The sequence below is a fragment of the Inquilinus limosus genome, assembly GCF_051487185.1.
GTDB lineage: Bacteria > Pseudomonadota > Alphaproteobacteria > DSM-16000 > Inquilinaceae > Inquilinus > Inquilinus limosus_F.
This window is the reverse complement of sequence record NZ_JAHVDK010000020.1, coordinates 1-57,671: the sequence shown is the minus strand read 5'-3', so window position 1 is coordinate 57,671 and position 57,671 is coordinate 1. Positions and strand designations below refer to the sequence as shown.

Genomic DNA, 57,671 nt, shown 5'->3' with positions numbered 1-57,671 from the left:
GCCGGCGCAGCGTGGCCAGCACCTCCTCCGACAGCAGGGTCCGCGGGTCGTGCGGCAGGTGGTCGGGGTCGCAGATCAGCGCGTCGCGATGGTGATAGGCGATCTTGGTCGCCTCGGCGTGCAGATGGATGCGGTCGGCCTCCGGCATCTCCACCGCCAGGTCGTGGCCGGAGAGCAGGCCGAGGATCATCAGCGCCGCCAGGCCCTGGCCGTTCGGCGGGCATTCGACCACCTCGGTGCCGTGATAGTCGAGCCGGATCGGGTCGACCCAATTGGCGACCTCGCGGCCGGCGGCGAAGTCGTCGAGCGTGTGCAGCCCGCCCTGGGCCTTGAGGAAGCGGACCAGCGACTCCGCCACCGCGCCCTCGTAGAAGGCGGCGGCGCCGCGGGCGGCGATGTCGCGCAACCGGGCGCCGAGCAGCGGCTGGGCGTGCCGGTCGCCGACCGCCGGGATCCGGCCGCCGGGCAGGAACACGGCGCGGCAGCCGGGGTCGCCGGCCAGGAAGCCGGCATCCTCCGCCCAGTCCCAGGCGACGCGCGGCGCCACCGGATAGCCCTGCTCGGCATAGAGGATGGCGCGGGCGAACAGGCGATCGAGCGGCAGGGAACCATGCTCGGCATGCAGCCGGCACCAGGCCGAGACCGCGCCCGGCACCGTCACCGCATGCGGGCTGCGCTGCGGGATCGCCGCGAGGCCCTGGGCCGCCAGCGCCTCAGCCGAGGCCGCCCGCGGGGCGCGGCCGCTGCCGTTCAGGGCCAGGGCATCCTTTCCAGCCGGGGCATACAGCACGAAGCAGTCGCCGCCGACGCCGGTCATATGCGCTTCGACCACGCATTGCACCGCGACGGCAGCCAAGGCGGCGTCGACCGCATTGCCGCCGTCCATCAGCACCTCGAGCCCGGCAGCCGAGGCCAGCGGATGCGAGGTAGCGATCGCCGCCTCTCCCGTGATCAGCGCCGAGCGCCCCGGCTGGCCGAAATCCCGCTGCATGAGCCCTGTCCTTTCCCACTTCGACCCGTCGTTGATATCGGCCGCCAAGGCCGCTGGCAACCGGGGCACGGCATCCTGCGTCGCCGCAAGCCGGAACGGGGCTGGCCAAAGTACCGGCGCCACGTCGTGACAATTCTATGAAATTTGCGCACACACGAATTTTTGCCGCGGCGGATGATTGATTTGGATCAGTCCGCCTCGTATAAGCCCGCCGCCACAGAAAAAGGCCGCGATTCCACTTGGGGGGAAGCGCGCCTGACACGTGAGGGGAAGTAAAATGCGGAAGTTTTTGTTGCTCGGGGTGTGCCTTGCGGCCGCCGCGGGAGGGACGAGTATTGCCCAGGCGGCGGACGCGAACGTCACCTCGGGCCTGTCGCTGAAGATCAACGGCTGGATCGGCTTCATGGCCGGCCTGTCGCTCAGCAACACCGCCGACGACACCTTCGACCGCGACTACGACTTCATTTCCAACGCGCGGCTGCAGTTCGACGTCAAGAACGTCACCGATTCCGGCCTGGAATACGGCGCCCGCATCCGCATGAACAACGTCGACCGCCGCAACAACGTCACCATCGACCGCACCTATCTCTATGTGAAGGGCGGCTTCGGCACGGTGACCTTCGGCGACGCGCCCTATGCCATCGCCGATTTCGGCTACGTCTATGCCCATGACACGCTGAACGGCAAGCTCGGCCTCGGCGCCGGCTGGGGCGACGGCCTGGACGGCAAGTTCAACCTGTTCGGCGGCTCCGATACCTTCTACGCCATCGACCCGAGCTACGGCATCGGCGGGCTGAACGGCAAGGACACCAAGATCAAGTACACCTCGCCGAGCTTCTCCGGCTTCTCCTTCGGCGTCGACTTCACGCCGGTCGCGGGCGGCAATCGCCATGCCGGCAACGGCGGCCGCAACGACCTGACCAACGACAGCAGCACCCGCTACGAGAACATCGTCACTGCCGGCGTCCAGTACACCAACACCTTCGACGGCAGCACGGTGACGCTGCGGGGTTCGGCCGGCAACGGCAACGGCGTCGTCGGCAATCACGACTACGAGGCCTACAGCCTCGGCGGCCAGCTGATCCACGCCAGCGGCTTCGCCGCCAGCGTCAACTGGGTGCACTTCTCCAGCACCTTCCGTGCCGACAAGGCGATCGACTCGATCACCGGCGACCTGTCCTACTATGGCGGTCCCTACGTCATCTCGGTCGGCTACGCCTACACCACGGCGGAGAAGGGCAACGAACTCGAGTCGTCCTTCACCGACGGCGAGGACTTGAAGGCCAACCATAGCGTCATCGGCTCGTTCCTCTACAACCTGGCGCCGGGCCTCAACAGCTTCACCGAACTGGCCTATGAGCGGAACGAGTTCCGTTTCGGCAAGGACTACGAGGCGACCGCGCTGACCACGGGCATCGCCCTCGCCTTCTGATCAGAGACTGACCCCTACCTACCTAGCGAACTCGAGGGCGGCGCCAGGGGCCGCCCTCCTTGTTTTCGGCGATCCGCGGCACTCGACCGGTCTCGTTGATGTTCTCCCGACTGGAGGACCGCGATGGGCAAGGCCGGACAGGTGCGGATCGGAATCTCGGGCTGGACCTACCCGCCCTGGCGCGGCGTGTTCTACCCCAAGGGCCTGCCGCAGAAGCGCGAGCTGGCCTTCGCCGCCCAGACCTTCCCAACCGTCGAGATCAACGGCACCTTCTACGGCAGCCAGCGGCCGGAGAGCTTCGCCCGCTGGGCCGAGGAGACGCCGGCGGATTTCGTCTTCGCAGTCAAGGCGTCGCGCTACATCACCCACACCAAGCGGCTGCGCGAGGTGGAGACGCCGCTGGCCAACTTCCTCTGCTCCGGCCTGCTGCGCCTCGGTCCGAAGCTGGGGCCGATCCTGTGGCAGTTCCCGCCGAACTTCCGCTTCGACCCGGAGCGGATCGAGCCCTTCTTCGCCCTGCTGCCGCACGATACCGAAGCGGCGGCCCGGATGGCCCGCCGCCACGATAAGCGCTTCGCCGGGCGGGCCTGGACGAAGACCGACCGGAAGCGGCCGCTGCGGCACGCCATGGAAATCCGCCACGACAGCTTCGTCGACCCCGCCTTCATCCGGCTGCTGCGGCGCTACGGCGTCGCCCTGGTCTGCGCCGACACGGTCGACTGGCCGCGGAAGATGGATCTGACCGCCGACTTCGTCTATTGCCGCCTGCACGGGTCGGAGGTGCTGTATGTCAGCGGCTATGACGACGCGGCGCTGGACAGCTGGGCCGACCGCGTCGCCGCCTGGGCCACCGGCGGCGAGCCCGAGGACGCCGAACGGGTGATCGACCAGCCCGGGCCGAAGCGGGCCAGCCGCGACGTCTTCGTCTATTTCGACAACGACGCCAAGGTGCGCGCCCCCGTCGACGCCCAGGGACTGATTCGCCGGGTCGTGGACCGGCTCGGCCGTCACGCCCAGGACACCCCTGCATTGTCCCGCCGGGTTGCCGGATAGTCGCCCGATCGTGATAGACCATGCCCGGCCCCGCCGCCCCCCGGACGGCGGGGCCGAGGTGTGCGGAGGGGTGATGACGGTCCAAATCGACATCGGAACGCTGTCCGACGGGACATCGGCCATGATCGATCTCGAGGAACTGCTGGCGACGCGGCTGCTGGTGCAGGGCAATTCCGGCTCCGGCAAGTCGCATCTGCTGCGCCGCCTCTTGGAGCAGAGCTCCGCCTGGGTGCAGCAGGTGGTGGTCGACCCCGAGGGCGACTTCGTCAGCCTGGCCGACCGCTTCGGCCATATCGTGGTCGACGGCGATCGTTCCGACGACGACCTGTACCGCATCGCCGGCCGGGTGCGGCAGCACCGCACCTCCGCCGTGCTGAACCTGGAGCGCTGCGACATCGATTCCCAGATGCGCGCCGCCGCCGCCTTCCTGAACGGGCTGTTCGATGCCGAGCGCGACCTCTGGTACCCGGTGCTGGTGGTGGTGGACGAGGCCCAGCTCTTCGCCCCCGCCGCGGCCGGCGACGTGTCGGAGGAGGCGCGCAAGGCGACGCTGGGCGCCATGGCCAATCTGATGAGCCGCGGCCGCAAGCGCGGCCTGGCCGGGGTGATCGCCACCCAGCGGCTGGCCAAGCTGGCCAAGAACGTGGCGGCCGAGGCCTCGAACTTCCTGATGGGGCGCACCTTCCTCGACATCGACATGGCCCGCGCCGCCGACCTCCTGGGGCTGGAGCGGCGCCAGGCCGAGATGTTCCGCGACCTCGGCCGCGGCCGCTTCGTGGCCCTCGGTCCCGCCCTGTCGCGCCGGCCGATCGAGATCCGCATCGGCTCGGTCGAAACCGGCGCGCGCTCGACCAGCCCGAAGCTGCTGCCGATGCCCGAGGCGCCGCCAGAGGACCTGCACGAGCTGATCTTCAAGCCGGCCGCGGCCGAGCCGCCGATGCCCCGCCCGACGCGCCCGCCGCCGCAGCAGCCGCAATCGACGGCGGAGCTGCTGGCCCAGCTGATCCGCAGCCGCCCCGACCCGGCCCCGGCGCCGGAGGAGGAGCCGGACCCGATGACCCAGGCCGAGCGCGACGCCGCGATCGACGCGGTGCTGCGCGACCTGGTGGCGGAGGAGGACTCGGCCTTCCGCCCGATCTCGGTGCTGTACCAGGACTTCCTGGTGCGCTGCCGGATCCAGCGGATCGGCAGCCGCAGCGCCCCGGCGCTCGACCTCGCGGGCTTCCGCTCCCGGCTGGCCGTGGCCCGCGCCGGGGTCGACACCGACACGGCGGAGAGCCCGGCCTGGCAGCATGCGACCGCGCTGGCGCGGGAGCTGCCGGAGGACATGCAGGGCATCTTCCTGCTGCTAGTGAAGGCGGCGCTGGCCGGCGCCCCCTGCCCGTCCGACGCCACCATCGCCCGCGCCTACGGCACCCAGTCGGTCGGCCGCACCCGGCGCCTCTTGTCCTATATGGAGCAGCGCGGCTTCATCGTCTGCCGTGCCGCCGGCCGCGGCGGCCACCGCATCGTGGCCCTGCCGGAGCTGGGCTGCGAGACCGCTCCCGGCGACCCGAACGCGCCGGAGGAGAGTCCGGCAAGGGCCGTCGCCGATCCCGACCCTGCACCCGACGGGGAGCCGGAGATCGCCGAGAGCGACGAGGCGGCCGACCCCAGCCCTGTCGAGTGAACCCTAGTTCTCCGCCGCGCAGGGTAGCTCGTCCGTGACGGATCCCTCCCCGTCGAACTCGGCGTAGATCCTGCCGAGGGCGGTCAGCCCGCCGGTGCCGTCCACCAGCCGCGACGTGGCGGTCGTCTCCTGGTCACCGCCGGCGCCCAGCCAGGCATAGCGCTCGACATAGGGACGGCGCTCGAGCTCCGGCAGGACCGTCCGCATGAAGCGTTCCGTCGCGTCGGCGGTGTATCGGTTCTTCCGTCCGTCCCGGGCGGCCCAGTCGGAGACCGCGAATTCGGTGATCCAGATCGGCTTCCTGTAGGTTTCGTAGATGTCGTCGATCTTCCGCAGGAAGCTCTTCGCCGACGGCGCCCCGTACCAGTGGACGGCGACGAAATCATAGGCCTTGTCCTGCTCGGCCATCCGCGCGGAGAAGCCCTCGAACCAGGGCCCGAGGGCGTTGACGGCCGCCGGGCTGCCGATGCGGCGGGCGAGCGGCCGGATCCTGTCCCAGGCATCGATCGCCGCGTCGACCGACATGTTCGCCTGCCGCCGCCCATCCGGCTCATTGAAGGCCAGCAGCGCACAAGGCATCGGTCCCTTTTCGATCTGGGCGATCTGCTGCTCCATCTTCGGGCCGGCGGACCAGATCATCGGCACGAACTGCGCCGGCCCGGCTTCCTCGACCGCCGTCGTGTTCCAGGTGTAGTACCAGCCGACATCGAGCGCCTTGATCGTATCGGCCGCATGCGGGTCCTTGGGACCGATCGCTATTCCTTTCTTCTCGCCGGCGGCCGACGGCGCGGAGACCCCGATCGCGACGGCGCAGACGACGGCGGAAGCAAGGGCGGCCAGCCTCATATCGACCTCGATCGATGCGATTCCGGAGATAGGCGAGGCAGAGGTAGCATCTCCATCCCGCCGCAGGAACCCGCACAGCAGGAAGATGCGCCCAATCAGTGGCGACGTTGCCTATCAGAGGCTCGGCCTCACGCCAGGAAATGGCAGTGCCGCTCGATGTGGTCGGCCAGGCCCAGCGTGTGGTCGCGGTCGAGCCGGGCAGCCAGGTCGGCGTCCCGCCGCTCCAGCGCCTCGATGATCCGCAGATGATCCTGGATCGACCGGTCCGCCCGGCCGTCCTCGCGGATGGTGCGGCGGCGGATGGCGTCGATCTGCAGCAGCAGATCGGTCGTCCGGGCGATGATCAGCCGGTTGCCGCCCAGCCGGACGATCGCCCGGTGGAAGGCGATATTGACGTCGGAATAGTCGTCGATCTCCGCCGCCGGCCGACGCTCCTCGAAATCCGCGAACATGCTGCGCAGCGCCGCGATCTCCGCATCCGTCGCATGGGTCGCCGCCAGCCGGGCCGCCATGCTCTCCAGCGCCGCCCAGACCTGCACCATCTCGACGATCTGGCGCTTGGTCCGGCGCCTGACGAAGATGCCGCGACGCGGCAGGGTCAGCACGAAGCCTTCCTGCTCCAGCACCGTCAGCGCCTCGCGGATCGGCGTGCGGCTGACGCCGAGATCCCGGCACAGCTGCCGCTCGTCCAGCCGGATCTCGCCGGGATGGTCGTAGAGATCCATCGCCGCGATCGCGCGCTTCAGCGCCAGATAGGCCTGGGTGCGGAAGCTCTCGCTCGAATCCAGGCGCGGCAGCGACAGCCGGGTGCTGATCCGCGCCTCGAACACCGCCGCCTCCCCGCCGCCCCGTGCCGCCGCCTCAATCCGCGGCGACGATGTCGCCCGGCTTGGCGCCGCCGCGGAGGCGCGCGATCACGAGCGAGATCAGCGGCCAGCACAGCATCACCAGGGCCAGGGCGACGATGCTGCCGACCAGGCCGTTCGACCAGAAGATCGAGAGGCTGCCCTGGGACAGCAGCATCGCCTGCCGGAACGAGCCCTCCGCCATGTCGCCCAGCACCAGGGCCAGGACCAGCGGCGCCAGCGGATAGGACAGCTTCTTGAACAGATAGCCGACGACGCCGAAGACCAGCATGATGCTGATGTCGGCCAGGGCGTTGCTGACCGTGTAGGCGCCGACGGCGCAGATGGTGATGATCACCGGCGCGATGATGCTGAACGGGATTCGCAGGATCGAGGCGAAGAGCGGCACCGTCGTCAGCACCACGATCAGCCCGGCGATATTGCCGAGATACATGCTGGCGATCAGACCCCAGACGAAATCGCGCTGCTCCACGAACAGCAGCGGCCCGGGCTGCAGGCCCCAGATCAAGAGGCCGCCCAGCAGCACCGCCGCGGTCGGCGACCCGGGGATGCCGAGGGTCAGCATCGGCAAGAGGGCGCTGGTGCCGGCGGCATGCGCCGCCGTCTCCGGCGCCACCACGCCCTCCATCTCGCCGCGGCCGAAGCGTTTGCCGTTGCGCGAGAACCGCTTGGCCAGGCCGTAGCTCATGAAGGAAGCCGGGGTGGCGCCGCCCGGGGTGATGCCCATCCAGCAGCCGACGATCGCGCCGCGCAGCGCCGTGATCCAGTATTTCGGCAGCTGGGCCCAGGCCTGCAGCACCACCTTCGCGTTGATCTTCGCGTTCTTGCCCTTGAAGGCCAGGCCTTCCTCCATGGTCAGCAGGATCTCGCCGATGCCGAACAGGCCGATCACCGCGATCAGGAAGTCGAAGCCGCGCAGCAGCTCGGTGGAGCCGAAGGTCATGCGCAGCTGGCCGGTGACCGTGTCGAGGCCGACCGCCGCCAGGGCGAAGCCCAGCATCATTGAGGCGATGACCTTGAGCGGCGCCTCGCGGCCCATGCCGATGAAGCTGCAGAAGGTGAGAAGCTGGACCGCGAAGAACTCCGCCGGCCCGAAGCGCAGGGCGAAGCCGGCGATCAGCGGCGCCAGGAAGGTCAGGATCACGACGGCGACGAAGGCGCCGAAGAAGGAGGAGGTGAAGGCCGCCGTCAGCGCTTCCCCCGCCCGGCCCTGCTGGGCCATGGGATAGCCGTCGAAGGTGGTCGCGACCGACCATGGCTCGCCGGGGATGTTGAACAGCACCGAGGTGATGGCGCCGCCGAACAGGGCGCCCCAATAGATGCAGGACAGCATGATGATCGCCGAGGTCGGCGACATCGCGAAGGTCAGCGGCAGGAGGATGGCCACGCCGTTGGCGCCGCCCAGCCCGGGCAGGACCCCGATCAGCACGCCGAGCGTGATGCCGACGAACATGTAGACGATGTTCATCGGGTCGGCGAGCACGCCGAAGCCGTGAATGAGAGAATAGAGAGCGTCCAACGGTCCCTCCCAGCGTTCGCGTCGCCCGCTGGCCGCGGGTCTTGAGATGTCTTCGCGTGGGGCTAGTAGCCCAGCATCGCCTCCAGCGGCCCCTTGGGCAGCGGCACCAGGAACCAGAGCTCGAACATCAGGAACAGCACGGCCGGCACCAGGATCGCGACCGGCACGATCTTCACCACCGGGTACTTGCCGAGCCAATACATGAAGAAGGCGATGAACAGCGCGGCTGCGACGTAGAGGCCGAGGACCCCGATCAGCGCCACGAAGATGATGGTCGGCACCAGCACCTTCAGCACGAGCCCGAGCTGCGAGCGGCCGACGAAGCTGCCGAGATCGGGCGATCGGCCGAACAGGTTGATCAGGAGGGTGCCGGTGCTGGCCAGGAACAGCACGAGGCCGACATAGAAGGGGAAATAGCCGGCCTCTGGCCCGTCATAGGCCCAGCCGATGCCGATCCGCAGGTTGTCGACCATCACCACCACGGCGATGATCATCAGGACGGCCGCGACGACGATCTCCACCGCCCGTACGCTGACCGTGCCGTCGTCCTGCCGGTCGTGGTCCGCCATGGCTGGATCCTCCTGGAAGATTGGGCGGCAGCCCCAAATGGGCCGCCGAAAGCGGGCCCCCGGCATGTTCCGGGGGCGCCGGTCCTACTTCGCCCAGTCCTACTTCGCGATAAAGCCGGCCACTTCCATCAAGTTCTGGTGGGCCTGCTCGGCCTCACCGAGCCAGGCCTTGAACGCGTCGCCCGTCATGCTGGTGGTGTTGAACGCGCCAGCAGCCATGAACTCCTTCCACTCGGGCGTCTCGCGCACCTTGTCGAACAGCCCGACATAATAGGCCACCTGCTCCGGCGACGCTTCGGGCGGCATGAAGATGCCGCGCAGCATCAGGTATTTCATGTCCAGGCCGGCTTCCTTGCAGGTCGGCACGTCGCTCCAAGCCTTGCCCTCCGCCTGCGGCGTCGTCACCGCGATGCGATGGTCGTCGAAGACGCAGAGCGGGCGCAGCGCACCGGCGCGCCACTGCGCCACCGCCTCGATCGGGTTGTTGACGCTGGAGTTGATGTGGTTGCCGACCAGCTGGGCCGCGACGTCGCCGCCGCCCTTGTAAGGTACGTAGGTCAGCCGCTTGCCGATGATCTGCTCGAGCCCAGCGGTGATGATCTGATCTTCCTGCTTCGAGCCGGTGCCGCCCATCTTGAAGCTGTTGTCGCCCGCCGCCTTAATCGCGGCGACGTAGTCCTGCGCGGTCTGATACGGCTCGGAGGCGTTCACCCACAGGATGAACTCGTCGAGTGCCAGCATGGTCACCGGCGTCAGGTCCTTCCAACTGAACGGGACCCCGGTCGCCAGCGGGGTGGTGAACAGGTTCGACAGGGTGATGATGATCTTGTGCGGGTCGCCCGCCGATCCCTTGACGTCGAGGAACCCCTCCGCCCCCGCGCCGCCGGCGCGGTTGATCACAACGATCGACTGCTCCATCAGCCCGTGCTTCTGGATGATGCCCTGGATCATGCGGGCCATCTGGTCGGCGCCGCCGCCGGTGCCCGCGGGCACGACGAATTCGACGTTCCGGGTGGGCTTCCAATCCGCCTGGGCAATGCCGGCCCCCAGCAGGGTCACTGCAGCCGCGGCACAGGCGAATCCATGCAAAAGCGCGTTGCGCAACTTCCCGGTCATTCGTGCCTCCCCAGCGCCGCGGCTTCGCGCGAAGCGCGGCCCGACTGTCTTGTTGGTGGATGGCCAGGTCGGTGACCGAGACTGGCTGGTATCCAATATATTGTATCTGGAATGTAACGCAATGTATCTTTTGAAGGCCAGGGCGATTCATTTCGATCGTCATGCTGCGGTGCGGCAGAATGAAATTACCGACAATGCAGAATCGGCCTATTCCGGGCGGTTCAGGCTAGCGACTCCTTTTCGCCTCTGCACAAGGATGAGCCGGGCCGGAAACGGCGACGGGCGGCCCAGGAGGGCCGCCCGTCCGGAAGACGTAGGGAAACGGGGAGAGAGAGTCGGTCAGGCCGCCTTGCGCCAGACATTGCTGTTCGCGGGCGCCTGGGATCCGACCGCGCGGTCGCGATCCGGCATCGCCATCCGGCGGACGTCGGTCGCGATCGCGCCGAACAGATCCGGAGCCTTCACGGCGATCTCGGAGATCACGGCCGCCAGGCCGGCACCGGCGATGATGAGGGCGAGCAGCCCGGGCAGGAGGTCAAGCGTCATGGCAGGGTCCTGGGCGTGTCTGTTGCGCCGCAACATATGGCAGGCCTGCTGTCTTTCATCAAGCTGCGCATTATGGATTCTGTATGCCAGAAGACCATATCTGATCTGCGTCATCGGCACCTCCCGCCTGTCCCGGCACCCAGCGTCTCTTCCTCGGCGCGCCCGGGCGGGGCCGGTCGAACAGGCCCCAGACCCCCTCCCGGGCGAAGCGCCGGCGCCAGCGGCCGACGCAATGCTCCTCGAGCCGCAGCCGGCCGGAGATCGCACGGTTGCTCAGCCCCTTCGCCGCCAGCAGGACGATGCCGGCGCGCAGCGCCATCGCCTGCCGCCCGAGGCTGCAGGCGGCGATCCGCTCGAGCGCGGCCCGCTCGGCCTCGGACAGGTTGATCGGCTCGGCCCTTCCCCGCGCCATGATCCCTCCTATCCCTCGGCGGTCTCGGCCCAGAGGGTTCGCGCCAGATCTCTCAGGGTCAGGGACTCGGCCCAACGGTCCGTGGTGTCGTTGCCGTCCCGCCCGGTGATCGCATAGGGCTTCGGCCCCAGCTCGCAGGTAAAGGACAGCGTCGCATCGGCGGCGGCGCGCCGGCGCCAGCTGCGGAAGCCATAGCCCCACCAGTCGCGGAACAGGTCGACCCAGGGCTTGTGGTGCGGGAAAGAGATCTCGATCTGCACCTGCTCGCGCGAGGCGACGCGCCCATGGAAGGCCCAGGCATTGTCGAGGATGCGGTGGATCAGGGCATGATTCTCGTCCGACACCGGATAGGGGAATTCCCGCCCGACCAGGAAGTGCGACAGGTCGGCCAGCAGCGGTAGATCCGGGAACCGGTCGAGCAGGTCGAGGGTGAAGTACAGATCCGTCGTCATCCGGTCGCGATGGGTCTCGATCAGGACCGGGATGCCGGCCTCCTCGGCCAAGCGCCGCCAGCCTTCGATCAGCGGCGCGCACTCCTCCAGCCGCCGCGGCCGCACATCCGACTGCAGGGTGATGTGATGCACCGGGAACTCGGCCGCGATCTCCAGCACCGGCTTCAGATCGTCGACGCTCGTGGGGAAGCACATGCCCTCCGCGACCATGCCAGTGCCGCTGAGACACTCCGCCGTGCGGCGCACCGCGTCCCGGTCGGTCCAATGCGCGCTGATGCCGTCGAAGCCGGCCCCGGCGATCATCTCGACATTCGCTTCGAGCGTGCGCTCGAACCCGTCGGTGTGGCGCCGCTCCATCGCCCAGAGCGACTGGAGCACCAGAAGCCCCCGCATTCCCTGCCCTCCCCTTGCATTTAAGCTTTGCGCCGGCGGCGCTGGCGATACTGGTCGGCGGCCACGGCGGCGACGATGATCCCGCCCTTCACGATGTCCTGGTAATAGGCGTCGATGCCGAGAAAGGTGAAGCCGCTGGTCATCACGCCCAGGATCACCGTGCCGATCACGGTGCCGGTGATGCGGCCGACGCCGCCGGCCAGGCTGGTGCCGCCGATCACCGCCGCGGCGATGGCGTCGAGCTCGTAGCCCGTGCCCATATTGGCTTGGCCGCTGCCGTTGCGCGCCGCCATGACGATGCCGCCGAGCCCGGCCAAGAGGCCGGCGATGGTGTAGACCAGGATCAGGTGCCGGCCGACATCGATGCCGGAGACGCGCGCCGCCTGCGGGTTGGCGCCGATGGCGTAGGTGAACTTGCCGTAGCGGGTGTAGCGCAGCGCCACATGGAAGATCAGCGCCACGACCAGGAACAGGATCACCGGCCGGCTGCCCTGGCCGATCCAGGTGAAGTCAGGCTGCAGGCCGGAGACTGGGGCGCCGTCGGTATAGGCGCGGGCGGCGCCGCGGGCCGCGACCATCATGCCGAGCGTCGCTATGAAGGGCGGGATCCCGGTCCGGGCGATCAGCGTGCCGTTGATCAGCCCGGCCGCCGCCCCGACCAGCAGGCCCATCGCCACCGGCACCAGCACCGGCATGTCGGTCAGGGCCGGGAAGATGACGCGGCTGAAGCTCGAGCTCTGGGCGAAGGTCGCAGAGACCATGGCGGCGAGGGCCAGCACCGAGCCCGGCGACAGGTCGACGCCGGAGGTGATGACCACCTGGGTGGCGCCGACCGCGAGCAGCCCGACGATCGACACCTGCAGCACGATGATCAAGAGGCGCTGCGGATTGACCAGGAAGGACTGGCCGCGGGCGTACCAGCCGAGCGCCTCGAACAGCACGCAGATGCCGATCAGGACGAGGAAGATGCTGGCCTCCACCGGCATGCGGAACCGGCGGCGGCTGGGTTCGATCTGGGGTGCGGAGACCTGGGTCGCGCTCATCTGTCCTCCCCGGCCGGCGCTCGGGCCGGCTCTCGTTTCCTCCACGGGCGGCGGCCTCAGCGCGAGGCCAGCCGCATGATGCTCACCTGGTCGGCCTCTTTGCGGTCGAGGATGCCGGTCACTCGGCCCTGATGCATGACCATGATCCGGTCGCTCATGCCGAGGATCTCCGGCAGCTCTGAGGAGATCATCAGCACCGCCACGCCCTCCTGCGCCAGGGCCGAGATCAGCCGGTAGATCTCCGCCTTCGCGCCGACATCGATGCCGCGCGTCGGCTCGTCCAGGATCAGGATGCGCGGCTTGGTCAGCAACCAGCGGGCGATCAGCACCTTCTGCTGGTTGCCGCCGGACAGGTTCAGCGCCGGCTCCTGCAGGTCCGGCGTCTTGATCCTGAGCGTGGTGCGCCAGGCCTGGCAGGCCTGGGCGATCGCCCCCTGGGCGACGAAGCCGGCCTTGACGTAGCGGTCGCGCAGCACCGCCATCTGCATGTTCTCGAGCACCGGCAGGGTCAGGAACAGCCCGGTCTCCTTGCGGTCCTCGGTCAGGAAAGCCATGCCCGCCGCCATCGCCCGGGCCGGCGAGTCGATCCGCACCGCCTCGCCCTTGATCCGGATGGTGCCGGCGGTGGCCGGGGTGACGCCGAACAGCGCCTCCGCTACATTGGTGCGGCCGGAGCCGACGAGGCCGGCGACGCCGAGGATCTCGCCCGACCGCAGCTCGAAGCCGACATCGGCGAAGACGCCTTCGAGGCCGAGCCCCTCGACCGCGAGCACGGGGGCGCCGATCTCGGCTGGCAGCTTCGGGTACATCTGCCCGAGCTCGCGCCCCACCATCATCCGGATGATGGCCTCGCGGTCGAGCTCGGCGGCGGGGCCGGAGCCGATGAAGCGGCCGTCGCGGAACACCGAGACCTCGTCCGCCACCGCCGCCAGCTCGCTCATCTTGTGGGTGATGTAGACGATGCCTTTGCCGGCCGCCTTCAGCGTGCGGATAATGGCGAAGAGGTGGTCGACCTCGCGCTCGGTCAGGGCCGAGGTCGGCTCGTCCATGATCAGGACGTCGGAGTTGTAGGAGACCGCCTTGGCGATCTCGACCATCTGCCGGTTGGCGATGGTCAGGCTGCGCACCTCCGCCTCCGGATCGATGTCGATGGCGAGCTGGGCGAACAGCTCCTTCGTAAGCCGCCGCATCGCGCCGTGGTCGATCAGGCCGAGGCGGTTGCGCGGCTCACGCCGGATCCAGATGTTCTCCGCCACCGTCATGAAGGACATCAGGTTCAGCTCCTGATGGATCATGGCGATGCCGGCCTCCAGCGCGGCGAGCGGCGTCGGCAGCGCGATCGGCCGGCCCTTGAGCCGGATCTCGCCTGCATCCGGCGTGTAGATGCCGGCGATGATCTTCATCAGAGTCGACTTGCCGGCGCCGTTCTCGCCCATCAGCGCGTGCACGGTGCCGGGGCGCAGCCGGAACGATACGTCGTCGAGGGCGACGACGCCGGGGAAGGCCTTGCGGACATTCGCCACCTCCAAGAGGCAGTCGGACGGCGAAGGGCCGGGCTCGGGCCGGCGCAAGGTGGCGACGGAGGCGGTCATGGCGGCGCCTTTCCGCCCGGGGGCACGGGCGCCCCCGGACCTTGGTCGATGATCGCGGATTACTGCGAGAACTTCTTCATGTTCTCCGGCGTCACCAGCTCGAACGGGATCCACTGCCAGCTCTCGAGCTTCTCGCCGGCGGCCAGCTTCAGCGCCGCCTCGACCGCGCCCTTGCCTTGGCCGCGGGCGTTCTGGAACACGGTGACGTCGAGATTGCCGTTCTCCATCTCGGCCAGCGCGTCCGGCGTCGCGTCGACGCCGCCGATCAGATAGGGCTTCGGGTCCTTGCCGGCCTGCTGCAGCGCGAGGATGGCGCCGACCGCCATCTCGTCGTTGTTGGCCGCGATGATGGTGAAGTCGAGGCCCGCGGTCAGCCAGTTGGTCATCAGGTCGATGGCCTCGTTGCGCTGGAAGTTTGCGGTCTGCTTCTCGACGATCTTCATATCGGGGTATTTGGCGACGACGTCCTCGACATCCTTGGTGCGCAGCTGCGCCGCGTTGGTCGCCAGCTCGCCCACCATGACCACGACATTGCCCTTGTAGCCGGCCAGCCGCGCCAGCTCCTCCATCTCCAGCGTGCCGGACTGGCGCTCGTCGGAGCCGACGAAGACGACGCCGTCGGGCAGGGTGTCGCCATCCGGCTTACGGTTGACGAAGACCAGCGGGATCTTGGCGTCGACCGTCAGCTGCTGCATCTGCGGCGTGGCCGAGGTGTCGACCGGGTTGACGATGATGGCGTCGACGCCGGAGGCGATGAAGTTCTGGATCTGGCTGGTCTGGTTGCCGATGTCGCCCTTGGCGTCCTCGAACTGGATCTCGGCGCCCTTCGCCTTGGCCTCCTCGGTCATCGCGTTGCGCAGGATGGTCAGGAAGTTGTCGTCGAAATAGGCCATCGACACGCCGATCTTGGTCGCGGCCTCGGCGGGCAGCGACAGCAGCGCGGCGGCGGCGAAGGCGAGCAGGCTTCTCTTCATCTGGCGTCCTCCCATGTTCGGCCCCGGGGATGTCCGGGCCTCCGGTTCGTGCCGGTTCTGTGTCCGGCGACGGTAGACGGCACCGCCGGACGGCTCAATCAGCCCATGATGGAATCTCTCATATCCATTCAGGGGCCCGCGAATTTTCTTGATCGATTTTCATCATTCGGCCGCCATCCGGGCCAGCGCCGCGGACAGGTGATCGGCGCTGGCGCGCAGCGAACCGGCGATATCGGGATCGGCGTGGACGCTGGCGGCGAAGGGCTCGAAGGAGAAAGGCCCGCGATAGCCGCCGGCGCGCAGCGCCCGGATCTGGGCCGCGTTGCCGATCGTGTCGGCCGGGCCGACCAGCACCCGATGGGCGTCGCGCAGCCCGGCCAGCGGCACGGCGCGGTCCTCGACGCCGGAGATGTGGACCAGCCGGGTGCGCTCCGGGAACAGGTCCTCCTCCCCCGCCAGATGATGGTGGAAGGTGTCGTGCACCAGCTGGAAACGGCTGCCGAGGCCGAGCGCGTCGATCGCCGCCAGCACCTCGCGCTTGGAGCGCAGCGAGCAGATCTCGAAGCCCAGCGGCTCGACCAGGCCGAGGATGCCGCCCTCGGCCAGGATCGGGGCCAGGCCGGACAGCGCCCGGCGCAGCCCGGCGCGGCGTTCCTCCGACGGCGGCATCCAGCCGGCGTCGTTGACCGGCACCAGCACCAGCGCCCGGGCGCCGCAGCGCCGGGCATAATCCGCCAGCGTCCGGGCCTCTTCGGCCCGCGCCTCGGTCCAGTCGTTGAAGCGCTGCAGCGCGTTGATCGACAGGATGGCCAGGCCGCGCAGCACCGCCAGCCGCGCCACCTCCTCCGCCGCCAGGCCGCCGGCGACGGCATCGCCGCCGAGATCGTTGCGGATCTCGACGCCGCGGCAGCCCAGGCCTGCGGCGAGGTCGAAGAACCGCGGCACATCCAGGGCCGGCGCCGCCATATGGTTCAGCGCCAAGACGAAGTCGGTTTCCATCCCGTCACCGCTTGATTTGTTAACCATCATTCTTTCATCACTTAACGCCAAAAATGAGAGACACATGATTGGATAGTTGTCAACTGCGCTGATAGACATCATGGCGAAACGGCAGAATCCCAGCAACCAGATAGGGTTTGACCCCTTCCAAGCAAATCCGTATTGATTGATAAACCATCAACGGAGAGTCCCATGCGACGCGGAAGCTGGCAGGGCCCCACCATCGCCGAGATCGCAGCGGAGGCCGGCGTCTCGACCGCCACGGTCGACCGTGTGGTGAACGGGCGCGGCGGCGTGGCCGCGGAGAAGGCGCAGGCGGTGCTGGCGGCGCTGGAGCGGCGGCGTGGCATGGCGGCGCCGGACGCCGCGGCGCAACCGATCCGGCTGGGCTTCGCCTGCGATTCCGGCCGCACCTTCACCGCCACGCTGGTCCAGGCGCTGGAGCAGATCGCGGCGGCGGATCCGGGGCTGAGCCCGGAGATCTTCACCCGTCCGACGGTGGAGGTCGACCCGCCGGGCTTCGCCGAGCACGTCTCGGCGATGCTGTCGCGCTGCGACGGGCTGCTGCTGGTGGCGCGTGAGCATTTCGCCATCAACCGCGCGGTTCAGGCCGGCGTGGCGACGGGCAAGCCGGTGGTCTGCCTGACCACGGACCTGCCCGGCTCCGGCCGCACCGCCTATATCGGCATGGACCAGGAGCGGGCGGGGTCGACCGCCGCCTGGCTGATGGGCCGGCTGACCGGCGGGCGCCAGGGGCGGATCGTGCTGGTCGCCAGCGCGCCGTATCGCTGCCAGGAGGAGCGCGAGATCGGCTTCCGCCGCGTGCTGCGCACCGAGTTCCCGAATCTATCGGTCCAGGAAAGCATCAATTCGAGCGACGACCCAGACTTCGCCTATGCCAGCATGCGCGAGATCCTGGCCGCCGGGCCGGCGCCGCTCGGCGTCTACAACACCGCCGGCGGCAATGTCGGGATCGCCCGGGCCATCGCCGAGGCCGGACTGACCGGCGCCGTCGCCTTCATCGGCCACGAGCTGAACGAGAACTCCGCCCGGCTGCTGGAGGAGGGCGGCATGGATGCCGTGCTGAGCCACGACGTGGCGGCGGAGCTGCGGCAGGCGATCGCGATCATCCGCGGCCGGTTCACCGGCGAACCGGCGCAGGAGGAAGCGCCCGCTCGGCCGGTGATCGTGACCAAGTACAACCGATGAGACGCCTCGCGCCTACAGATTCTCCGACACATACAGCTCGAACGGCACCAGGATCTGGCCCGACGGCTCGGGGGCGGGGCTCTCGAGGGCGCGAACTATGGCCTCCACCGTGCGCGCGGCCATGAGCGCGGTCGGGGTCGAGATCACGGCGGTCAGGACGCCGTCGATCAGGGCGGCGCGGGCCTTGGGCGTGAGCTCGTTGCACACGATCGCGACCGGTGCGTGGCCCGCCTCCTCCCGCGCCGCATCGATCACCCCTTCCGTGCCGCCGCCGCAGATGTAGAGGCCGACCAGATCCGGGTTCCTCGCCATCAGGTCGTGCGTCGCCTCACGCGCGATCCGCGCATCCTCGAGATTGATCAGCGGCTCCAGCAGCCGGAAGCCCGGCGCATGCTCGCGGAAATAGGAGCGGAAGGAGATCTCCGCCGTCTCCTGGCACAGATAGCGGTGGCTGCCGACGATGATCCCGACCTTGCCCGGCGCCCGCGCCGTCCTGGCCACCATCCACGCCGCCGTCCGCCCCTCCTTCCGGTTGTCGCGGCCGATATAGCCGGCGCGGTCCTCGGCCATCAGGTCGGTCAGCAGGGCGAAGACCGGCACGCCCTGGCGCCGCAGCTCCGTGATCGCCTCCGACACATGCGGATGGTCGACCGAGACCACGGCCAGGGCGTCGACCCGGCTGCCGACCCGCCGCAGCGCCTCGACGATGGTGCCGGGCGACAGCTCCTCCATGAACTCGACCACGGCGCGGCCGCGCACCGCGGCGCAGGCGGCGGTCGCGGCCTGCAGATCGGCGGCGAGCTGCTGGTAGAAGGCGTCCGCCCGCTTCTGCAGCAGGAAGCCGAAGGTCCGGAGCGGCAGGTCCTCCCGCAGACGTTGCTTCAGCAGGGGCGTGGCGTGATAGCCGATCGCCTCGGCGGCGCGCAGCACCCGCTCGGCCGTGCCCTCACGCACCGGGTGGCGCTGGTTCAGCACGCGGTCGACGGTGGCGACGCTGACCCCCGCCGCCGCGGCGAGGTCGGCGATGGTCGGGCGCTTGCTCATCCTGTCCCCGATCGCAAATCCAATCACGGCATCCTGCCACGGCGTGATTGGAAATGATAGATTCTATCATCGGATGCATTGAGCAATGTAGCGTCCTGAATTACGCTTCCCTGCAAAACCGCGGATAAGCGGAAGCAGTGCAGGAGGATGCGATGCCCGGGGAGATCGGCCGGAGGGACTACAGTCTGGTCGGGGCGGAAGCGCGGCGCGCGGTCGAGACCGGGCTGGCCGGCGCCGCCTGGTACGCCTGCCCGATCCCGCGCAAGGAGCTGAAGGAGCTGATGCGCCGGTCGGACGGGCCGGCGATCCGCGACACGCTGATCTGGTTCGCCGCCCTCGCCGTCTCCGGCGGGCTCGGCGGCACCTTCTGGGGCAGCTGGTGGGCGGTGCCGTTCTTCCTGGTCTACGGCGTGCTCTACGGCTCGGCCTCGGACAGCCGCTGGCACGAATGCGGCCACGGCACCGCCTTCAAGACGCGGTGGATGAACGACGCCGTCTACCACATCGCCTGCTTCATGATCCTGCGCGAGCCGACGGTCTGGCGCTGGAGCCACACAAGGCACCACACCGACACCATCATCGTCGGCCGCGACCCCGAGATCGCCGCGCCGCGCCCGCCCAGCCTCCTGAAGATCGCCCTCAACATGTTCGCGCTGAAGAGCAGCGAGGTCGCGATCCGCAAGCTGTTCGTGCACGCAGCCGGCCGGCTGACCACCGAGGAGGAGACCTTCATCCCGGAGATGGAGCGCTGGAAGGTGTTCCTGGTCGCGCGGATCTACCTCGCCATCTTCGCCGCGGTGATCGCCGCCTGTCTGGCGCTGGGCAGCATCCTGCCCGCAATGTATGTCGGCCTGCCGACCCTCTACGGCGGCGGGATGGTCCAGTTCTTCGGCCTGACCCAGCATGCCGGCCTGGCCGAGGACGTGCTGGACCACCGGCTGAACAGCCGCACCGTCTACATGAACCCGGTGTTCCGATTCCTCTACTGGAACATGAACTACCATGTGGAGCACCACATGTTCCCCATGGTCCCCTACCACGCCCTGCCGAAGCTGCATGCGGCGATGAAGCACGACTGCCCGCCGCCCTATCCGAGCTGCTGGGCCGCCTATCGCGAGATCATCCCGACCCTGCTCCGGCAGTTGCGCGACCCGCGCCACCACGTCGTCCGGCGGCTGCCGGCCGGGGCCTCGCCGGGCCCCGACATCGGAACCGTCCAGGCCGCGCCGGCCGAGTGAAACGCATCGACAAGGGAGGAAGACCATGGCCGAAGACGGCTGGATCGCGGCCTGCGGCGCGGACGACATCGACGAGGAGGACGTGATCCGCTTCGACCATGGTGGCCGCAGCTTCGCCATCTACCGCACCGAGGAAGACCGCTACTACGCCACCGACGGGCTGTGCACGCATGAGCAAGTGCATCTCGCCGACGGGCTGGTGATGGGCACGATCATCGAATGCCCGAAGCACAACGGCCGCTTCGACTTCACCACCGGCGCCGCCAAAGGCGCCCCGGTCTGCGTCGCCCTCAGGACCTACCCGGTGAAGGTCGAGGACGGCCAAGTCTATCTCCGGCTCGGATCGTAGCGAATGGCCACAGCCGGCATGGTGATCATCGGCGCCGGCGAGGCCGGCGCCCGGGCGGCGACGGCGCTGCGCGAGGAGGGCTGGGACGGCCCGGTCACGCTGGTCGGCGCCGAGATCCACCCGCCCTATGAGCGCCCGCCCCTGTCCAAGGCGGCGCTGCTGGCGGCGGAGGAGCCGGCCGCGACCACGGTGCTGGACCGCGACCGCGCCGCCGCCCTGGGCATAGAGCTGATCCTGGGGGCCGAGGCCGTGGCGATCGATCGTCCGGCCCGCAGCGTGACCCGGGCCGACGGGCGCGCCCTGCCCTATCACCGCTTGCTGCTGGCGACCGGGGCACGACCGCGCCGGCTGACCCTTCCGGGGCATGAGCGGGCCCTGTATCTGCGTCGTTTCGACGATGCGCTGGCGCTGCGGCCGCTGCTGCGCCCCGGCGCGCGGCTGGCGATCATCGGCGGCGGCTTCATCGGGCTGGAGCTGGCCGCGGCCGCGGTCGCGCGCGGCTGCGCCGTGACCGTGATCGAGGCCCTGCCCCGCATCCTGATGCGCGGCGTCCCGACCGAGATCGCCGCCGTGATCGCGGACCGGCATCGCGCCGCCGGCGTCGACTTGCGCACCGGCATCGGCGTCGAGCGGATCGATCCGGACGGCGCTATCCTGCTGGCCGATGGCAGCCGGATCGCGGCCGACGCGGTGATCGCCGGCATCGGCGCGGTGCCGGAGACCGCGCTGGCGGAGGCCGCGGGTCTTTCCATCGACAACGGCGTCGCCGTCGACGCGACGCTGGCGACCGCCGACCCCGACATTTTCGCGGCGGGAGACTGCGCCGCCTGCGCCCACCCGCTCTATGCCGGTCGCCGCATCCGGCTGGAGGCCTGGCGCAACGCCCAGGACCAGGGATCCCTGGCGGCGCGCAACATGCTGGGCCGCGGCGAGGCGATCGGGGCGGTGCCGTGGTTCTGGTCGGACCAGTATGAGCTGACGCTGCAGATCGCCGGCCTGGCCGACGAAGGCCGGACCACGGTGGCCCGCGACCTCGGCGACGGCGCGATGCTGCTGTTCCATCTGGCCGCGGATGGCCGGCTGGTCGCGGCCAGCGGCATCGGCCCTCTGGGCAAGATCGCGCGGGACATCCGCCTGACCGAGATGCTGATCGCGCAACGCGCCGCCCCCGCCCCGGACGCGCTCGCCTCGCCGGCGGTCAAGCTGAAGACGCTGTCACTCTCGCCGGCAAGGACGTAGCGGGACGCCTGCGCGCCTGGATCCGGGATCACCGCATCAGGCCGGCCTGCCCGGGCGCGTTCGATGGTAAAACTCTCTGATCCGGCGATTCAGGGCGTCGGTGATCCGGCGCGAAGCTTGATCGCCCGTCCCTTCGCTGTCGAGCATCGCGGGATCGAGGGGATCGCCGAACACCAGCTTGACCCGGCCGGGTCGCGGGAGGAAGCGGCCCGGCGGGAACGCTTCATGCGCCCCATGGATCGCCACCGGAACGACGGGAACGGGGAAACGCTCCAGGAGCAGCCCGATGCCCGGCATGAAATCCTCGACTTCGGGCCGCCGCGCCCGCTGGCCCTCGGGAAACCAGATCAGGCTGTGGCCGCGCTTCAGCACCGCGGCGCCGAGCGCCATCCCGGACATGAACCCGCGCTCCGCATGGATCGGCACGGCCTGTGCCAGCCGGCTGAACCAGCGGCTGACCGGATTTCCGAACGCCCAGTCCGCATCGCCGGCCCAGAAGGTGCGGGTGAGGCGCTGCCGATCAATGGCGGCGGTGATCACGAACGGGTCGAGCAGGCTGCCATGCGTCGGCGTGAACAGGGCTTGTCCATCCGGCAGGCGCTCTCGCCCCTCGACATGCAGCCGGTAGACCAGACGCATGATCGTCCGGTTGACGACGTAGACGCCGTCCGCGATGCGGGCCTGCCGCGACCCCAGGGGCTCGAGCCAGCGCTTCTGCGCGTCGTTCAGATGGGCTTCGGGGTCGTCCAGGATGGATGCCTCGAAGGTCTGGCCCGCTGCCGAAGCCTCGACCACCTCGCGCAGCAGATCGCGGACGGTCTCGATCCGGGCAATGGCCTCCTCGGTCAGGTCGACGCCGACCCGTTGCCCGATCTCCAGAGACAGGGTCAGCCATTCCAGGGAATCGACGCCCAGATCCAGCTGCGGGCTGGTGTCGGGCGTCAGGCGCCGATCGGAATATCGTTCGGCCAGCCAGGTCCAGACATCCCGCGCGGCCCGGTCTCGAAGCAGCGCTTGATCCTCGGGGGACATCTCCTCGAGCCGGATCGGTCCCGCCGCGGCCATGCCTTCGTCTCTGCCTTGCTTCGCCCGGTCGAAGCGGTCCTCGAGCAGATGACGGCGCAGCTTGCCGAGGCGGGTCCGAGGCAGCGGTTCGCTTGTCACCGCATAGTCCGACAGGCGCTGATACGAAGGGAGCTCCCGCGATCGGGCGCGCAACGCTGCGTCGAGGGCCTTCCTGGCCTGCTCGCCACGGCCGGTTCTGCCGCTCTCGGGCAGGATCACGGCCACCAGACGCCCGTGCTTCTGCAGCACACCGATCTCCTGGATCTCCGGGCTCGCGGCATAGGCCGCTTCGATGGCGTCGGGCTGGATGTTCTTGCCGCCCTCGGTGACGATCATGGTCGAGACGCGGCCGACGATGTGAAGATAGCCGTCGCCGTCGAGGAACCCGAGATCGCCCGTACGGAACCATCCGTCGTCCGTGAACGCCTCGCGGGTCTGGTCCGGAAGATTGCGGTAGCCGGCAAACACGCCCGGACCGCGCGCCACGATCTCCCCGTATTCGCGCCCGTCCGCCGGTTCCGGCGCTGCCTCCGCCTCGTCCTGCCGCACTGGTTCGATGCGGAGCTCGACCCCGGGCACCGGTCTCCCGGCGCTCTCGAACTTGCCCTTGCCCGGAAGATTCCAGGTGAGCATGGGCGAGGTCTCGGTCAGGCCGTAGCCGGTCGCGACCCGCCATCCCAGACCTTCCAGCCGCAGCGCCAGCCCGGCGTCGAGCGCCGCTCCGCCGGAGATAAGCAGCCGCAGCTTCGGGGCGATCCGTCTATGCAGCGGCCGCAGCAGCTTGCCCGGACGCAGGCCGAAGCGGCGCCGGAGCCAGGTGGCCGCGGCCGTGCCGCCCCGGAACACCCCGGCGGCGATCCGCCCGCGGGCTTCGAACCGGGCCCGGATATTGGCATCGAAGGCGTCGTAGAGCCGAGGCACGCCCATGATCAGCGTCACGTCGCCGCCGCGCATCGCGTTCGCCACCTCCGGTCCGGTCAGGGTGCTCGGCATCACGATCGGAAGGCCGAGCGCGAGCGGCGCCAGCATGGCGAGCACGAAGGGGTAGACATGGTGCAAGGGCAGCGGCAGCAGCACCCGGTCCCCCGGCCGGACCAGCCTGGCGGCGATGACGGCGTTGAGCTGGAAGACGATATTGGCATGGGTGAGCGGGACGCCCTTCGGCGGCCCGGTCGTGCCGGAGGTGTAGAACAGGCACGCGGGGTCGTCCGGCTCCACGGCACGCGTCTCGGCCTCGCCGCTCGGACCATGTCCCCGATCCCGCTCGCCCTCCGTATCGTCCAGGCGGATGAATGCCGGCTCGGCGGCGGTCTCGAGTGCCCGCACCCGCTCCTCGCCCGCGGCCGCGAGGATGATCGCCTTGGCGCCGCTGTCGTTCAGGACATGCTTGAAGGTCTCGTCCCCGAGCTGCGGATCGACCGGCACGATCACGGCACCGATGCTGATCGTTGCCAGACAGGCCGCGACCCATTCGGGACGGTTGTCGGCGGAGAGGGCGACCATATCGCCCTTGCCGATTCCCGTTCGGATCAAGCGGCGTGCGAACGCGTCGACCCGATCGCTCAGATCGCCGTAGGACCATGTCTCGACGTCCTTCTGATGGACGGCGAGAAGCGCGGGCTTGTGCTTGTGTCCGGGAAGCGATTCGACGACATCGAGCAGCGTACGGAACCCGTCCGGTCGCACTGATGGATCGGCCAACGTCCTGCCAGGAAGCACCGGCTCGACGGCAGGCACGGAAACCTCCGACGCTTCGCCCACGTTTCGGGAACATCGAAATGAGCCGCGAGGTTCCTTGCGATTGGTTGAATACGCAGCTCCCCGTCGAGCGGCTCAGGCTCGGGTCGGTGATCAAGAGACTCACCCACCGCCCGTCGATTGTGGCCTTACCCGCCTGCGGTCTCCTGGACATGCACCAGGAGCCCTTGGCCGCCGCGCTCAATGTCCTCACGGCTGGCCTCGCGCGCCTTCTCCGGGTCGCGCTCGCGCAGTGCGCTGATGAGCTTGCGATGTGGATGGGGTTCCCAGTCCGGCAGGCCCTCGTCGTAGAGATGCGAGAGGATCGGCCCGCAGCGCACCCATAGCCCCTCGACGATCTCGTAGAGGATGGGCAGGCGTGCCATCCGGCAGAAGGTGAGATGGAACTCGGTGTTGAGGTCCACCGCCCTGGCGAAGCTCCGCGAAGCGTGACATTCGGCAATCCGGGCGTGGATGGCGGCGAGGGCCTCGATCTCCTCCGGCGAGGCGATGGTGGCCGCCGTGGCGGCGGCCCGACCTTCGAGGTCGGTGCGGATGGCGCGGATCTCCAGCAGCTGGTCCAGCGTCAGCGTCGGCACCACGACGGTGTTGCGCGCGCCGAGCGCCAGCGCCTTCTCGCTGACGAGACGCAGCAGCGCCTCGCGCATCGGCGTCGCGCTGATGCCGAAGCGCAGCGACATCGGCCGCAGCAACAGCCGCTCGCCCGGCCGCAGCTGGCCGCGCATCAGCGCCGCGCGCAGGCTGTTGTAGGCCCGCTCGCTCAGGTTCTCCTTGACGATCGGCTGCACCCAATCCGACGGCTCGGGTGCGGTCTCGATATCGTGCTGCACGCGACTTGACATCAGCCGTTGTCCTCGACCAATCTTGTTATAACAAATTACTTATTGCAGCAACCGATGCCCGACCCACGAGATCGGGCACCGCCGCCCGCCCCCTTCGAGGGCCGGATCGGCATCGGAGCTGACAGCGGAGGAAGCGGTGAACGCGCTCAGGAAGACGGCCGCGGCCTTTGGGGCCGAACTGGTGGCGTCGACCGCGCCGCCCACCCCGGCGGCGGGCGAGGTCCTGATCGCGGTGGCGGCCGCGGGCATCTGCGGCAGCGATCTCCACGCCTATGAATGGACGCCGGGTTACGAGTTCATGACGGCGGTCCTGCCGGTCACGCTCGGCCATGAGTTCGCAGGCACGGTGCGCGCGCTCGGCCCCGGTGTTACCGGCTTTGCGGTCGGCGACCGCGTCACCTGCTGGCCGACGGTTGCCTGTGGCCGTTGCTTCGCCTGCCGCGGCGGGGAACCTCAGCATTGTCAGAACCGCAGCATCGTCGGCCTGCATGCGGATGGCGGTTTCGCCGAGGCTGTGCGGGTGCCGGCCGCCAGCTGCCGGCGCGTTCCGGACGGCCTGCCGCTCGAGATCGCGGCGCTCACCGAGCCCCTCTCGGTGGCCGTCAACGCGGTCGACGTGGCGGATGTCGCGCCCGGCGACAGGGTGGTCGTCCTCGGCCCCGGGCCGATCGGTCTCGGCATTGCCTTCGTTGCGCAGCTGCGCGGGGCGCGGGTGCTGCTGTGCGGCCTGGACGACAACCTCCGGCTGAGCCTGGCGCGCGAGCTGGGCATTGCCCACTGCGCCGACCTGGCCGAGGAGCCTCTGGCGGCGGCCGTGGCCCGCGTCTTCGACGGCCCGGCCGACCGCGTCATCGAGGCGACGGGCGCCGCCCGCTCGGTCAGTGACGGGCTCGCGGTGCTGCGCTCCGGCGGCATCCTGGTGGTGGCGGGCATCCATTCCGGTCATCTGGATCTAGATCTGACGCGATTCGTGCGGGACAAGAAGCAGCTCCGCGCCGCCCACGACACCACCGCGCGGGCGTTCGAGACCGCCATCGAGGTGCTGACGGCCCATGCGGCCGTCCTGTCCCGCCTCGTCACCCATCGCCTGCCGCTCGCCCGGGCCGTCGAGGCCTTCGAGCTGGCCCGCCAGCGGCAGGCGGCGAAGGTGCTGCTCCTTCCCCAAGCCGAGAGTGAAGCCGCATGACGTCGCTGACGCGCGCCGCCGTCGCCCCGGTTCCCGGTGGTCCCGAGGCGCTGACGATTGTCGAACGGGACAGGCCGGTGCCCGGCCAGGGCCAGGCCCTCGTCCGGGTACACGCCGCGGGCGTCAACCGGCCGGACGTGATGCAGCGCCAGGGGCTTTATCCGCCGCCGCCGGGCGCCTCGGACGTGCTGGGGCTGGAGCTGGCCGGGGTGGTCGAGAGCCTCGGCCCCGGCGCCGGCCGCTTCAAGCTGGGCGACCGGGTGATGGCGCTGGTGGCGAGCGGTGCCTATGCCGAATGGGCCGTAATCGACGAGATGGTGGCCCTGCCCGTTCCCGACGGCATGTCCTTTGTGGAGGCCGGGGCCTTTCCCGAGACCTATTTCACCGTGTGGTCGAATTTGTTCGAGCGCGCCGGGCTGAAGGCCGGCGAGACCGTGCTGATCCATGGCGGCACCTCCGGCATCGGCACCACCGCCATCCAGCTGGCCAAGGCCTTCGGGGCCCGCGTCATCGTCACCGCCGGCTCGCCGGAGAAATGCGCGGCCAGCCGATCGGTCGGCGCCGACATAGCCATCGACTACCGCGCGGAGGACTTCGTGGCGGCCGCCCGCGACGTCACCGGCGGCAAGGGCCCGGACGTCATCCTCGACATGGTCGGCGGCGACTACATCCGGCGCAACCTCGACGCCGTCGCCGTCGACGGCCGCATCGCCCAGATCGCCTTCCAGCGCGGCTCGAAGGTCGATCTCGACCTGATGCCGCTGATGCTGAAGCGGGTGACGCTGACGGGATCCACGCTCAGGGCCCGCCCGGTCGCGATGAAGGCGGCGCTGGCCGCAGCCCTCGCCGAGCATGTGCTGCCGCTGGTCGCGGCCGGCAAGGCGAAGCCGCTGATCGATACGACCTTCCCCTTCGATCGCGTCGCCGAAGCCCATGCGCGGATGGAGAGCGGCGCGCATGTCGGGAAGATCGTTCTCACCATGGACCACAAGGCCTGAGCGCCGGGGAAGGACCAGGAGCATGATCGCCGTCACCAAGCCCATGCCGCGCGCCACCGGCAACATATCCGGCGCCCATCTGATCGCGGCGGCGCTGCAGCGCCACGGCGTGCGGGAGATCTTCGGCCAGAGCATCCCCTCGGCCTTGTTCCTCGCCGCGCCCGATTACGGCATCCGCCAGATCGGCTATCGCACGGAGAATGCCGGCGCCGCCATGGCCGACGCCTATGCCCGCATCTCCGGCAAGGTCGCGGTCGTCACCGCCCAGAACGGCCCGGCCGCGACCCTGCTGGTGCCCGGCCTGGCCGAGGCGCTGAAGGCCTCCATCCCGATGGTCGCCATCGTGCAGGATGTGAGCCGCCGGTTCACCGACAAGAACGCCTTCCAGGAGCTGGACCATTTCGCACTGTTCGGCGGCGTCGCCAAATGGGTGCGCCGCGTCGCCGACCCGGCCCGCATCGACGACTATGTCGACATGGCCTTCACCGCCGCCGCCAGCGGCCGCCCGGGTCCGGCCGTGTTGCTGGTGCCGCTCGACGTGCTGGACGAGCGGCCGGAGCTCGACCCGGCGATGCCGCAGCGGATGGAGAGCCTGGGCACCTATCCGCTCGACCGCACCGTGGCCGATCCCGCCCGCGTCGCGGAGGCGGCCAGGCTGATCGCCGGAGCGGAGAGACCCGTCATCATCGCCGGCGGCGGCGTGCACGCTTCCGGCGCCGCGGCCGAGCTGGCGGCCTTGCAGGCGCTGGGGATCCCGGTCGCCACCACCGTCATGGGCAAGGGCGCGGTGGACGAGACCCATCCTCTGTCGCTCGGCGTCGTCGGCTATTTCATGGCGCCGGGCGGCCGGTCCTCGCATCTGCGCGACCTGATCACGGAGGCCGATGTGGTGGTGCTGGTCGGCAACCGCACCAACCAGAACGGCACCGACAGCTGGTCGCTGTATCCGCGCCACGCCCGCTACATCCATATCGACGTGGACAGTGCCGAGATCGGCCGCAACTACGAGGCGCTGCGGCTGGCCGGCGACGCCAAGCTGACGCTTGCGGCCCTGACGGCGGCACTGGAGGCGGCCAAGCCCCCCGCCCTCGCGTCACGCCGCCCCGCGCTCGAGGCGAAGATCGCCGCCGGCCGCGCGCAGCATGCCGGGGACATGAAGCGCCTCGTCGACCTCGAGGCGACGCCCATCCGCCCCGAGCGGCTGATGGCCGATATCGACAGCGTGCTGACGCCGGACACGATCGTCGTGGCGGATGCCAGCTACTCCTCGATCTGGATCGCCAACTTCCTGACCGCGCGCCGGCCCGGGCAGCGCTTCCTGACGCCACGCGGCCTGGCCGGGCTGGGCTGGGGCCTGCCCTTCGCCCTCGGCGCCAAGGCGGCACGCCCCGACGCGCCGGTCATCGCGGTGAGCGGCGACGGCGGCTTCGGCCATGTCTGGGCGGAGCTGGAGACGGCCCGCCGCATGCGGCTGCCGGTCGTCCTCGTCGTCCTGAACAACCAGATCCTCGGCTACCAGAAGCATGCCGAACTCAGCCTCTACGGCGACTTCACCGATGTTTGCGACTTCGAGGCGGTGGACCACGCCGCGATCGCGCGCGCCTGCGGCTGCAGCGGCGTGCGGGTGGAGCAACCGGCGGATTTCCTGCCGACGCTGCAGGACGCGCTCGCCCGCCGGGACGTGACCGTGATCGACGTCGTCACCGACCAGCGCGCCTATCCGCCGATCACCGTCTTCGAAGGCAAGGAAGCCCTGAACTACTGACCGCAGCACGAACAAACACCGAGGGAGGAATCGCCATGAAGCTGCCGCTGTTGCTGACGACCGCCGTCGCCGCCATCGCCCTGTCGGCGACGGTGGCCCATGCCGAAGTGAAGTTCGGCGCCCTTTACCCCTTCAGCGGGGACCTCGCCCTGCTGGGGGACGAGAGCGCGCGCGGGCTGGAGATCGCGGTCGACGAGATCAACGCCGCCGGCGGCGTCCAGGGCGAGAAGGTCGTGCTGGTGCGCGGCGACGCCGTCGACAACAACCAGGCGATCGGCGAGGCGCGGCGGCTGATCTCGCGCGAGCAGGTGGCGGCGATCTTCGGCACCTATTCCTCGGCCCGCTCGATCGCGGCCAGCCAGGTGGCCGAGCTGTCCGGCACCCCCTATTTCGAGATGGGCGCAGTGGCCGACGACGTGACCGGCCGCGGCCTGCAATATCTCTTCCGCACCAACCCGACCGCCGATGATATGGCGAAGATGATCGTCGAGATGATCGTCAGCAAGGTCGCGCCCGGCCTCGGCAAGAAGCCGGGAGACCTGAAGATCGGCGTCATCTTCGAGGATTCGAACTACGGCACCTCCGTCGCCGGGCACCAGAAGGAGTATGCGGCGGAAGCCGGCCTGAACATCGTGGCGTTCCAGAGCTATCCGGCGTCGACCGTCGACATGTCCTCGCTGGTGCTCGACCTCAAGTCGCGCGGCGTCGACGTCGTGCTGCAGACCTCGTACCAGAACGATTCCGTCCTGTTCCTGCGGCAAGCCAACGAAGCCGGGTTCAAGCCGGCCGCGATCATCGGCGGCGGTGGCGGCTATTCCTTGCAGCCGACGGCCGACGCGGTCAGCCACGAGGTGATAGACGGCGTCCTCGACGTCGATTTCACCCAATACCTGGTCAACACGAAGTACACGCCCGGCCTGGAGAGCTTCGTCGAGGCGTACAAGAAGAAGTACGGCGAGGCGCCTCGGTCGGGCCATTCGCTCAACAACTACGCCGGCGCCAAGGTCATCCTCGAGGCCCTGAACAAAGCCGAGGGCTTCGAGCCGGAGGTGATCCTCGACGCCGCGAAGGCGATCGATGTTCCGGAAGGCGCAACGGCCGTCGGCTATGGCGTGAAGTTCGGCCAGAACAACCAGAACGAACGCGCCCGGATGATGGGCATGCAGTGGCAGGACGGCAAGCTGGTAACCGTCTATCCCGACGCCGCCGCGGTGTCCCAGATCCGCCTCGACCAATGATCCGCCGGGGGAGGCCGCGCGTCTCCCCTGCCTGCTCCCCGGAGAGGCGCATGGATACGGTACTGCAGCTCCTTGCCAACGGGCTGATGCTGGGCGGGCTCTTCGCCATCGTGGCGATCGGGCTGACCTTGATCTTCGGCATCGTCAAGGTGGTCAACTTCGCCCATGGCGAATTCCTGATGGTCGGCATGTACCTGACCTTCCTGGTCACCGGCTGGCTGGGCCTCCACCCCTTCGCGGCGGTGATCGTCGTTGTGCCGGCGCTGTTCCTGTTCGGCGCCCTGACCCAGCGCCTGGTGATCCAGCCGCTGATGAGCGCGCGCGACGACCACATCCAGATCTTCGCCACGGTCGGCCTGTCGACGGCGCTGATCAACCTCGCCCTCCTGGTCTTCGGGGCGGACATCGCCACCACGCCGGCGAGCGGCCTGCGCACGCCCGTCGAGATCGGCCCCGTCCGCATCCTCAGCGGCCAGGTCGCGATCTTCGCCGCGGCCGTGCTGCTGGTGGCCGGGCTGCAGCTGTTCCTGTCGCGCAGCCGGACCGGGCACGCCATCCGCGCGGTCGCCCAGAACCGTGCTGCGGCCCAGCTGATGGGCGTGAACGTCGACCGCATCTTCATCCTGGCCTTCGGCATCGGCGCGGCCTGCGTCGGCGTCGCGGCGGTGCTGGTCGCGCCGCTTTATCCCACCTCGCCCACGATCGGCGCGTATTTCGTGCTGACCGCCTTCGTCGTCGTGGTGCTGGGCGGGCTCGGCTCGATCACCGGGGCGTTCGTCGGCGCCCTCGTGATCGGGCTGATCGACAGCTTCGCCGGCTTCTATCTCGGCTCCGACCTGCGCGAGGTGGCGGTCTTCGGCATGTTCCTCGTCATCCTGATCCTGAGGCCCGCCGGCCTGTTCGGCCGCCGGCTGACCCTGTCGCACGTGTCGCCATGACGGACACCCCCTTCGCCTCGGCCGCGCCCGCCCGCTTCTCCGGCCTGGCCCGGCCCCGCCTGCTGGCCCTCGCGGGCCTGCTGGCCGCGCTCGTCGTCCTGCCCGTCCTGATCGGCGACGATTTCGTCTACCACGTCTTCATCACCGTCTGCGTCTTCGCGGCGCTGTCCACCGGGTGGAACATCGTGGGCGGCTTCGCCGGCCAGCTGTCGCTCGGCCACGCCATCTTCTACGGTCTCGGCGCCTATGCCGGCGTCATCCTGATGAATCTGGGGGTCAGCCCCTGGCTCGGCATCTTCGCCGGGGCGGCGGTCGCCGTCGTCGTCGCGGTCGCCATCAGCTATCCCTGCTTCCGGCTGCGCGGCCCGTTCTTCTCGCTGGCGACCATCGCCTTCCTCGAGGTGTTCCGCGTCGTCGCACTGCACTTCCGGGACCTGACCGGGGGCGCCACCGGTCTGATGATCCCGCTGAAGATGGGCTGGCAGTGGATGGTGTTCCGCGAGCGCCTGCCATCGCTCACCATCGCCTTCGGCATGCTGCTGCTGTGCCTGGCGGTGGCGTGGTGGATCCGCTCCCGCCGCATCGGCTTCCAGCTGGTCGCCACCCGCGAGCGCGAATCCGCCGCCCGGGCGGCCGGCGTGAACACGGTGAAGGTGCGCCTTGTCGCCGTCTCGGTCTCGGCGGCGCTGACCGCGATGGTCGGCACCTTCCACGCGATGTACCTGACCTTCATCGAGCCGGCGGCGATGTTCTCGCTGCCCCTGTCGATCCAGATCGCCATGTTCGCCCTGATCGGCGGCATCGGCACGGTCTTCGGCCCCCTGCTCGGCGCCGTGCTGCTGGTGCCGATCTCGGAGATGGCGCGCGGCTGGCTCGGCGCCCAGGCGCTCGGGCTGCACGGCTTCGTCTACGGCGCGGTGCTGGTGCTGGTCGTCCTCTTCATGCCGAACGGGCTGATGGGGCTGCTGGCGCGGCTGAAGGACGGCAGCGCTCAATCGAAAGGCGTTCCGGCTGCGGCGGTCGCGGCCGTGCCGGCCAAGGCCGAGCGCCCGCCGGTCGGCGAGGAGATCATGCGCGTCGAGGGGCTGCAGAAGCGCTTCGGCGGCCTGCATGTCACCAACGACGTCGGCTTCACCCTGCGCGAGGGCGAGGTGCTCGGCCTGATCGGCCCCAACGGCGCCGGCAAGACCACGCTGTTCAACATGATCTCGGGTTTCATGGCCCCGGATGCGGGCTCGGTCTCGGTGCGGGGGGCGGACGGCAGCTGGCAGAGGCCGGTGTCGCCGGCCGACTTCGCGGCCATCGGCGTCGGCCGTACCTTCCAGATCGTCCAGCCCTTCGCCGCCATGACGGTGGAGGAGAACATCATGGTCGGCGCCTTCCACCGCTGCCATGACGTGCGCGAGGCGCGCGAGCTGGCGCGGGAGACCGCCCATCGCATGGGGCTCGGCCCCTGGCTCGACGCGGAGGCGCGCAGCCTGACCATCGGCGGGCTGAAGCGGCTGGAGGTGGCGCGCGTCATGGCGATGAAGCCGCGCATCCTGCTGCTGGACGAGGTGATGGCCGGGATCAACCAGACCGATGTGCGTCGCGCCGTCGACCTGATGCGGTCGATCCGCGACGGCGGGGTTAGCATTATCGCCATCGAGCACGTGATGCAGGCGGTGATGTCGCTGTCGGACCGGGTGATCGTGCTGTCCTCCGGCCAGGTCATCGCCGAGGGCCGGCCACAGGAGGTGGTGCGCGACCCCACGGTGATCGAGGCCTATCTCGGCAAGGAGTTCGTCCATGCTCAAGCTTGAGGGCGTCCACGCCGGCTATGGCGCGACCACCGTCCTGCACGACGTGTCGCTGGAGGTGGAGGCCGGCGAGGTGGTGACTATCGTCGGCGCCAACGGCGCCGGCAAGACCACGACGCTGCGCACCATCGCCGGCCTGCTGCGGCCGGCCGCCGGGCGCATCCTGTTCGAAGGGCGGGACATCACCCGCCTGTCGGCGCATGAGACGGTCGAGCTGGGCATCACGCTCATCCCCGAAGGCCGCCAGCTCTTCCCCGACATGACGGTGCGTGAGAACCTGCTGATGGGCGCCTATCGCCGGGCCGCGCGCGACCGGCGGGCCGATACCCTGGAGGAGGTGCTGGCGCTGTTCCCGCGGCTGCGGGAGCGCCTGGACCAGAATGCGGTGTCGCTGTCGGGCGGCGAGCAGCAGATGGTCGCGATCGCCCGCGGCATGATGGCCCGGCCGAAGTTGCTGATGTTCGACGAGCCGTCGCTCGGCCTCGCCCCTATCGTCGTCGCCCAGGTGTTCGAGGCGATCGACGCCATCGTCGGGACCGGCGCCACGGTGCTGATCGTCGAGCAGAACGTCTTCCACACGCTGAAGGCCGCCGATCGCGGCTATGTCCTGGAGAACGGTCAGATCGTGCTGTCGGACACGGCCGATGCGCTGCTCGACAACGACCACATCCGCCAGGCCTATCTCGGCATCTGACCCCTTCACCGCATGGACAGGGACATGGCACCACGCGAAGTCAACCCGGCGGAGATCGCCGACCGCCCGAGCCACCGCGGCCGGCGCGTTCTCGTCACCGGCGCCGGCCGCGGCATCGGCCGGGCGATCGCCCTCGGCTTCGCCCGGCGCGGCGCGGTCGTCGGCGTCGCCGATCTGACGCCGGCCGATATCGACGAGACGGTGGCGCAGATCCGGTCGGCCGGCGGCGAGGCGCGGCCCCTTGCCCTCGATGTCGCCGATTACCGCGCGGTCGAGGCCGGCCTGGCCGACGCCGCCCGCGCGATCGGCGGCCCCTTCGACACGGTGGTCAACAACGCCGGCATCTCACCGAAGCACGACGGCGTCGCCCACAAGGTTTGGGAGATGGACCCCGCCGAATGGAGCCGGGTCGTCGCCGTCAACCTGACCGGCTGCTTCAACACCGTCCGCGCGCTGAGCCCGACGATGCGCGAGGCCGGGCGCGGCTGGATCGTCAACATGTCCTCGGTGGCGGGGAAGACCTATTCGCCGATCGTGGCCTGTCACTATGCGGCGACAAAGTCGGCGCTGATCGGCTTCACCAAGCACCTGGCCGCGGAGCTCGGCCCCTTCGGCATCCGCGTCAACGCGCTGGCGCCGGGGCGGATCGAGACGCCGATGGTGCGCGCCGTGGCGGCCGAGGTGAACGAGGAGCAGGTGCGCCTGACCCCGATGGGCCGCCTCGGGGCGCCGGACGAGGTGGCGGATGCCGCGCTCTATTTGACCTCGGCGGAGGCCAGCTTCGTCACGGGCCAGACGATCGATGTCGCCGGCGGCCTGTACATGACCTGATCGGGCGGAAGGAAAAGCGAACCGACATGCGGACGATCACCGGGCGCACGCGCATCTTCGGCGTCCTCGCCGATCCGATCCATCACGTGAAGACACCGCAGGTGATGAACGCCCTGCTCGAGCGCCACGGCGTCGACGGCGTGCTCGTGCCCTTCCACGTGGGGCCGGATGGGCTGGCGCGGCTGGTCGACGGGCTGCGGGCCATGCGGAACTTCGGCGGCTTTATCGCTACCGTGCCGCACAAGCCGGCGATGCTGGCGCTCTGCGACGAGGCGACGCCGGAAGCGCAGCTTATCGGCGCGGTGAACTGTGTTCGGTGGGAGGCGGACGGGCGCATGGTCGGCGCCATGCTGGACGGCATCGGCTTCGTCACGGCCCTGCGATCGTCCGGCCCGGAGCCGAACGGCCTGCGCGCCTATCTCGCCGGGGCGGGCGGGGCCGCCTCGGCCATCGCCTTTGCCTTGGCGGAGGCCGGCATCCGCCACCTCACCATCGCCAACCGGACGCGCGACAAGGCCGAGGCGCTGGCCGCCCGCCTGCGCCGCGCCCATCCCGGCCTGTCGCTCGGCACGGATGCGGACAGCGTGGCGGAGCACGATTTGATTGTGAATGCGACCTCGCTCGGCATGCGCCCCGGCGATCCCCCTCCCCTCGACCTGTCCCGGATCGAAAGCCGCCAGTTCGTCGCCGAGGCGATCATGGATCCGGAGGAGACGCCGCTGCTCGCGGCCGCCGCGGCCAGGGGCTGCCGTATCCAGCGCGGGCTGCCGATGCTGGAAGCGCAGATCGAACTGATGGCCAGACATATGGGCGCACTCTAGTGTCTGCCGCCGCCGAAACCTTCGACTACATCATCGTCGGCGGAGGCACCGCCGGCTGCGTGCTGGCCAACCGCCTGACCGCGTCGGGCCGGCACACCGTGCTGCTGCTCGAGGCGGGCCGGGAGGCGCAGAGCCTCTGGGTGCCGATCCCGGCCGGCTTCAGCCGGCTTCTGACCGATCCCGCCCACAACTGGCGTTTGTGGACGGAGCCGGAGGAGGCCACCGGGAACCGCATCATCGCCGTGCCGCGCGGCAAGGGCCTGGGCGGCTCGACCCTGATCAACGGCATGATCTATGTGCGCGGCCAACCACAGGACTATGACACCTGGGCGCAGCGGGGCTGCATCGGCTGGGGCTTCGATGACGTCCTGCCCTATTTCAAGCGGCTCGAAGACTATGGCGGGCCGGCCACCCGGTTCCGCGCCAAGGGCGGCCCGCTGCCGGTCACCGAGGTCGCTGAGCGCCCGATCCTCGCCGAGGCCTTCATCGCCGCGGCCGGGACGGCCGGCTATGGCCGCAACCGGGACTACAATGGCGAAGGCCAGGATGGGTTCGGCTACTACCAGGTCAACCAGCGCCAGGGCCGGCGGGTCAGCGCCGCGGACGCCTATCTGAAGCCCGCCCTAAGCCGGCCCAACCTGTCCGTGCGCACGGATGCGCATGTGCTGAGGATCGATTTCGACGAGCGCCGCGCCGTCGGCGTCACTGCCCGCATCGGCGACCGCGACGTCCCCTTCCGCACCCGAGGCGAGGTCATCCTCGCAGCCGGCGCGGTGCAGACGCCGCAGCTGCTGGAGCTGTCGGGCATCGGCGATCCCGCCATCCTGCAGCCGCTCGGCATTCCCGTGCGGTACACCTTGCCCGGCGTGGGCGCCAACTACATCGACCATTTCTGCACGCGGATGAACTGGCGGGTGAAGCAGCCGGTCACGCTGAACGAGCAGACGCGCGGATGGCGGCTCGGCGCCTCGGTGCTGCAGTATCTCGCCACGCGACGCGGCATCCTGACCCTCGGCACCGGGCTGGCCTTCGGCTTCGTGCGCACGCGGCCGGGCCTCGAAGGCCCCGACGTCCAGTACTTCTTCATGCATGCGAGCTACGCCAACGCCGCCGAGCGCAAGCTGGACCGGCTGCCGGGCATGACCGTCGGCGTCACCCAGTTGCGCCCGCAGTCGCGCGGCACGATCCACGCGGTGTCGCCCGATCCGATGCGCGCGCCGGCGATCCGGCCCAACTTCCTCGCCGAGGAGGAGGACCGGCGGGCCATGGTCGAAGGCATGAAGATCGCCCGCCGCATCGTCGAGCAGGCGCCGATGGACCCGTTCCGGGAGCGGGAGATGGCCCCAGGCCCGGAGTGCCGGACCGATGCCGAGTGGCTGGACTTCGCCCGGCGCGACGGCCAGACGATCTATCACGTGTGCGGCACCTGCCGCATGGGCCGGGACAGCCACGCGGTGACCGATCCGGAGCTTCGGGTCCACGGCATCGGCGGGCTGCGGATCGTCGACGCCTCGGTCATGCCCACGATCGTCTCCGGCAACACCCAGGCCGCCGTTTTCATGATCGCGGAAAAGGCCGCCGATCTGATCCTGGCGGCCGTCGCGGCGCCGCACGCGATTCCGGCATAGCCCCGATCGACGGATCGGGCAGCACGAGCCCCCCGCCCCTGCGGGGTGACCGCGGTCAGGCCGGCAGCAGCGGCCCGACCCGCTCCCGCATCGCCGACACCGCCTCCTGCGGCGTCTTGCGGCCGAGGACGGCCAGCTGCACCTCCTCGAGGAAGGTTGCCTGGGCCCGCACCGCCTCGGGGAAGGCCGGGAAGGCCGGCCGCGCCTTGGCCAGGGCCGCCGCCTCGATCTTCGCCAGGGGTTGGGCCGCGGCGAAGCCGGCATCGGCATAGGTCGAGACGCGGACCGAGCCGTTGCCGTTGCGCGCCGCCCCGAGCGTCACCGCCTTGCTGGACACAGCCTTGATGAAACTCCAGGACAGGTCCTTGTCGGTCGAGTTCGCGGGGACCGCCATGGCCCAGGATTCCACCACGGCCGCCATGCCGCTGCCGGCGGGCAGCGTCGAGGACCCGGGGAACTCGACCGCCTTGATCCTGCCCGGGACCGAGGACTGCTCCGGGTTGTTGAGCTGGGCGAAGCGGGCGAAAGGCAGCACGCCGAAGGCCGCGCGGCCCTGCTGCAGCCAGGTCACCATGTCGTCGTTGCGGGTGTTGGCGTAGCTGCGCGGCAGCGCGCCGGCCTGGAACAGCTCGGCCAGAACGCCCAAGCCCTTCTCCATCGCCTCCGGATTCGGGAGAAGCTTGAAGTCGGTGCTGATGAAGTCGCCGCCGAAGGCCCGCGCGAACATCACCGAGAACACCGCGAGGTCGCTCGCCAGGATCATCCCGACCACCCGCGTCCCGGCGGCGGAGGTGAAGGTCAGCTTCTTCGCCTGCTCCACCAGCTCCTCCAGGGTCGCGGGCGGGGCGGCGAAGCCGGCCTCCTCCAGCAGCGCCTCGTTGTAGAACAGCGCCTGGGTGGCGTGCCGCACGGGAATGCCGACCATCTTGCCGTCGACGGTCATGGAACGCCGCAGGCCGGGCGCGATGTCGTCGATGTCCTCGATCGGATCGGAAGCCTGGTAGCGGTCGAGCGGTTCAAAGAGTCCCGCGATCTGCGGCGTCATCCGGTTGTCGATGACGAAGCCGACGTTGAATCCGGTCTGACCGAGGCTCGCCTCGCGGAACAGCCGGTCCTGCAGCGGATTGCTGTCGAGGGTGGTCCAGGAGATCTCCACCCCGTTCGCCTGGCGCCACGGGGCGATGACATCGCCGGCGCTGCCCTTGGTCAGCACGTTCTGGTGCACCAGGTGCGACAGCACGTTCAGCGTCCTGGCCTGGCCCAGCGCAGTGCGGCCCAGCGCCATGGTCGCGGCGCCGGCCGCCGTGCTGGCGAGCAGGCTTCGTCTCGTCAGACGGGTCTCCATGATCTTTCCTCCCTTTTGATCCTTGTTCATCCCTTGGTCGCGCCGGCGGTGAGCCCGGCGACCAGGAACCGGTTCATGGCGATCACGAACAGAAGAACCGGCAGCAGCTGGATCGTGGCCGCGGCGAAGAGCACGCCCCAATCGACCCCGTCGACCGAGCTGATCATCTCCGACAGCACGAAGGGCGCGGTCTTGGCGTTGGTCGCGGTGAAGATGAAGGCGAACAGGAACTCGTTCCAGGCGAACACGATCACGAAGACGGCGACCGCCAGCATGCCGGGCGCCGCGAGCGGCAGGACGATCCGGCGCAGCACCGCGAGCCGCCCGGCCCCGTCGATGATCGCCGCCTCGTCCAGTTCGCGCGGGACCTGGTCGATGAAGGTGCGCATTAGGATCGTGCCCAGCGACACGAAGAAGGTCGTGTAGAGCAGGATCAGGACGAGATGGGTGTCGTTCAGCCCCAGCAGGTTGACGATCGGGAACAGCGGCAGCGTGACGACGATCGGCGGAATCAGGCGCACGCCGATGAGGAGAAAGACCGAGCCCGCGAGAAGTCTGCTGCTGTGGCGCGAATAAGCGAAGCCGGCGAGGGAGCTGACGGCGATGGCCAGGATGGCGGAGCCCGCGGTCACGATCAGGCTGTTGACCAGCCCGTCGAAGAAGCTGCCCCAGCGCTGCCAGAGATGCTCGTAGTGAAGCAGCGTCGGCTCGAACAGGAGTTTCGGCGGCACCGCGAAGATGTCGCGCCCCGGCTTGAACGACGACAGCACGATGAAGGCGATCGGGACGATCGACCAGGCGACCACCGCCGTGACGGCGACGGCCTTGCCGATCGCGACGAGCAGGCGGTCAGCGCGCATCGGCCGCCATCCCCTTCCGCAGCCGCAGGATATAGGCGGTCGCCAGCAGCAGCGAGACCACCACCATGATCCAGGCGGTGGCAGCGGCGGTCCCGAAGGAGTTGTAGCGGAACGCCTCGAGATAGAGATAGACGGCCACCACCTCCGTGGTGCGGGCCGGCCCGCCCTGGGTCATCATCCAGACCTCGGAGAACAGCCGGAAGGCGAAGATGTAGCGGAACAGCATCGCGATCAGGATCGCCGGTGCCAGCAGCGGCAGGGTGACGTTGCGGAACAGCTGGAACGGCGAGGCGCCGTCCGCCCTCCCCGCTTCGTACAGGTCCCTCGGGATCGCCAGCCGGGCCGCGTAGAGGATGACGAAGGTGAAGGGCAGGTGCAGCCAGATGGTCAGCAGCCCGACCAGGATCAGCCCGTGCGACGGGATGAAGGTCCAGTCCAGCGTCGGCAGCCCCAGCGCCAGCAGCGCGTTGGTCACCGGCCCGACATCCGGGTCGAACAGGAAGCGCCACATCGCCGCCGCGGTCACCTCGCTAATCGCATACGGCGCCAGCACGATGACCAGCAGCAGGCGCCGCGCCGGCAGGCCGCTGGCGAACAGGAGGGCGATGCCGAGCCCGAGCACCAGTTCGAGATGCACGGCCACCGCCACCACCGCGACGGTGTTGAGCAGCGATCCCCAGAAATAGGCGTCGCCCAGCACGCGGGCATAGTTGGCCAAGCCGACGAAGGTCGCCGCCTGGCCGAAGCTCGACGCCTGGAAGCTGAGCCACAGGACGAAGATCGACGGAATCACGATGATCCCGAGCACCAGGACATGCACGGGCGCGACGAAGGGCAGCGTTCCCGCCAGACCCTGCCGCAGACGCTTCAGGCGCGCTTGCATTCCGCCTCCCGGGCCATGCTGTTCTTCGACGAGACGCCGCGGCCCATGGCCTGGCCGACGGCTGCCTTCGGTCGTGCTCCGCGTGCCGGCCGCCGGGTCCCTCAGGCCGCGGCGGCGGCCGGCGCGTGGCCTTCGATGGTGGTCCGGTACATCACCCGGCGGTATCCGGGATAGTCGTTGATCGCGGTGTGCAGCACGAAAGGGTTGTTCCACATGCCGAGCGTGCGCGGCGCCCAGCGCAGGCGGCAGTTGAACTCCGGCCGCGTCGCCCGGGCCATCAGGAAGTCGATCAGCGGCTTGCTCTCCTCTTCCGACATGCCCTTGAAATGGGTCAGGACGCTGCTGACGAAGACGTAGCGCCGCCCGGTCACCGGCTGGGCGCAGATCACCGGGTGCTCGACCGCCGCGTTCTCGATCGCCTCGACGTCCCTGGTGACGCCGAGGCGCTTCTGCGCCGCGTTGATCGCGAAGACGCCCCGCCCGCTGTGGATGCCGGTCAGGCCCTCGAGGATCGAGATCAGCCTGGGAGACAGCGACTGATAGGCCTTCTCCAGGCTGGTGAAGCAGGTATCGCCGCCGACCGGCGGCACCTCCTCGCCGTACAGCATGGTCACGCCCGGCGGCTTCGCCAGCCAGGCCAGGTCCATGTGCCAGTCCTCGCCGATCACCTTTCCGGTGTCGTCGGCCTCGCGCACGAAGCGGACGATATCCTCGAACCCCTCGATCGGGGTGTGCACGGGATTGCCGCTGAACGGCCCGAAGCGGCGGGCGACCTGCTGCAGCGTGGCCGGCACGAGGTCCTGATCGCGCACCGCGAGCACGTGGTATTCGTGCAAGGCCCGCAGCACGTCCCGGAACGTATCCTCGGCCGCCATCCTCAGATCGACGCCGATGATCTCCGCCCCCAGCGCGCCGGTGAACGGCCGGAGCTCGAATTGGGTGAAGCGCCCGTCCCGCATCATCTTCCCGCCTCCCTGGTCGTCGCGCTCTTCGACGACGCGAGCTGACTTACGTGTAAGTAAGTATACCGCGAGCGGAAGGCCGTCAACTGGGGACTGGTCATGCCGTGCGATGGGATTGGAACTCCCCGCTCCCGGGCTCTCCGGCAGCGCTGATCATCCGGCCGAGCGCCCGGAACAGCAGCTCGATCTCGTCGAACCGCCCCGCATCCTGCGTCATGGGCGGACAGGCCAGGAGCATGACGCGCAGAACCCGCACGACGTCGTCAACATCGGTCCCCGGCCGCAGCTGCCCCGCTTTTGCGGCCTCCTCGACCGCATGACGGAGACAGGCATCATATGTGCGGTTGACCCGCTCGAGCGCCGCCACCGCCTCGCTGCCGAGCGTCGGCAGGTCGTGGCGCAGCCGCGACAGGGGGCTCCAGACGTTGCGGTCCCCGTCGCCCCTGTTGAAGCGTTCGTAGTATCGGCGCAGGTCGTCCAGCTGCATCGACAGCCGTTCGGCGAAGGTGGCGGTTCCCGCCCGCCAATAGCGCTCGATGCGGGCCACGGCGTTCGAGGCGATGTCCTCGATCAGCTCCCGCATCAGTTGCTGCTTGCTGCCGAAATGATGATGGATGTTGGCCCGTGTCGTCCCGATCACGGCGGCGATGTCGCCGAAGCTGAAGCCCTCATGCCCCTTCAGGACATAGAGCTCCGCAGCAACCGATTTGATCCGGTCGCGAGTCCCCCCTGAGGCGTCGGGTTCGGACGTTCCGCTGTCCTGACGTGCCATGTCGTTAGCCCACGGTTCGCGTGCCGAGTGTTGTGAGGCCACTGCGATCGGCTTGTATAGCTCACAATTCGATCCGTCGCGGGAGGGATCGACATTGAAGCGATGCCATCACGGCCAGGCGGCGACCTTCCGGAACTGGCGAGCGCTTGTCCGGCCACCACCGACGGCTGGGGAGATAGCGAGACCAGGATGGTCGCGACTGTAGCGGGCCGCCGGAGCGGCGCCAGGGCTGTCACCCGTAGTGCGAGGTCCGGAGGTCCGGCGGCAGCACCGGCGGCGGCGCGCTCGGCAGCCGCAAGCGGACGTGCAGCCCACCGAGTGCGCCCGGCTCCAGCCGGTCCACCGGCACATCCATGCGCCGGCAAAGCTCGGCGACGATCGAGAGGCCGAGGCCGACCCCATCGCCTCCGGAGCGTCCGAGCCGCTGGAACCGCTCGAACGCACGCTCGAACGCCTCCGCCGATAGGCCGGGTCCGTCATCCCCTACCAGCAGGTCGGTGGCAGCCGGGTGGCCTCGGGCGATCGTGACGATGACCCGGCCTGGCGAGGCGGCGTACTTCACCGCGTTCTCGACGAGGTTCCGCAGCACGATCGCCAGCAGCTCCCGGTGGCCCGTGACCGCAGCTGACCGAGGCGATTCCAGCGTGACCTCCACGTTGCGCTCATTGGCCGATGGCACCAGGTCGGCGATGACGGACTGAACGAGCTCGACCAGATCGATGCGGCCGACGGGGCGTCGCGTGAGATCGATCGACTGTGACCGGGCGACGTCGAGGAGCTGCGCGACCAGCCGGCCCGCGCGGTTCGTGGCCTCCAGGATATTGGCGAAACGCGGCTGGATACGCTCGGGAACGTCACCTTCGAGGGCTTCCACCTGTGCTCGGATCGCGGTCAGCGGGGTGCGGAGCTCATGGGCCGCGTTCGACACGAAGTCGCGCTCGTGTTCCAGCACCAGTTGCAGCCGTGCCATCAGGCCGTTCAGCGCGTGAGCAACCCCTCGCAGTTCGCTCGGGGCCTCCGCCTCGTCCAGCGGCGCGAGGTTCTCCTCGCTGCGATCGCGGACCTGGTCGGCGAAGGCGCCGAGCGGCTTCAGGCCAGAACGGATGCCGACGGTCATGGCAAATCTGACCAATGCCGCCGAGATCAGGACATAGCCCGCCACCAGGCCGGCCACCTGAAGAGAGGAGAAGAAGGGCTCATACGTGTCTACGCCGATCGCGACCCGTGTGCCGGTACGCTCGTCCTCGAAGCTGTCGATGGTCACCGAATCACCGTGGATATCGACCGTTCCCTTCAGGGGCAGAGCCAGAAGTTGTTCCGCCGGCAGCGGCTCCGAGGCATAGAGCAGTTGCCCGTTCCGGCTGATCACGATCAGGTAGTCGTGGAGGTCGACCTCGAAGTCGGAGCCCTGTCGCGGCGTGAACAGCGGAAACACCGTCGGCGAAGCCGGCTGTGTCGAGGCGAAGGCCAGCATCAGCTGTGCCGTGTGAGCGGTCCGGCTGTGGAACGACTCGTTGTACTCCAACGCGACGGCGACCACGATCAGGAGGGATGCCGGCGCCCAGACCGCCGCGATCAGCCAGGCCAGTCGACGCTGCAGGCGCGCACGGATCGACGGCATGCTATTCCCTCGGCAGCATGTAGCCGACCCCGCGGATCGTCTGGATCAGATCGGCGCCGAGCTTGCGGCGGATCTGCGCGACGAAGACTTCCAGCGTGTTGCTCTCGGCTTCCCCGCTCCAGCCATAGAGGTGGTCCTCGAGAGCGTGCCGGGTGAGCACCCGACCCTGATTCTCGACGAACATCAGCAGCAGCGCAAACACCTTCGGCGTCAGCGCGATGCTTTCGCCGCCGCGCTGCACGGTGAAGGACGCAGGATCGATCCGCAGGTCCCGGTATTGCAGGGCCTCCGACCGGCGGTCACCGCGGCGACGGGCAATCGCGCGGCAGCGGGCCATCAGCTCCTCCATCGCGAACGGCTTGACCAGATAGTCGTCGGCGCCCAGGTCGAGGCCGCGCACCCTGGTGTCCAGCTCGTAGCGCGCGCTCAGAATCAGGACACGGAGGCCGTGGCCGGCCGCCCGCTGCTCCCGCAGGATCTCGAGGCCGTCCCGGTCCGGCAGGCCGAGGTCGAGGATCATCAGGTCGAAGGCGTCCAGCTCGGTGATCCCGTCGAGGCCGGCTGCGTTCCTGAGCCAGTCGACGGTCATGCCGGACCGGGTCAGGCGTGCGCGGATGGCGTCGCCGATCAGCGGGTCGTCCTCGACAAGCAGGATGCGCATCACTCACTCCCGGTGGCTCGGGCGACAGCATCCCATCGGAATCTGAAACGAAGCTGAATCGCCGCCTCCGTCACGTTCAGGTCCGGTTCAGGTACCGCTGGCAGGGTCGGCGCCGCATCCGACCCAACATAAGGCAAAAACAAGATGAGACGCGCATTCTTCGGCCGCGGGCTGTTCCCGGCCGCGATCCTTTGCGTCACCGCGGCGGTCCAGACGGCGGCGGGAAGTGCAGCGGCCCAGGACGAGCCTCCGGCGGAATGGTCATTCACCCTCGGCGGCGGCGGAATGTATGCGCCGGACTACGAGGGGTCCGATGACTACACGGTGTTGCCGTTGCCATTCGTGGAGATCTCCTGGCAGGACCGGATCCGGCTGACGACCGAAGGGGGGCCGGGGATCTTCGCGACCCCGTTCGCGACCGACGGCCTGCGGCTCGACCTCGGCGTCCGATACGAGTTCGGGCGCTACGAGGACGACAACGACGCTTTGAAAGGGCTCGGCGATCTCGAGGTCGGCGCAGTGGCGGTCGTCCGATTCGGCTACGAGGCTGGCCCCGTGAATCTCGGCCTGGAGGTCGCCCGCGACCTGACCGGCGATCGCAACGGCCTGACGGCCACCGCCGAGGCGGAATATACGATCCAGCTGCTCGACGACGTCCGGCTCGGCGTGACCCCGCACCTCACCTGGGCCGACGACGAGTACATGAGCAACACCTTCGGCATCACCGCGGCCCAGGCCGCACGATCGGCCCGCGGGCTCTCCAGCTACGACGCCGGCAGCGGCCTGAAGGACGTCGGCATCAATCTCGGCATCGGATACATGATGACCGACTCGATCTACTTGATGGGCCAGGTCGGCTACAGCCGGCTGCTCGGTGACGCCGCCGACAGCCCGCTGGTCAACAGCGAGGGCAGCGCCGATCAGCTCTCCGCGATGCTCGGTCTGACTTACCGCTGGTAGCGGAGCGAGGAGGCGGCAGACGGACTCTCCGCTTCCCCTTTCCCAACGAGGGCTGGACGACGGCTGGATCGAGGACCGGTGAGGTGAAATGGTTTGGCTTTTCTGTCGTGGCGGCCGACTGAAGCCCTGGGGGCTTCTGTTGTTCAGCGCCCGCGTGGCGGTTGCGGTCATCCTGAACTTCGGCGTCCTGGCCGAGGAAGCGGCTAGGCCGGACCGGCAGCGGATGCTGCCGTCGATCGTCGTCGCCGAGGCTGTCGAGCGCAGGATCGGCGATCATGTTCTCGCGACCGGTTCGATCGAGGCGGTGGAGGAGATCCATGTCTCGCCGCTCGTGGACGGGCTTCCGATCCGGACCTTGAATGCCGATATCGGAGACCGGGTCGAACAGGGCAGCACACTGGCCGTCCTCGATGACGACGCGCTGCTTCTGGAGAAAAGCCGGCTCGAGGCCGGAGTCGTCAAGGCCGAGGCCGCGCTCACCCAATTCCAGGCGCAGCTTGTCGAAGCCAGGGCGAATTCGGAGGAGGCGACGCGCGTCGCCCATCGCGCCGAGTTGCTATCGGCCAACAAGACAGTCTCGCGGGCGGAGGTCGACCGGCTGAAGGCATTGGCCACCGCCTCGGGCGCCCGCCTCCGTTCGGCGGAGCAATCCCTGAGCATTGCGGCAGCGGATATCAGGCTGGCCCGCGCGCAGCTCGATGACATCGACCTGCGGCTCGCCCGCACGGCCGTCAAGGCTCCCGTCGGCGGCGTGATTTCCGCCAGGAATGCCAAGGTGGGCGGCGTCGTCGCCGGCAGCGGTCTGCCGCTTTACACGATCATCCGCGACGGTCTCATCGAGATGAAGGCCGAAGTGGCCGAGGCCGACCTCATCAAGCTCGCGGTCGGGCAGTCCGCAGCGGTCAGGCTCGCCGGCAGCAGCACGACCGTCCAGGGGAAGATCCGCATGGTGAGACCGACGGTCGATCCGCAGACGCGTCTCGGCACCGTCCACATCACCCTGGCCGATACGGCCAAGGCCCGGGTAGGCATGTATGCGAGCGCAACCATCATTGCCGAAGAGAAGCAGGCGGTCGTCCTGCCGCGGACGTCCGTCACGTCAGCGCACGGCATATCCACGGTCCGCAAGGTCGAAAACGGCGTCGTGCGGCTGGTGCCGGTGACGGTCGGCATCCAGGACGGGTCATTCGTCGAGATCCTCTCCGGCCTCGAGGCCGGCGAGCAGGTAGTGGCAAAGGCCGGCGCCTTCGTGCGCGACGGTGACCGGATCATTCCGGTCAAGCCGGCCCAGCCGTTCACCAACTGACCGGATTCGAGACCATGAATCTCTCTGCCTGGTCGATCCGCAATCCGATCGCGCCGATTCTGGTGGTCTTCGTGCTCGTCGTGCTGGGCTGGCAATCGTTCAACGCCTTGCCGATCACGCAATTCCCGAACATCGACATCCCGATCGTCTCGATCGTCGTCACGCAGAGCGGCGCCACGCCGGTCGAACTCGAAACCCAGGTCACCAAGCTGATCGAAGACGAGGTCACCAGCATTTCCGGTGTCGATCACATCGAGTCGACGATCACCGACGGGCGATCCACGACGTCCGTCACCTTCCGCCTGGAGGTGCCCACCGCCCAGGCCGTGCAGGATGTCAAGGATGCGGTCGACCGGATCCGCGGCGATCTTCCGGCCGCGATCGATCCCCCGATCGTATCGAGAGTCGAGTTCGAAGCTCAGGCGATCCAGACCTTTGCGGTCTCCTCGCCCGGCCTGGCGCTTGAGGAGCTGTCCTGGTTCGTCAAGGACACGGTCATCCGCGCCATCCAGGGTCAACGCGGCGTCGGTCGGGTTGAACGGCATGGCGGCTCTGATCGTGAGGTCCGTATCGAGCTCGATGCCGATCGCCTGGACTCCTTCGGAATCACCGCGGCCGACGTCAACGGGCAGCTCCGCCGGATGAACCTGGATCTCGGCTCCGGCCGCGGCCAGGTCGGCGGCAGCGAACAGGCGATCCGCATGCTCGGTGATGCGCGCGACGCGGCCAGGCTCGCCGACACGATGATCTGGCTGCCGAACGGCCGCCTCGCCCGGCTGTCCGAACTTGGCCAAGTGGCAGATACCGTCGAAGAGCCTCAGTCGTTTTCCCGCTTCAACGGGAATCCGAGCGTCACGTTTTCCGTGTTCCGGGCCAAGGGAGCCAGCGAGGTGAGCGTCGCCGAAGCGGTGGCCAAGACGCTCGACGACATCCGCGCGAAGCACCCCGGCGTCACCATCGAGATGGTCGACGATGCGGTCTCCATCGCCTATGGAACCTACGAGGCCGCAGTTGACGCTCTGATCGAGGGTGCGCTCCTCGCCGTCCTCGTCGTGATGGTGTTCCTGCGCAACTGGCGATCAACCCTGATCGGAGCGATCGCCCTGCCGCTGTCGGCCGTTCCGACTTTCTGGGTCATGGACCTCCTCGGCTTCTCGCTGAACCAGGTCAGCCTGCTCGCCATGACACTCGCGACCGGCATCCTCGTCGACGACGCGATCGTGGAGATCGAGAACATCGCGAGGCACATCCGGATGGGCAAGTCGCCCTACCGTGCCGCGATCGATGCCACGGACGAGATCGGCCTCGCGGTGATCGCCACCACCTTCGCGCTGATCGCGGTTTTCCTGCCGGTCTCCTTCATGCCGGGCATCCCCGGGCAATACTTTATCCAGTTCGGCCTGACGGTCGCCGTCTCCGCCTTCTTCTCCCTCTTGGTCGCCCGCCTGATCACGCCGGTCATGGCGGCCTATCTGATGCGCCCGACGGATATCGGCGACGACCGCCATGGCCGCGACGACACCGGCATCACGAAACTCTATACGGCCCTCCTCGGCGTCACGACCCGCTGGCGCTATTCGACACTGCTCGCCGCCCTCGGCTGCCTGGCCGTCTCCGTTTATGTTATGGCCCAGATTCCAGGCAGCTTCATACCGCCGGAGGACGACTCGCGCATCAACCTGGCGGTCGAGCTGCCGCCGGGCGCGATGCTCGAGGATACGGAACGGACGACGACGGCACTCTACGATCGGATCAAGGATATCGACGGCATCGAGAGCGTCCTGGTGCTCGGCGGCGCTTCACCGCGCGGCGATCTCGAGTTGCGGCTCGCCACCGTCAAAGTGCTTCTCGAACCGCTCGATCATTCGCTCTTAACCAAGGTCATGAACACCGTGGTCGGCTGGATTCGGGTGGCCGACCTCTACTTGCCGAAGCCGCCATCGGCTGGCCGCACCAGACCTCAATCACAGATCGAAGCGGACATCCTCGGCCGACTGCGTTCGATCCCCGATGCTCGCATCTTCAAGGTCAACGAAGAGGGCACACACGACCTGTCCTTCAACCTGCTGTCCAACAACGAAGCGGATCTGGACAAGGCGGTCGCACTTCTGGAGACAAAGCTGCGCGGCGATCCGCTGCTCGCCGATGTGAGCGCGGACGGTTCCCTGCCCCGGCCGGAACTGCAGATCCGGCCACGCGACGACCGGATGGCGCGACTTGGCATCATGCCGGAGCAGGTTTCCCAGGTCATCCGCGTCGCCACCATCGGCGATATCGACGAGCAGTTGACGAAGATCGCGCTCGACGGGCGGCTGATCCCGATCCGTGTGCAGCTCGACAGCGACTTCCGCAGCGACATCGCCGCGATCCGCAACCTGAAGGTCGAGACCGGGTCCGGATCGACCGTTCCGCTGTCCAGCGTCGCGGACATCGACACTTCGGAAGGACCCAGTTCGATCAGGCGCTACGACCGCCACCGCGTCGTCGCGCTCGGCGCGAACCTGCCGCCCGGCATTGCGCTCGATACCGCGTCCGAACGCTTCGAGGCGCTCGCGGCCGAGGCCGGCCTTCCTGCGACCGTCGAGGTCTTCGAAAGCGGTGATGTCGAGCTGCAGGCCGAAGTGCAACAGAGCTTCGCCAACGTGATGATCCTGGCCCTGATGCTGGTGCTGGCCGTCCTGATCCTGCTCTTCAGGGACGTGGTGCAGCCCTTCACCATTCTGTTCTCGCTGCCGCTCGCCATCGGCGGTGTCGCGGCCGGCCTGATCCTGACCCAGAACGCGCTCTCGATGCCGGTGCTGATCGGCATCCTCATGCTGATGGGCGTCGTCAGCAAGAACGCGATCCTGCTCGTCGACTTCGGCGTCGAGATGGTGCGTGCCGGCATGGACCGGACGGTCGCGATCATCGAGGCCGGGCGCAAGCGGACGCGGCCGATCGTCATGACCTCGATAGCGATGTCCGCAGGCATGCTGCCCTCCGCACTCGGCGTCGGCGAAGGCGGCTCCTTCCGCGCCCCGATGGCGATCGCCGTCATCGGAGGCATCATGGTTTCGACGGTGCTGAGCCTCGTCGTCGTCCCCTCCTTCTTCCTCGTCATGGACGACCTGTCGCGGCTGCTCGCCCGCATGTTCGGCCGCTGGGTCGGCAGGAAGGACGAGGAAGAGCTGCCGCTCGATCGCTAGGCGCTCACCGGGCTTGCCACCGAGCTGGGCGGCGTGGTCGAAAGCCTGGGGGAACGCGTCGCGATGCTGGAGGAAGAGCGGCGCGACAAATCCGACCGCAAGGTGGTTCCATCCCTGAATCGATCAGGATCAGCCGAGGCCATTCCGCTTGAGTTACACGGTCATAGTTCGTGGCGGTCGTGTCCCGGGGAGTGGTGTAGGTGACGAGAGGGTCACCGTGGTTTGCCGGCGTGGCCGGGAAGGGTCAGACTGCCAGTTCAGGCAGGGCGACGGTGGGATCATCGCCCGAGGCCGCGGCGCTTTCCAGGGTCATGCAGCGGCAGTGCCGGACGGCCCATTCGTCACTTTGGCTTACCTTGCCTTCTGGAAGCTCCGCAGAATGCAGAAAGCCCCGCCTTTTTTGGGCGGGGCGCTGGCTCGGACCTCGATATCGAGGGAGTTATAACAAAGGTGGTTGCGGGGACAGGATACCACCGATACCCATACGAGCTCGCCATCGCCGTATAGCAAGCGGGCTGATATCCAGCCGCTCCCAGACATGCCGTCAGCGGCTGGGAACTGGCCATCAAGATGATCGACGCTCGGTGTTTTGGCCTTGCGCCATGCGCAAGCAACTCTGAATACCTCACGCCGTCGCTGCGTTCCGGAGACTTCGGAGTGCCGGCCGAAGGACACAGAATACAGCAATCGGCGGCAAAGGCCGGCGGTCCTGTGAAAGCGCGGACGAGCCTCCGGTGCTACGGTCTTGAACGGAACGGCTTCTCTATGACCCGCCCTGTTCAGCCTTCGGCGCGCAGCTGAATCCATTCATAGGGTCAGTCACATAGGCGCTGCGCTCCAAACTGAGCGAGTAGCCGGCCTCTGATCATCGCGATACCGCAAAGGAACACGTCTATGCGCTTCCGCTCTCTCGCAATCGCTGCGCTCGGTCTTGCGCTATCCCTGACTGCGACCTCATCCCGGGCCATTGCTGCCGGAATCAACAATATTGTCATCGTCCACGGCGCTTTCGCCGATGGTTCCGGCTGGCGCAAGGTCTCCGACATTCTGGCCGGCGAGGGATACAATGTCTCGATCGTGCAGCAGCCCCTGACCTCTCTGCAGGATGACGCCGCGGCAACCCGGCGAGTCCTGTCGCTGCAGGACGGCCCGACTGTGCTCGTCGGGCACAGCTACGGCGGAATGGTCATCAGCGACGCCGGGAACGACGGCAAGGTCGCGGCCCTGGTCTACGTCGCAGCCTTCCAGCCCGAGAAGGGCGAAACTCTAGCCGGGCTCGCCGAAAGCAAACCGGATCCGAGCATGCAGCCCGGCGCGGTTAAGGCAACAGCCGATGGCTACCTCTATCTTGACCCGAAGGCCTTTGCGGCAGCCTTCGCGGCAGACCTGCCGGAGGCGGATGCGGATTTCTTCGCTCGATCGCAGGTATTCGCATCAAAGGCGGCGTTCACAGCCGCGGCTGGCGAGCCGGCCTGGAAAGTCAAGCCGAGCTGGGCTCTCGTCGCAACGCAGGACAGGTCGATCAATCCCGCCCTCGAACGTGACATGGCCAAGCGCGCGGGAAGCAAGATCCGGGAAGTGGAAGCGAGCCACGCGGTCTATATCGCAAAGCCGGAGGCCGTCGCCGCGATCATTGTCGAGGCCGCTGAATCGGTTTCGAAACAGACCCGATAGGCAGCAGCATCGAATTCGCCTCGTCGGCACGGCGGCGCTCCATGCAGGGCATGCGCACCGCCAAGCCGCTTGTACGACCGACGGCTCGATTGGGAACAGCTGCGTCCCTCGGGATGCCTCAAGCCTGCGGGATGAGCTGCAATCAGCCGAATTCCACGTCGCCTCTCACGTCATGAGGATTGTCGAGTGGGGACTCGCGTCAAGGCCGCCAGCAGCCGCCCGGCAGTCTGAACATCCGCCGTTTCCGCCCCCTCGGTGAAGCGCTCGAACACCGGCCGCAGTATCGCCGTCGCCTCATCGGACCGGCCCTGGCGGGCCAGCAGCGATGCGAGATCGACCGCAGCCCGCAGCTCCCAGGCCGGCGCGGCCTGGGAGCGGCTCCAGGACAGCGATTGCCCGAAGCATGCGTCGGCATCGGTGTCGATGGCTTTCGGCATTCCGAGCAGCATCCGACCCTTCACCCGCAGGAGCTCAGGCATATAGACGAGGTCGCCCTGTGTCTCGACCCGGCGGATCGTTTCGTTGACCACTGCCAGGCCCTCGGCCGGGCGGCCGAGGGCCGCAAGCCCTTCCGCGAGCGAGATGTCGAGCGCTGTGGTAAGCACCTCATAGCGCGCCTCGTGCAGCGTCTTCAGGCCCTCCTGCAAGGCCTCGACCCCGGCTTTCACGCCGCCGCGACGGACGGCCAGCGCCCCGGCGAGGGCCCGTCCGACGGCGAGATAGGGCCCCAACGAATGGGAATCGGCGCGGGCGGTGAACCACTCCACATGCTCCTCGGCGCTGCCGAGATCGCCGGTCCAGAGAAACACGGTGATCGCCCAGAGCATGGCAACGGAGAGCGTGACCGGATGATCCATCCGCCCGGCATCCCGGACGGACCGGCGGGCATGCTCCACAGCCTGGGCCGGGTAGCCCTGCAGCCACAAGGTCCTGGCGAGGATGGCGCCGGCCAGGTTCTGGCCTTCGAAGCCGAGATAGATCGTGCTGGAGCGCGGTGCGCCCGGCTGTTGCCTCAACGCCGCCTCGAGCGCCATGCGGGCGCCGCCGAGATCGCCGGCCAGATGCAGCGAGATGCCGAGGAGGAAATGGGCCAGCGCCGCAGCGGCCGGATCCTCGACGGAACCGGCGAGGGCGGCAGCGCGCTTCGCATGGCCCAGGGCGACATTGAACTCGCCCGCCCGCAGATGGAACATGTGCAGCGGGCCCAGCAGCAGCAACCGGCCGAGGGCATCCTCGCGCGCGTCGGCGATCGCGAGGCCTCTCTCGAGCGTCGTCCGCGCCGCGTCGCTCGCCCCCTGCATGAACATCAGCGCCATCCCCAGCGCCGCCTGGAGATGCATCTCCTCCTTGCCGCCACGGGTGGTGTCGTCGAGGGCGACGATCGCCCGCTCGGACCAGCGCCGGCATTCGGGGAGCAGCGACATCGCCAGGAAGACGGGAGCCGCAGCCGTGGCGAGGGACATGCCGAGCCTGGCATCGCCGGCCGGGCCGAAGCACCAGTACAGGGCTGCGCGCACATTGTTCATGGCGGAGAGGTACGGCCCTCGCTCCGCCGCGTTCGACAAGGCTGGCCATTCGCCCCCGAGTTGCTCCAGCCAGCGCCGGTAGTAGCCGGCGTGGCGCGCCGCCAGGGCGGCGCGCTCGGCGTCATCGGCGATCTGGCGGGCATAGGCGCGTGTGGTGTCGAGCAGGCGGTAGCGCATCATGGCGCCGACCGGGCGGGTCGCGACCATCGACTTGGCGACCAGACTGTCGATCGCGTCGAAGACCATGGCGTCGTCCGCGGCCCCGCCGGTCGCCACCCCCAGCGCCGCCTCGATCGTGAACGGCCCGACGAAGACGGCCAGCCGGCGCAGCACGAGGCGCTCCGGCTCGGACAGCAGGCCGTAGCTCCAGTCCAGCGTCGCCTGCAGGGTCCGCTGCCGCGGCGGCGCGCTGCGCTGACCCGGCCAGGAGAGTGGCAGGCGCTGGTCGAGCAGCGCCGCAGTCTGCTGGAGGCCATAGGCCTGGACCCGCCCGGCCGCCAGCTCGATCGCGAGCGCCACGCCGTCGAGCCTTCGGCAGATTTCTGCCACGAGAGCCGCATCCGCGTCGCTGAGCTGCAAGGGAGTGCCGGCCGCCGCAGCGCGCTCCAGGAACAGCCGGGCGGCGGGAAATTCCCTGACCGCCGCAGCGGTGAGGCCGGAATCGACCGGCGGGCTGGCCAGGGGCGCCAGCTGGTGGACCTGCTCGCCCTCGACCCGCAGGGCCTCGCGGCTGGTGGCGAGGATGTGCACCTGTGGGGCGGCCAGGAAGATGTTCGCCGCCAATGCGGCTGCGCCTTCGATGACATGCTCGCAGCTGTCGAGAACCAGCAGGAAGCGCCGGTCGCGCAGATAGGCGATCAGACGCGGGGTCGGATCATCCGACTGGATCGGCAGCCCCAGCATCGATGCCACTGCGACCGGGACCATGCCCGGATCCGTCAGCATCCCGAAATCTACGAAGAGTGCCGCCCCGCCAAACGCCCCCAGCTGGTCGTGCGCGACCGCGATCGCGACCGTGGTCTTGCCGACCCCGCCCGGGCCGACGATGGTGACGAAGCGCGCGGCGGCGAGCTGGGCCGACAGCGCCTGGACACCCTCCTCCCGCCCGACCATCCGGGCCAGGCGCGCCGGCAGGAAGGTGGCGCCGATCGAGGAGGCTCCGGCGGTGGCGGAGCCGTCCGTCGCGCCGGCCGAACGCGCGACCGGAGCGACGAAGCAGTATCCCCGGCCTGCGAGAGTGGCGATGTAGCGAGCGCCGTCCCGGCCATCGCCGAGCGCCTTGCGCAGCCCGGCGATGTGAAACCGCAGGCTGCCTTCCTCGACGGTCACGTCGGGCCAGACCTCGGCCATCAGGTCCCGCTTGCCGACCAGTTCGTTCGGGCGGGAAACCAGGGCGATCAGGATGTCGAGGGCTCGCGCGCCCAGCTCGACGGGGACGTCGTCCCTGGTCAGGAGCCGCTCGCCCACGGCCAGGCGGAAGGGACCGAAGGAGAAGACATCCCCGGCCTGCGCCGGCCCTATGATCATTCTCCGTCCTCCGCCATCGCCTGAATCGATCGAACGCATCCTAGGGGACGGGCCGCGGCCGCACCACCGGCCGCCTGCCGGGCGCAGAATGCAGCAATCGGCGGCAAACCCCAGCAGTCTCGTAAAAGCATGGGCAAGGTCCCGGCGCTAGGGTCCCGGACGGAACGGCCTCCCCCGGCCTGCCTGCCTTCAGCAGAGGAACGATCATGTCCGAAGCATTGCCGCCCGCCACCCGGCGCGGCTTCCTGGCGTCGTCTGCGACCGCGCTTCTCGCCGCCACGGCGGCCAACGCCCTGCCCCTTCTCTCTTCGCGCCCCGCTGCGGCCGCCCAGGGCAATGCCGTTCGCCCGCTCCGCGTCGAGGTCCCGGAGGACGCGCTGACCGATCTGCGCCGGCGCATCGCCGCGACCCGCTGGCCCGGCAGGGAAACTGTTGCCGACCAGTCCCAGGGCGTGCAGCTCGCGAGGCTCCGGGCGCTGGTGCGCTACTGGGGGACGGACTACGACTGGCGGAAGGTGGAAGCCAAGCTCAACGCCCTGCCGATGTTCGTGACCGAGATCGACGGGCTCGACATCCAGTTCATCCACGTCCGTTCCACACACGAGAACGCCCTGCCGCTGATCATGACCCATGGCTGGCCGGGATCGATCCTGGAGCTGGTGAAAGCCATCGGCCCGCTGACCGACCCCACGGCGCATGGCGGCAGCGCGGAGGACGCGTTCCACCTGGTCGTGCCGTCGCTGCCCGGCTTCGGCTTCTCCGGCAAGCCGACCGGGACCGGCTGGGGCTCGGACCATATCGCGCGGGCCTGGGGCGAGCTGATGGCGCGCCTGGGCTACAAGCACTTTGTGTCCCAGGGCGGCGATTGCGGATCCGTGATCTCGCACCGGATGGCGATGCAGAATGTGACGGGGCTGATCGGCATCCATGTCAACATGCCCGCCACCGTGCCGGCCGAGCTGCAGCCGCTTCTGGCGCAGGGCCTGCCCGCCCCGGCCGGGCTGCCAGCCCGGGAGAAGGCGGCCTACGATCAGCTGAACGACTTCTACCAGAACAACACCGGCTACTCCGCCATGATGGTGACGCGGCCGCAGACGGTGGGTTACGCCCTGGCGGATTCGCCGGTCGGCCAGGCCGCCTGGATGTACGACAAGATCGCGCAATGGACTTACAGCGGCGGCGATCCCGAGAAATCCCTGACCCGGGATGAGATCCTGGACGACATCTCGCTCTACTGGCTCACCAACAGCGCGACGTCCGCGGCGCAGATCTACTGGGAAGACCACTCCAACAACTTCAATGCGGTGGACATCTCCCTCCCCGCCGCGGTGACGATCTTCCCGGGCGAGATCTACCGCGCCCCGCGCAGCTGGGTCGAGCGCGCCTACCATAAGCTCATCTACTTCAACGAGGTCGACAAGGGCGGCCATTTCGCGGCCTGGGAGGAGCCCGAGCTGTTCGCCACCGAGGTTCGCGCCGCCTTCCGGTCGCTGCGTTGACCGGCATTGCAGGATTCGACACGGTCCCGGCGTCCTGCGCGGCCCGCGTTCGGCCGCGCCCGACAGGCCCTAACAGCGGCTCACAAGCCCTAACGAGCACCTCTCCGCGTCCTGGCGTAGACATCGAGGCATCCCGACGGGCCGGGCGGCGCAGCCGCCGCCCGCCGGGAACGCCCCCGGCGGATCACAGGCAGATCCCCGGCCCGGCGCCCGAGGACGGCTTGGTGGACGCGACGATGCAGAACGATGTGACACGCCTCATCGTCCCGGCCGAGGACGCGCAGAGCACTTCGACGGAAACGGCCGCGACGGACGGCATGTCGCCGGCCGAGGCGCTGATCGAGGATGTCCGCCGGGGGCTGGTGCGGAACCCGGAGGCGGCACGCGCCGCCGCGGTGCGGCTCGTGACGCTCCTCACATTGTCGGACGCGGCGAAGGCCGCGGGCAGCCGCGGCGGACTGGCCCCATGGCAAAAGCGCAGGGTCGACCGCTATTTGAGGCGGTCCCTGGACCGGCCGCTGCGCCTGGAGGAACTGGCGGAGCAGGCCGCGCTGAGCGTCAGCCACTTCGCCCGCGCCTTCAAGGAGAGCTTCGGGACCACTCCGCACAGCTACATCATTCGCCTCCGCCTGGAACAGGCCCAGCGGCTGATGCTGACCACCAGGGATCCGCTCAGCCAGATCGCGCTGGCCTGCGGCCTGACCAGTCAGGCGCATCTGTCGAAGCTGTTCCGCCGCTGGCTGGGCGAGACCCCGAGCGCCTGGCGCCGGCGGCACCTGACCGAGGCCCAGGCCGCCCCGCCGCCCAAAGACGGCCCCATCGAGCCATCGCCCTGAAGACCAGGGCGGACGACCGTCAACACCCCATTCGCAAGGAGACCATCGTGACCCGGATCGAAAAGGTTCTGTACACCGGCAAGACCCACACCACCGGCGGCCGGGACGGTATGGCCCGCAGCTCGGACGGTCGGCTGGACATCAAGCTCTCGCCCCCCGGCGGCCCGGGCACGGGCACGAATCCGGAGCAGCTGTTCGCCGCCGGCTGGTCGGCGTGCTTCATCGGTGCGATGGGCCGGGCGGCGACCGAGATGAAGGTCACCCTGCCGGCCGACCGGGCCGTCGACGCCGAGGTGGACCTGGGCACGACCGACGGCGCCTTCTTCCTTCAGGCCCGCCTCAACGTCAGCCTGCCCGGACTGGACCGCGAGACCGCCCAGGCCATCGTCGAGAAGGCGCACCAGATCTGCCCCTATTCCAAGGCCACCCGCGGCAACATCGACGTGACGCTCAGCGTGGTCTGAGCCATCGCCCGGCCTGCCCGTGCCGGCCGGGCGCGCCCCACCCATTCCTTGACCGATCCCCGACGGAGGGACGCATGCCCGAAGATATCGATCTCCCGCGCCGCCGCCTGTTCGGCACCGCGCTGATGACCCTGGCCGCCGCCCCGTTCGTCTCGATCGGACCTGCGGCCGCCGCGCAGACCGCCGCCCCCGCAGGCAAGGCCGCCATCCCGTCCGGCGCCACCTTCGGCCCGCTGAAGCAGATCGACGCCGGCGATCTGAACGTCGGATACGTCGAGGCCGGCCCGGCCGACGGACCCGTGGTCCTGCTGCTGCACGGCTGGCCCTACGACATCTACAGCTTCGTCGACGTCGTCCCGGTCCTGACGGCGGCCGGCTACCGGGTGATCGTGCCCTATCTGCGCGGCTACGGCAGCACCCGGTTCCGGTCGGAGGCCACGATCCGCAACGGCGAGCCGGCAGCCCTGGCCGCCGAC

The 57,671-nt window shown here is 68.9% G+C and carries 49 protein-coding genes (1 of these 49 running past the window's edge); 25 read left to right on the top strand and 24 right to left on the bottom strand.

Annotated elements, in window-relative coordinates:
* Nucleotides 1-991, bottom strand: partial view of a gamma-glutamyltransferase family protein gene (locus tag KXR53_RS22090; protein ID WP_437377433.1) — the 5' portion only. Its footprint begins 599 nt before the window's first position; only the first 991 of its 1,590 coding nucleotides appear in the window; it begins with the start codon at nt 989-991; the stop codon falls past the left edge of the window.
* Between the two features lie 277 nt (nt 992-1,268).
* Here KXR53_RS22090 and KXR53_RS22085 point away from each other — a divergent pair, with 277 nt between their 5' ends.
* From KXR53_RS22085 to KXR53_RS22075, 3 genes are all read left to right on the top strand, one after another.
* Nucleotides 1,269-2,423 carry a porin gene (locus KXR53_RS22085; RefSeq protein ID WP_437377432.1) on the top strand — a complete coding sequence of 385 codons (1,155 nt, stop codon included), beginning with the start codon at nt 1,269-1,271 and terminating at the stop codon, nt 2,421-2,423.
* A 123-nt stretch (nt 2,424-2,546) separates the two neighbouring features.
* Nucleotides 2,547-3,476 carry a DUF72 domain-containing protein gene (locus tag KXR53_RS22080; protein ID WP_437377431.1) on the top strand — a complete coding sequence of 310 codons (930 nt, stop codon included), beginning with the start codon at nt 2,547-2,549 and terminating at the stop codon, nt 3,474-3,476.
* Nucleotides 3,477-3,549: 73 nt separating this feature from the next.
* Entirely contained in the window at nt 3,550-5,145 is a 1,596-nt protein-coding gene (locus KXR53_RS22075) for a helicase HerA domain-containing protein (RefSeq protein ID WP_437377430.1), read from the top strand.
* A 3-nt stretch (nt 5,146-5,148) separates the two neighbouring features.
* On the opposite strand, the gene KXR53_RS22070 is transcribed toward KXR53_RS22075, so the two are convergent.
* From KXR53_RS22070 to KXR53_RS22015, 12 genes are all read right to left on the bottom strand, one after another.
* Entirely contained in the window at nt 5,149-5,991 is an 843-nt protein-coding gene (locus KXR53_RS22070) for a glycosyl hydrolase (protein WP_437377429.1), read from the bottom strand.
* A gap of 128 nt (nt 5,992-6,119) precedes the next feature.
* A complete protein-coding gene (locus tag KXR53_RS22065; RefSeq protein ID WP_437377428.1) occupies nt 6,120-6,821 on the bottom strand; it encodes a GntR family transcriptional regulator in 702 nt (233 codons plus the stop codon).
* A 31-nt stretch (nt 6,822-6,852) separates the two neighbouring features.
* Nucleotides 6,853-8,376 (bottom strand): tripartite tricarboxylate transporter permease, encoded by a 1,524-nt coding sequence (locus KXR53_RS22060; RefSeq protein ID WP_437377427.1) that lies wholly within the window; start codon nt 8,374-8,376, stop codon nt 6,853-6,855.
* A gap of 62 nt (nt 8,377-8,438) precedes the next feature.
* Entirely contained in the window at nt 8,439-8,945 is a 507-nt protein-coding gene (locus tag KXR53_RS22055) for a tripartite tricarboxylate transporter TctB family protein (protein WP_437377426.1), read from the bottom strand.
* Nucleotides 8,946-9,044: 99 nt separating this feature from the next.
* A complete protein-coding gene (locus KXR53_RS22050) occupies nt 9,045-10,061 on the bottom strand; it encodes a Bug family tripartite tricarboxylate transporter substrate binding protein (protein WP_437377425.1) in 1,017 nt (338 codons plus the stop codon).
* A gap of 339 nt (nt 10,062-10,400) precedes the next feature.
* Complete coding sequence (locus tag KXR53_RS22045) at nt 10,401-10,721, bottom strand: hypothetical protein (protein WP_437377424.1); 321 nt, start codon at nt 10,719-10,721, stop codon at nt 10,401-10,403.
* The gene (locus KXR53_RS22040; protein WP_437377423.1) at nt 10,678-11,019 is read right to left on the bottom strand and encodes a helix-turn-helix domain-containing protein; all 342 of its coding nucleotides are present in this window, start codon (nt 11,017-11,019) and stop codon (nt 10,678-10,680) included. Before KXR53_RS22040 ends, KXR53_RS22045 begins: the two co-directional genes overlap by 44 nt.
* Before the next feature lie 8 nt (nt 11,020-11,027).
* Complete coding sequence (locus tag KXR53_RS22035; RefSeq protein ID WP_437377422.1) at nt 11,028-11,864, bottom strand: sugar phosphate isomerase/epimerase family protein; 837 nt, start codon at nt 11,862-11,864, stop codon at nt 11,028-11,030.
* Nucleotides 11,865-11,884: 20 nt separating this feature from the next.
* Entirely contained in the window at nt 11,885-12,907 is a 1,023-nt protein-coding gene (locus tag KXR53_RS22030; protein WP_437377421.1) for an ABC transporter permease, read from the bottom strand.
* 56 nt (nt 12,908-12,963) lie between these two features.
* Nucleotides 12,964-14,499 carry a sugar ABC transporter ATP-binding protein gene (locus KXR53_RS22025; RefSeq protein ID WP_437377420.1) on the bottom strand — a complete coding sequence of 512 codons (1,536 nt, stop codon included), beginning with the start codon at nt 14,497-14,499 and terminating at the stop codon, nt 12,964-12,966.
* 59 nt (nt 14,500-14,558) lie between these two features.
* Nucleotides 14,559-15,473 carry a sugar ABC transporter substrate-binding protein gene (locus tag KXR53_RS22020; RefSeq protein ID WP_437377419.1) on the bottom strand — a complete coding sequence of 305 codons (915 nt, stop codon included), beginning with the start codon at nt 15,471-15,473 and terminating at the stop codon, nt 14,559-14,561.
* Nucleotides 15,474-15,635: 162 nt separating this feature from the next.
* Nucleotides 15,636-16,472, bottom strand: a complete 837-nt coding sequence (locus KXR53_RS22015; protein ID WP_437377418.1) for a TIM barrel protein — start codon at nt 16,470-16,472, stop codon at nt 15,636-15,638.
* Nucleotides 16,473-16,664: 192 nt separating this feature from the next.
* Between KXR53_RS22015 and KXR53_RS22010 the strand changes: the two genes are divergently transcribed.
* Entirely contained in the window at nt 16,665-17,681 is a 1,017-nt protein-coding gene (locus KXR53_RS22010) for a LacI family DNA-binding transcriptional regulator (protein ID WP_437377417.1), read from the top strand.
* A 12-nt stretch (nt 17,682-17,693) separates the two neighbouring features.
* On the opposite strand, the gene KXR53_RS22005 is transcribed toward KXR53_RS22010, so the two are convergent.
* On the bottom strand, nt 17,694-18,725 hold the full coding sequence (locus tag KXR53_RS22005; protein WP_437377416.1) for a LacI family DNA-binding transcriptional regulator: 1,032 nt from the start codon (nt 18,723-18,725) through the stop codon (nt 17,694-17,696).
* A 152-nt stretch (nt 18,726-18,877) separates the two neighbouring features.
* Between KXR53_RS22005 and KXR53_RS22000 the strand changes: the two genes are divergently transcribed.
* Genes KXR53_RS22000 through KXR53_RS21990 form a run of 3 tightly spaced genes read left to right on the top strand, consistent with a single transcriptional unit; the run spans nt 18,878 to nt 21,551 of the window.
* Nucleotides 18,878-19,963, top strand: coding sequence for a fatty acid desaturase family protein (locus KXR53_RS22000; protein WP_437377415.1), 1,086 nt, complete (start codon nt 18,878-18,880; stop codon nt 19,961-19,963).
* Between the two features lie 25 nt (nt 19,964-19,988).
* Nucleotides 19,989-20,312: a MocE family 2Fe-2S type ferredoxin gene (locus KXR53_RS21995; protein ID WP_437377414.1), complete on the top strand. Its 324-nt coding sequence runs from the start codon at nt 19,989-19,991 to the stop codon at nt 20,310-20,312.
* Between the two features lie 3 nt (nt 20,313-20,315).
* Nucleotides 20,316-21,551, top strand: coding sequence for an NAD(P)/FAD-dependent oxidoreductase (locus KXR53_RS21990; protein ID WP_437377413.1), 1,236 nt, complete (start codon nt 20,316-20,318; stop codon nt 21,549-21,551).
* Between the two features lie 36 nt (nt 21,552-21,587).
* Here the strand turns inward: KXR53_RS21990 and KXR53_RS21985 are convergent, their stop codons facing one another.
* The gene (locus tag KXR53_RS21985) at nt 21,588-24,302 is read right to left on the bottom strand and encodes an AMP-binding protein (protein ID WP_437377519.1); all 2,715 of its coding nucleotides are present in this window, start codon (nt 24,300-24,302) and stop codon (nt 21,588-21,590) included.
* Nucleotides 24,303-24,502: 200 nt separating this feature from the next.
* On the bottom strand, nt 24,503-25,216 hold the full coding sequence (locus KXR53_RS21980; protein ID WP_437377412.1) for a GntR family transcriptional regulator: 714 nt from the start codon (nt 25,214-25,216) through the stop codon (nt 24,503-24,505).
* A gap of 136 nt (nt 25,217-25,352) precedes the next feature.
* Here KXR53_RS21980 and KXR53_RS21975 point away from each other — a divergent pair, with 136 nt between their 5' ends.
* Genes KXR53_RS21975 through KXR53_RS21930 form a run of 10 tightly spaced genes read left to right on the top strand, consistent with a single transcriptional unit; the run spans nt 25,353 to nt 37,114 of the window.
* On the top strand, nt 25,353-26,402 hold the full coding sequence (locus KXR53_RS21975) for a zinc-dependent alcohol dehydrogenase (RefSeq protein ID WP_437377411.1): 1,050 nt from the start codon (nt 25,353-25,355) through the stop codon (nt 26,400-26,402).
* Complete coding sequence (locus KXR53_RS21970) at nt 26,399-27,400, top strand: NAD(P)H-quinone oxidoreductase (protein WP_437377410.1); 1,002 nt, start codon at nt 26,399-26,401, stop codon at nt 27,398-27,400. The genes KXR53_RS21975 and KXR53_RS21970 overlap by 4 nt, the downstream gene beginning before the upstream one ends.
* A 22-nt stretch (nt 27,401-27,422) precedes the next feature.
* The gene (locus KXR53_RS21965) at nt 27,423-29,165 is read left to right on the top strand and encodes an acetolactate synthase catalytic subunit (protein WP_437377409.1); all 1,743 of its coding nucleotides are present in this window, start codon (nt 27,423-27,425) and stop codon (nt 29,163-29,165) included.
* Between the two features lie 35 nt (nt 29,166-29,200).
* Nucleotides 29,201-30,403: an ABC transporter substrate-binding protein gene (locus KXR53_RS21960; protein ID WP_437377408.1), complete on the top strand. Its 1,203-nt coding sequence runs from the start codon at nt 29,201-29,203 to the stop codon at nt 30,401-30,403.
* Between the two features lie 50 nt (nt 30,404-30,453).
* Nucleotides 30,454-31,341, top strand: a complete 888-nt coding sequence (locus KXR53_RS21955) for a branched-chain amino acid ABC transporter permease (RefSeq protein ID WP_437377407.1) — start codon at nt 30,454-30,456, stop codon at nt 31,339-31,341.
* Nucleotides 31,338-33,143, top strand: coding sequence for a branched-chain amino acid ABC transporter ATP-binding protein/permease (locus tag KXR53_RS21950; protein ID WP_437377406.1), 1,806 nt, complete (start codon nt 31,338-31,340; stop codon nt 33,141-33,143). Before KXR53_RS21955 ends, KXR53_RS21950 begins: the two co-directional genes overlap by 4 nt.
* A complete protein-coding gene (locus KXR53_RS21945) occupies nt 33,130-33,834 on the top strand; it encodes an ABC transporter ATP-binding protein (RefSeq protein WP_437377405.1) in 705 nt (234 codons plus the stop codon). The genes KXR53_RS21950 and KXR53_RS21945 overlap by 14 nt, the downstream gene beginning before the upstream one ends.
* A 24-nt stretch (nt 33,835-33,858) precedes the next feature.
* Nucleotides 33,859-34,665: a 3-oxoacyl-ACP reductase FabG gene (gene fabG, locus KXR53_RS21940; protein WP_437377404.1), complete on the top strand. Its 807-nt coding sequence runs from the start codon at nt 33,859-33,861 to the stop codon at nt 34,663-34,665.
* Between the two features lie 26 nt (nt 34,666-34,691).
* The gene (locus KXR53_RS21935) at nt 34,692-35,486 is read left to right on the top strand and encodes a shikimate dehydrogenase family protein (RefSeq protein WP_437377403.1); all 795 of its coding nucleotides are present in this window, start codon (nt 34,692-34,694) and stop codon (nt 35,484-35,486) included.
* A complete protein-coding gene (locus tag KXR53_RS21930; protein WP_437377401.1) occupies nt 35,486-37,114 on the top strand; it encodes a GMC family oxidoreductase in 1,629 nt (542 codons plus the stop codon). Before KXR53_RS21935 ends, KXR53_RS21930 begins: the two co-directional genes overlap by 1 nt.
* Nucleotides 37,115-37,169: 55 nt before the next feature.
* Here KXR53_RS21930 and KXR53_RS21925 read toward each other — a convergent pair whose 3' ends face one another.
* The 7 genes from KXR53_RS21925 to KXR53_RS21895 form a co-directional block, all read right to left on the bottom strand.
* Complete coding sequence (locus tag KXR53_RS21925; protein ID WP_437377400.1) at nt 37,170-38,459, bottom strand: ABC transporter substrate-binding protein; 1,290 nt, start codon at nt 38,457-38,459, stop codon at nt 37,170-37,172.
* Between the two features lie 26 nt (nt 38,460-38,485).
* Nucleotides 38,486-39,319 carry a carbohydrate ABC transporter permease gene (locus KXR53_RS21920; protein WP_437377399.1) on the bottom strand — a complete coding sequence of 278 codons (834 nt, stop codon included), beginning with the start codon at nt 39,317-39,319 and terminating at the stop codon, nt 38,486-38,488.
* On the bottom strand, nt 39,309-40,202 hold the full coding sequence (locus tag KXR53_RS21915) for a carbohydrate ABC transporter permease (protein ID WP_437377398.1): 894 nt from the start codon (nt 40,200-40,202) through the stop codon (nt 39,309-39,311). Before KXR53_RS21915 ends, KXR53_RS21920 begins: the two co-directional genes overlap by 11 nt.
* A 101-nt stretch (nt 40,203-40,303) precedes the next feature.
* Nucleotides 40,304-41,164 carry a TauD/TfdA dioxygenase family protein gene (locus KXR53_RS21910; RefSeq protein ID WP_437377397.1) on the bottom strand — a complete coding sequence of 287 codons (861 nt, stop codon included), beginning with the start codon at nt 41,162-41,164 and terminating at the stop codon, nt 40,304-40,306.
* A gap of 97 nt (nt 41,165-41,261) precedes the next feature.
* Complete coding sequence (locus KXR53_RS21905) at nt 41,262-41,936, bottom strand: TetR/AcrR family transcriptional regulator (protein WP_437377396.1); 675 nt, start codon at nt 41,934-41,936, stop codon at nt 41,262-41,264.
* A gap of 232 nt (nt 41,937-42,168) precedes the next feature.
* The gene (locus KXR53_RS21900; protein WP_437377395.1) at nt 42,169-43,557 is read right to left on the bottom strand and encodes a sensor histidine kinase; all 1,389 of its coding nucleotides are present in this window, start codon (nt 43,555-43,557) and stop codon (nt 42,169-42,171) included.
* A gap of 1 nt (nt 43,558) precedes the next feature.
* Nucleotides 43,559-44,218: a response regulator gene (locus tag KXR53_RS21895; protein WP_437377394.1), complete on the bottom strand. Its 660-nt coding sequence runs from the start codon at nt 44,216-44,218 to the stop codon at nt 43,559-43,561.
* A 144-nt stretch (nt 44,219-44,362) separates the two neighbouring features.
* On the opposite strand from KXR53_RS21895, the gene KXR53_RS21890 reads away from it, so the two are divergent.
* The 4 genes from KXR53_RS21890 to KXR53_RS21875 all read left to right on the top strand — a co-directional run bounded on the left by KXR53_RS21890 (nt 44,363) and on the right by KXR53_RS21875 (nt 51,343).
* A complete protein-coding gene (locus KXR53_RS21890) occupies nt 44,363-45,178 on the top strand; it encodes a MipA/OmpV family protein (RefSeq protein ID WP_437377393.1) in 816 nt (271 codons plus the stop codon).
* Between the two features lie 139 nt (nt 45,179-45,317).
* Nucleotides 45,318-46,484 (top strand): efflux RND transporter periplasmic adaptor subunit, encoded by a 1,167-nt coding sequence (locus KXR53_RS21885; protein ID WP_437377392.1) that lies wholly within the window; start codon nt 45,318-45,320, stop codon nt 46,482-46,484.
* A gap of 14 nt (nt 46,485-46,498) precedes the next feature.
* Nucleotides 46,499-49,669, top strand: a complete 3,171-nt coding sequence (locus tag KXR53_RS21880; RefSeq protein WP_437377391.1) for an efflux RND transporter permease subunit — start codon at nt 46,499-46,501, stop codon at nt 49,667-49,669.
* A gap of 894 nt (nt 49,670-50,563) precedes the next feature.
* The gene (locus tag KXR53_RS21875; RefSeq protein WP_437377390.1) at nt 50,564-51,343 is read left to right on the top strand and encodes an alpha/beta fold hydrolase; all 780 of its coding nucleotides are present in this window, start codon (nt 50,564-50,566) and stop codon (nt 51,341-51,343) included.
* A 170-nt stretch (nt 51,344-51,513) separates the two neighbouring features.
* Here the strand turns inward: KXR53_RS21875 and KXR53_RS21870 are convergent, their stop codons facing one another.
* The gene (locus tag KXR53_RS21870) at nt 51,514-54,396 is read right to left on the bottom strand and encodes an ATP-binding protein (RefSeq protein WP_437377389.1); all 2,883 of its coding nucleotides are present in this window, start codon (nt 54,394-54,396) and stop codon (nt 51,514-51,516) included.
* A 206-nt stretch (nt 54,397-54,602) separates the two neighbouring features.
* Between KXR53_RS21870 and KXR53_RS21865 the strand changes: the two genes are divergently transcribed.
* The 4 genes from KXR53_RS21865 to KXR53_RS21850 all read left to right on the top strand — a co-directional run.
* Nucleotides 54,603-55,895 (top strand): epoxide hydrolase family protein, encoded by a 1,293-nt coding sequence (locus tag KXR53_RS21865; RefSeq protein ID WP_437377388.1) that lies wholly within the window; start codon nt 54,603-54,605, stop codon nt 55,893-55,895.
* 224 nt (nt 55,896-56,119) lie between these two features.
* Nucleotides 56,120-56,731, top strand: coding sequence for a helix-turn-helix domain-containing protein (locus tag KXR53_RS21860; protein ID WP_437377387.1), 612 nt, complete (start codon nt 56,120-56,122; stop codon nt 56,729-56,731).
* Nucleotides 56,732-56,778: 47 nt separating this feature from the next.
* Nucleotides 56,779-57,195, top strand: a complete 417-nt coding sequence (locus tag KXR53_RS21855) for an organic hydroperoxide resistance protein (RefSeq protein ID WP_437377386.1) — start codon at nt 56,779-56,781, stop codon at nt 57,193-57,195.
* Nucleotides 57,196-57,269: 74 nt separating this feature from the next.
* Nucleotides 57,270-57,671 (top strand): alpha/beta fold hydrolase (locus KXR53_RS21850; RefSeq protein ID WP_437377385.1); only part of this gene is annotated, 402 nt, incomplete at its 3' end.

Coding starts and splice junctions, on each gene's coding strand:
- KXR53_RS22085 (WP_437377432.1), top strand. CDS start 1,269: ATGCGGAAGTTTTTGTTGCTCGGGGTGTGCCTTGCGGCCGCCGCGGGA.
- KXR53_RS22080 (WP_437377431.1), top strand. CDS start 2,547: ATGGGCAAGGCCGGACAGGTGCGGATCGGAATCTCGGGCTGGACCTAC.
- KXR53_RS22075 (WP_437377430.1), top strand. CDS start 3,550: ATGACGGTCCAAATCGACATCGGAACGCTGTCCGACGGGACATCGGCC.
- KXR53_RS22070 (WP_437377429.1), bottom strand. CDS start 5,991: ATGAGGCTGGCCGCCCTTGCTTCCGCCGTCGTCTGCGCCGTCGCGATC.
- KXR53_RS22055 (WP_437377426.1), bottom strand. CDS start 8,945: ATGGCGGACCACGACCGGCAGGACGACGGCACGGTCAGCGTACGGGCG.
- KXR53_RS22050 (WP_437377425.1), bottom strand. CDS start 10,061: ATGACCGGGAAGTTGCGCAACGCGCTTTTGCATGGATTCGCCTGTGCC.
- KXR53_RS22045 (WP_437377424.1), bottom strand. CDS start 10,721: ATGACGCAGATCAGATATGGTCTTCTGGCATACAGAATCCATAATGCG.
- KXR53_RS22040 (WP_437377423.1), bottom strand. CDS start 11,019: ATGGCGCGGGGAAGGGCCGAGCCGATCAACCTGTCCGAGGCCGAGCGG.
- KXR53_RS22035 (WP_437377422.1), bottom strand. CDS start 11,864: ATGCGGGGGCTTCTGGTGCTCCAGTCGCTCTGGGCGATGGAGCGGCGC.
- KXR53_RS22030 (WP_437377421.1), bottom strand. CDS start 12,907: ATGAGCGCGACCCAGGTCTCCGCACCCCAGATCGAACCCAGCCGCCGC.
- KXR53_RS22025 (WP_437377420.1), bottom strand. CDS start 14,499: ATGACCGCCTCCGTCGCCACCTTGCGCCGGCCCGAGCCCGGCCCTTCG.
- KXR53_RS22020 (WP_437377419.1), bottom strand. CDS start 15,473: ATGAAGAGAAGCCTGCTCGCCTTCGCCGCCGCCGCGCTGCTGTCGCTG.
- KXR53_RS22015 (WP_437377418.1), bottom strand. CDS start 16,472: ATGGAAACCGACTTCGTCTTGGCGCTGAACCATATGGCGGCGCCGGCC.
- KXR53_RS22010 (WP_437377417.1), top strand. CDS start 16,665: ATGCGACGCGGAAGCTGGCAGGGCCCCACCATCGCCGAGATCGCAGCG.
- KXR53_RS22005 (WP_437377416.1), bottom strand. CDS start 18,725: ATGAGCAAGCGCCCGACCATCGCCGACCTCGCCGCGGCGGCGGGGGTC.
- KXR53_RS22000 (WP_437377415.1), top strand. CDS start 18,878: ATGCCCGGGGAGATCGGCCGGAGGGACTACAGTCTGGTCGGGGCGGAA.
- KXR53_RS21995 (WP_437377414.1), top strand. CDS start 19,989: ATGGCCGAAGACGGCTGGATCGCGGCCTGCGGCGCGGACGACATCGAC.
- KXR53_RS21990 (WP_437377413.1), top strand. CDS start 20,316: ATGGCCACAGCCGGCATGGTGATCATCGGCGCCGGCGAGGCCGGCGCC.
- KXR53_RS21980 (WP_437377412.1), bottom strand. CDS start 25,216: ATGTCAAGTCGCGTGCAGCACGATATCGAGACCGCACCCGAGCCGTCG.
- KXR53_RS21970 (WP_437377410.1), top strand. CDS start 26,399: ATGACGTCGCTGACGCGCGCCGCCGTCGCCCCGGTTCCCGGTGGTCCC.
- KXR53_RS21965 (WP_437377409.1), top strand. CDS start 27,423: ATGATCGCCGTCACCAAGCCCATGCCGCGCGCCACCGGCAACATATCC.
- KXR53_RS21960 (WP_437377408.1), top strand. CDS start 29,201: ATGAAGCTGCCGCTGTTGCTGACGACCGCCGTCGCCGCCATCGCCCTG.
- KXR53_RS21955 (WP_437377407.1), top strand. CDS start 30,454: ATGGATACGGTACTGCAGCTCCTTGCCAACGGGCTGATGCTGGGCGGG.
- KXR53_RS21950 (WP_437377406.1), top strand. CDS start 31,338: ATGACGGACACCCCCTTCGCCTCGGCCGCGCCCGCCCGCTTCTCCGGC.
- KXR53_RS21945 (WP_437377405.1), top strand. CDS start 33,130: ATGCTCAAGCTTGAGGGCGTCCACGCCGGCTATGGCGCGACCACCGTC.
- fabG (WP_437377404.1), top strand. CDS start 33,859: ATGGCACCACGCGAAGTCAACCCGGCGGAGATCGCCGACCGCCCGAGC.
- KXR53_RS21935 (WP_437377403.1), top strand. CDS start 34,692: ATGCGGACGATCACCGGGCGCACGCGCATCTTCGGCGTCCTCGCCGAT.
- KXR53_RS21925 (WP_437377400.1), bottom strand. CDS start 38,459: ATGGAGACCCGTCTGACGAGACGAAGCCTGCTCGCCAGCACGGCGGCC.
- KXR53_RS21920 (WP_437377399.1), bottom strand. CDS start 39,319: ATGCGCGCTGACCGCCTGCTCGTCGCGATCGGCAAGGCCGTCGCCGTC.
- KXR53_RS21915 (WP_437377398.1), bottom strand. CDS start 40,202: ATGCAAGCGCGCCTGAAGCGTCTGCGGCAGGGTCTGGCGGGAACGCTG.
- KXR53_RS21910 (WP_437377397.1), bottom strand. CDS start 41,164: ATGATGCGGGACGGGCGCTTCACCCAATTCGAGCTCCGGCCGTTCACC.
- KXR53_RS21905 (WP_437377396.1), bottom strand. CDS start 41,936: ATGGCACGTCAGGACAGCGGAACGTCCGAACCCGACGCCTCAGGGGGG.
- KXR53_RS21900 (WP_437377395.1), bottom strand. CDS start 43,557: ATGCCGTCGATCCGTGCGCGCCTGCAGCGTCGACTGGCCTGGCTGATC.
- KXR53_RS21895 (WP_437377394.1), bottom strand. CDS start 44,218: ATGCGCATCCTGCTTGTCGAGGACGACCCGCTGATCGGCGACGCCATC.
- KXR53_RS21890 (WP_437377393.1), top strand. CDS start 44,363: ATGAGACGCGCATTCTTCGGCCGCGGGCTGTTCCCGGCCGCGATCCTT.
- KXR53_RS21880 (WP_437377391.1), top strand. CDS start 46,499: ATGAATCTCTCTGCCTGGTCGATCCGCAATCCGATCGCGCCGATTCTG.
- KXR53_RS21875 (WP_437377390.1), top strand. CDS start 50,564: ATGCGCTTCCGCTCTCTCGCAATCGCTGCGCTCGGTCTTGCGCTATCC.
- KXR53_RS21870 (WP_437377389.1), bottom strand. CDS start 54,396: ATGATCATAGGGCCGGCGCAGGCCGGGGATGTCTTCTCCTTCGGTCCC.
- KXR53_RS21865 (WP_437377388.1), top strand. CDS start 54,603: ATGTCCGAAGCATTGCCGCCCGCCACCCGGCGCGGCTTCCTGGCGTCG.